Here is a 56713-nt window from a genome sequence, read left to right as displayed (position 1 = left end):
CGGATGCCTTCCTCGAAACCGGCGAGATCGTCTCGACCCGTGGCCGCGACGGCTCGGATGGCGAGCGTCACAACGCGACGCCGGGCGATCTGATCGACGGGCGGCCGATGGTGGTGCTCATCAACGGCGGTTCGGCCTCGGCGTCGGAAATCGTCGCGGGCGCGCTGCAGGATCACCGCCGGGCGGTGGTGGTGGGCGAGCGCAGCTTCGGCAAGGGCTCGGTCCAGTCGCTGATCCCGCTGCGCGGTGACGGCGCCATGCGGCTGACCACGGCGCTCTATTACACGCCCTCGGGCCGCTCGATCCAGGCGCTGGGCGTGGCGCCCGATATCGTCGCCCACCAGCCGCCGGTCGCCGATACCGCTGCCGCCGCGCCCGAGGATGACACCCCGCGGCCCCCGCGCAGCGAATCGAGCCTGCGCGGCGCCTTCCAGAACGGCACCATCACCGACGACGAACGCCGGCAGATGGAGGAAGAGGAACGCGCCGCCGAAGAGGTCTCGCGCCTGCGCAGCGAGGATTACCAGCTGGCCTATGCGCTGGACATCCTGCGCGGCCTGTCGGTGATGAACGGCCAGTGATGAGCGCTCCGCTCACCCCGGCCGAGATCGAGGCGCTGCCCTACCGGCCGAATGTCGGCGTCATGCTGATTGACGACCGGGGGCTGATCTTCGCCGCCCGGCGGCTCGACAGCCCGGTCCCGGCCTGGCAGATGCCGCAGGGCGGGATCGACGAGGGCGAGGACCCCCGCGCCGCCGCCCTGCGCGAGCTGCAGGAAGAGACCGGCGTGCCCCCGGCGCTGGTGCAGGTGCTGGCCGAGACGCCGGACTGGCTGGCCTATGACCTGCCGCCGGACCTGCTGGGCAAGATGTGGAAGGGGCGCTACCGCGGGCAGAAGCAGAAATGGTATCTGCTGCGCTTCCTGGGGCGCGACGACCAGATCGACCTGGAGCAGGAACACCCCGAGTTCAGCGAATGGCGCTGGGTGACGGCCGAGGAGATGATCGAGGCGATCGTGCCCTTCAAGCGCGAGATATACCGTCAGGTGGTGGCAGCGTTCCGCTCGCATCTGGCCTGAGCGCAGTGGTGCGTGCGAGCACGCACCCTACGGGTCCCATCGTGTAGGGTGCGTGGTTCCACGCACCATTTCGCCCTCTGGACCTTGTCCGATATTTCGGCAATCGTGCACAGCCTTTCACCTGTTCACGGATTTGCGCGCATGAAGCTCGGCATCTTCTTTCTGGTTCTCGCCTATGTGCTGAGCCAGTTCTACCGGGCCTTCCTGGCCGTGCTCTCGCCGGTTCTCGGCGTCGAGGTCGGTGCCCAGCCGCAGGATCTGGCGCTGTCCTCGGGCCTGTGGTTCCTGACCTTCGCGCTGATGCAGATCCCGGTCGGCGCCGCGCTCGACAGCATCGGGCCCCGGCGCACGGCGGCCTGGCTGCTGGGCCTTGCCGGTGGCGGCGGGGCGCTGGTCTTCGCCCTGGCGCAGCAGGCCTGGCACATCCATGCGGCGATGATCCTGATCGGCATCGGCTGCTCGCCGGTGCTGATGGCCGCCTATTACATCTTCGGCCGGGTCTATCCGGTGCGGGTCTTCGCCACGCTCGCCGGGGCGATCATCGGCTTCGGCACGCTGGGCAACCTGGCCGGCGCCTGGCCGCTGGCCTGGGCGGCCGAGACCTTCGGCTGGCGGCAGAGCGTGCTGGGCCTCGCCGTGGCGACGGTCGCCGTGGCGCTGGCGCTCGGCGTCTTCGTCAAGGATCCGCCGCCCGTCGACCAGCCCGCCGGGGGGCGCGGCTCGTTGCTCGACGTGCTGAAGCTGCGGGCGCTCTGGCTGATCCTGCCCCTGATGGCGGTGAACTATGTCCCGGCGGCGGCGATCCGCGGCCTCTGGGCCGGGCCCTTTTTCCGCGATGTCTATCAGGCCGATGCTCTGGTCATCGGCTCGGCCACGCTGGTGATGGCGCTGGCCATGGTCGCGGGCAGCTTCGCCTATGGTGCCGCGGACCGGGTCTTCGGCTCGCTCAAGGCGGTGGTGCTGGTCGGCAACCTGCTCAGCGCCGCCTGCGTGCTGGCCCTGTGGTTTCTGCCCACTGCGGGTTTCTGGGCCGTCGCCGCGCTGATGGCCGGGATCGGTTTCTTCGGCTCGTCCTTCCCGGCGATGGTGGCGCATGGGCGCTCGTTCTTCCCGCCGCATCTGCTGGGCCGGGGCGTCACGCTGATGAACCTGTTCGGCATCGGCGGGGTGGGCGTGTTCCAGACGCTGTCGGGCAGCCTGCACCGCGCCGTCGCCCCGGTCCCGCCCGAGGCGCCCTTTCAGGCGATCTTCCTGATGTTCGGCCTGCTGTTGCTGGCCGGCGCCGCGCTCTATGCCTTTTCGCAGGACCGCTCCGACTGAGACTGAGCCCGCGCCGGGCCCCGGCCTGCCGATAAATCGCCGCAGCCGGGGCCCGGGGGCTTTCCAGTCAACGCGCAATCCTTTATGCGCGCCCCTGACCGCTGGGTTCTGGAGGGATACATGGGCTACAAAGTCGTTGTTGTCGGCGCCACGGGGAATGTCGGGCGCGAGATGCTGAACATCCTCGCCGAGCGCGAATTCCCGGTGGACGAAATCGCCGCGCTGGCCTCGCGCCGCTCGCTGGGCACGGAATGCTCGTTCGGCGACCGGACGCTGAAATGCCAGGACCTCGACACGTTCGATTTCAAGGGCTGGGACATCGCGCTTTTCGCCATCGGCTCGGACGCGACCAAGACCTATGCGCCCAAGGCCGCCGCCGCGGGCTGCGTGGTGATCGACAATTCGTCGCTCTACCGCTACGACCCCGACGTGCCGCTGATCGTGCCCGAGGTGAACGCCGACGCGATCACCGGCTACACGAAGAAGAACATCATCGCCAACCCCAACTGCTCGACCGCGCAGATGGTCGTGGCGCTGAAGCCCCTGCATGACCGCGCCCGGATCAAGCGGGTCGTCGTCTCGACCTATCAATCGGTGTCCGGCACCGGCAAGGAGGCGATGGACGAGCTGTGGAACCAGACCAAGGGCGTCTTCGTCCCGGGTCAGGAGGTCGCGCCCTCGGTCTATCCCAAGCAGATTGCCTTCAACGTGATCCCGCATATCGACGTCTTCCTCGACAGTGGCGACACCAAGGAAGAATGGAAGATGGTCACCGAGACCAAGAAGATCCTCGATCCCAAGATCAAGGTGACGGCGACCTGCGTGCGGGTGCCGGTCTTCGTCGGCCATTCGGAATCGATCAACATCGAGACCGAGGATTTCCTCGACTGGGAAGAAGCGACCGAGATCCTGCGCGAGGCGCCCGGCATCCTGGTCGTCGACAAGCGCGAGCCGGGTGGCTACATCACGCCCGTCGAATGCGTCGGCGAATACGCCACCTACATCAGCCGCATCCGCCAGGATTCGACCATCGACAACGGTCTGAACCTGTGGTGCGTCAGTGACAACCTGCGCAAGGGCGCGGCGCTGAACGCGGTGCAGATCGCCGAGGTCCTGGGCCAGCGCTGCCTGAAAAAGGGCTGAGGCCTGCCGGCCGACCTGTCGAAAGGCGCCCCCCCGGGGCGCCTTTTCGCGTTCAGGGCAGGGCGGCGGCCATCACCCGGGCCAGATCGCCGGGGTTCAGCTGGCCCAGCAGCCAGTCGCGGACCGCCTGGCGCTGCTCGGCCTCGGGCGGGAGCGGGGCGTCGCTGGCCGGGGCTTCCATGGGGCGCGTCCGGTCAAAGGCGTGCTGGTTGAGGAAGGCGATATCCTCCCGGTTGGCGCGGCGGATCCAGTCGCGGATGCCGGGCGGCGGATCGGCCAGCTTGGGCAGATCCTTCAGGTCCGGCGCGTGGCGCAACCGCTCCAGCAGGGCATGGCGGTGCTGGATCTGGCGGGCGTCGCCGGTGTTGCCGAGCCGCTCGAACCCCTCGTTCAGGGTCAGGATCCAGAGCGTCGCGGCGGCGCTGAAACTCTCGTTGGTGCTGCGCACGGGATGGGCGGGGGCAACTGGCTGGCCGTGGATCTGACCGATCTGCCGGTAAAGGTCGGTGAGCAGATCCCCCCCTTCCAGACAGGCGCGGTCGAACCGGCGCAGGATCACGTTTTCCGCGCCCAGCTGCTGGCGGTAGCGGCGCAGCGTGTCGGCCGAGCCCAGCGTCACCTGCGCGGGCAGGGGCAGCTCGGCCAGCCGCGCGCCGTCGCGGATCAGCTGGTCCAGCGCCGAGCGGTAAAGCGGCACCGGATCGCGGACATACATCAGCACCACGATCTCGGAAAATGTCCGGCGCAGTTCTTCCAGCACCGCGCCCGGGCGCAGGTAATAGAGCGACTCGCTGGACAGGATGGTCAGCGCGGGGCGTTCGGCGCCGATCTCGGCCGCCATCCGGTCCCATTCCCGGCGGCTCCAGTCGCGGGCCTCCTCCCGCGTGGCGAAATGCAGCCGTTCCTTCGGCAGGAGCGGCTTTCGCGCGGGCTCGAACAGGTTCGACAGGACCCGGGGCGGCGGCACGGTCGCGTCGTCGGGCTGCCAATAGGCGATCCCCTGCTGCGCCAGCGCCGCGCGGTTCAGGAACAACGAGTCCTGAATGGTGGTCGATCCCGCCTTGGCGGCACCGATATGCAGCAGCAGCTTCATCGTCGTCCTCGGCCCGGGGGGCGTTTTGTGGCCGCCCTTTCCGCTATCCTGCCATCCCCGGACGGACAAGTCACCGCCCGCCGGCGCGCCATTGCCGCCGCCGGGGCGATGGCCTAGGGTCGGCCAAGTCCCGCGCGGAGGCGGACGTCCCGGGGCCGAGGTCCCCCCGACGAGGAAACACGATGACCGTCATGCTCAAGAAGTACGGCCTTGCCTATCTGTCGGTGCCCAAGGTCGCCTGTACCTCGATCAAGGCGATGATGTTCGAAGTCGAGAACGGCTTTCCGTTCCGTCCCTTCTCGGCCAACGGCCAGATGCGCTGGATCCACAATTTCTATCCCTCCGTCCCGTTCCGCGAGCTGAAACGCGGCCGTCTGCGCGATCTGCACCGGGTCACCGTGGTACGCGATCCGATCCGGCGGGCGCTGTCGTGTCACAGCAACCGCGTCGTGCAGCACCGCGAACTCTCGCGCGAGATCGCCGGTGATCGGCTCGAGGGGTCGGGCCTGCCCTTCGACCCGGACCTGTCGACCTTCGTGCTCAACATCGGCGAATACTCGCGCCGCGTGGCCGAGATCGGCCATCACACGGCGCCGCTGACCGTCTTTCTGGGCGAGGATCCCGGCTATTTTCATCGCATCTACCGCTTCGAGGAATTGCCCGAGATGGTTGCGGACGTGGGCCGCATCACCGGCAAGGACGTGGCGCTGGAGGTCATGCAGCGATCGAGCGGCAGCGCCAGGGTCGAGCAGCTCTCGCCCGACGAGATCGCCCTTCTGAAAGACTACTACGCCGAGGATTACGCGATCTTCGGCGCCTATTTCTGAGCCGATGACCGGGCGGCCCGCCGATCCCGCCGCGCCCCTGATCTCGGTGATCGTCGCCGTTCACCAGGTGGCGCCGCAGATCGCCGAGGCCATCGCCAGCCTGCGCGCGCAATCGCTGCCGGATTTCGAGGCGCTGGTCGTGGATGACGGCTCGACCGACGGCTCGGGCCGGATCGCGGCCGAGGCCTTTGCCGGGGATGCGCGGTTTCGCCTGCTGGTGCAGCCGAACCGGGGGCTCTCGGCCGCGCGCAACGCCGGGCTCGATCAGGCGCGGGGGGCGTTCGTGGCCTTCCTCGACGGCGACGACGCGCTGGCGCCCGACTTCCTGCGCGACCTGCATGCGGCGATCCGTGAGGAAGGGACCGAGTGGGCCGCCTGCGGCGTGACGCTGGTCCATCCGGGCGGCGAGGAACGCCCGCATCCCGCGCTTCATGCCTGCGACAGGCCGCCCGAAGCCGGGCACCTGCCCCTGACCGACGCCTGCGAGGTGGCGCGGATCTTCCCCTCGGCCTGGAACAAGCTCTATCGCCGGTCGCTGTTCGAGGGGCTCCGTTTCCCCGAGGGCAGCTGGTTCGAGGATCACGAGGTATTCTGGGCCCTCGCCCGCCGTGCGCCGCGGCTGGCCTATCGTTCCGCCCCCCTCTACCGCCACCGCCGCGACCGGCCCGGGCAGATCACCGGCACCGACAGCGACCGGGTCTTCGACGTGCTCAGGGTGCTGGACCGGCTGGGTCCGGTGATCCTGGGCAGCGGCATGACCCGCACGGCCGAGGGCTATGCCCGCCTCGCCGCCCGGCTGATCCACGAACGGGCGCTGGTGATCCGTGATCCGGCCCGCCGGGCGCGGTTCCTGACCGCGGCGCATGCCCTGTTGCAGCACCGCGGGATGGGATGGCAGGCCGCCTGGGACCCCGAAATCAGCCGCGGACTGGGCCTGGCGCTGGAGGGTGTGCTGCCGCTCTCGGTGGTGGTTCTGGGCGATCCCGGCCCGGCGCTGGCCGCGCTCGACGCGCAGGGCATGGCGGATTTCGAGCTGGTGGTGCTGGGAGGCAGGGCGCCGGGACTGCTGCCCTCGGGCCGGGCGGTGCGGCGGCTCGATCCCGAGGGGATGACGCCTGCGCGTCTTGCCTCGGTGCTGGAAGGGCGCTGGGTCCTGCTGCTGGCCCCGGGCGAGGTGCCTCTGCCCGAGGGGCTGATGCGGCTGGTCAATCTGGGCGAGCGGCTGGACCTGCCGCTGGTCCTCGGCGCGCTGGAGCGGCGGGGGTTGGGCTATCACGACGGCTGGACCGACAACCGCGTGGTTCCGGGACTGGCGGCGATGCCGCTCTGGGGGGGCGAGGTCGCGCTGGGCGGGGCGCAGGCGCTCTGCCTCTATCCCGCGCTGGGCAACCGGCTGATGCGGCGCGATCTGCTGGCGGCGCTGCCCGGGGCGCTGGGGCTGGGGCAGGACGGGGCCTCGGCGCAGATGATCGCGCTTGAGAGCGCGTTGCAGGCGGGCAGGGCGGGCACCACCCGGCTCGCGGTTCTGTCGGTGCCGGACCGGCCCGCGACGATCCCCGGCACCGGCGCCGCCCGCCGCCTGCTGGCCGCCTGCCCGGCCCCGCCCGCGCTGCCGAGGGGCTGGCAGGCGGTGGTCCTGCTGCGGCTGGCGCAGCTGCGGGGCGGGGGGCTGCGCCTGCCGGGGGCGCTGCTGACCGCGCTGCGGGAGGGCTGGCTTGCGGGGGACGCGGCGCCCGACCCCGGCCTGCCGCGCTGGGTCCGGGCGCTGATGCGTTTGCGGTGAGGTTTTGTTGAAACGACACCCCGGGCTTGCGATAAGCACGGGGTTGCCGAAAGGGTCTGGGTCCGGTCATGTTCTCGTTCAAAACCGCCGGAGGTGCCCGGTTCCGCTGTCAGGCCGATTTCGTCTGGGGATCGGTCCTCAACGTCAATTTCCACGCAGAGGACTGGCGCTCGATTCCCTTTCACCTCTCGGTCCGGCGCGACGAGGCGCTGGTCGTGGTCAACCGGCAGGATCCGAAGGGCTGGCGGCGCGAGATCCGCACACCGATGCGGTTCGGCAGGGAAACGGTGCCGGTCGAGGTGGTCTTTGCCGCGGGCCGCGTGTCGGTCAGTGTCAACGGGGTTTCCATCGGCAGTTTCGACGGCTTTCCCCGCGTCGATCCGACCGGCCGCTATGGCCTCAGGCGCGGCTTTCCCGGCCTCGGCCGCATCGCCCATGTCGATGTGCAGGGCGATATGGTCTGGAACAGCGTCCTCGTCGACCGCGCCCAGCACGGCGCCCCCCCGGTGGACGAGATCGCGCTGAGCGATGCGTTGGAGGTGATCCGCCGGGGCGTGGGGGCCGGGACCTCGGCCACCGGCGTGCTGCGCGTCGCCGGGCAGGAGGCAGAGGTTCCCGCGGCGCTGATGGCATTGCCCTATCTGCTGCCGGATGGCGCGCATGAGCACGCGATGGTGGCGGTGCTGCCCGGCTGGCTCTGGGCGGGCGGCGTTACGGCGCTGGAGATGACGCTGGCCGACGACGGGGGCCGCGCGCTGGGCAGCTTGCGGCTGGAGCGTGCCGGGCTGGTGGCGCGGATCGAGCGGTTGGCGCTGTCTGGGGTGCTGGAAGGCGACGACAAGGTGGCCATTCAGGCCATCGAACACGCCCGCCACGCCGGGCTCGCGGCGGATCTGACGCCCGAGGCCTATCACCATCTGGCCCATGCCGCGGGCCGCTTCGGGCTGGGCGATTTCCTGGCCGGGGGAGGCGAGCCCCCGCGGGCCTTCACGCCCCCGCCGCCTGCGCTGCCGCTTCGCCCCGCCGAAGAGGCCGCCGACCGCTTCACCGCGGCGATGCGGGCGGATCCTGCGGGCGATCCGCTGGCCCTCGTCGCGCGGGAGCTGGCGGCGCTGGGTCGGCCGGGCGAGCGGACCGCGCTTTTCGAGCGGCTGATCGAATGGTTCACGCTGGCCGACCGGCTGGAGGACCTGCTGCGCCTGCGCCGCGACCGGGCGATCCCGCCGCCCGAGGTGCCGGATCCGGGCAATCACTACATGCGGGGGCTGCTGCTGAGCCTCGATTATGCCGAGGCGCGGTTCGATTCCATCGCCCGGACGCTCTGGGATCTGGCGCCGGAACGGGCGGTCTGGCTGCCGACCCCGGTGCTGGGCTGGGTGCTGGAACAGGCGGCGCTGGCGGCGCCGGGGCTGGACGGCGCGCGCCCCCTCGACTGGCAGCGGACGGACATGCTGAAGGCGGGGCTCGATCTGGTGGCGGCCCGGGCGCAGACCTATTGGGGGCGGGGCGCCTGCCGCCGTCTGATCCGCGCGGTGCTGGTCATCCTGCGGCAGGCCGAGACGCTGCCCGGGGATGTCCGCCAGAAAGCCATCTGGACGGCGATGCAGGCCTATGGGCTGACCCCCGGCTTCTGGGATCTGGTCGAGGGTGAGATCGCCCAAGGCTGGGTCCCGCCCCGCCAGCTGCTGCCGGTGCGCGCGGCCTTCGCCCGGATCCGTGCCGCGCTGGAGGCCGAGACGCGCGACGAGGCATCGCTGGCGCAGGATCTGGACCTGTTCCGGCAGCTTGGCTGCCCCGACCTGCCCCGTTTCCGGCGCGAGCTGTTCGGGCCCTTGGGCCTGCCTGCCGGGGACCGCACCCGCCCCCTTGCGCCGCTGGTCGCGGGTTTCGATCCCGACGAGGCGCTGCTGCGCCATCTCAGCTTCCCGGGCAATGCCGAGACGCTCGACGCCGCCGGGCTGGAGGGGGTCGCCGAGGCGATTGCCGCCAGTTTCACCGCGATGCCGCGCAATCCCTTCGCCGGCACGCTGGGGCAGATGCTGGGCGAGGCGACGGCGTTGCTGGAAGGGGCGGATGCGGCGGCGATGGCGCGGTTCCTCAGGGGCGCGCATGCCATGGGCTCGGCCTATAGCCGCTTCATGGGGATCGCCCTGCCGCTGGCCCTGCTGCGCGGGCTCTGCGACCGGGGGCGGGCGGCAGAGGGCGCGCCGCTGGTCGCGCAACTCGTGGCCAGGCTGCCGGCGCTGGCAAACGACCCCGCCACCGCCGCCGCGCTTTTCACCGCCCCCGCGCCGCGGCTCGCGCTTGATGCGCTGACCCGCGCCCATGGCGCCCTGCCCGAGGTGGCGGCGCTGGCCCGGGCGCTGGAGCCGCTGCTGGCCCCCGGCCCGCGCCCCCCGCATGAGGATCGCGCGGCCGACCTGAGCGCCCGGGCGCATCCCTTGCAGGACACGCTTCTGGGTCTTTACACCTGCCAGCCCTATCTGGAGACGCGGGTCCGCGCGATCCGCGAGACCTGGCTGCCGCTGCTGGCCCGGATGGGCGTGCCCTGCCTGATCTTCGTCGGCGGCGGCGACGGGCGGCGCGAGGGGGATGTCGTCTATCTCGACGCGCCCGACGATTACGAATCCCTGCCGCAAAAGACCCTGGCCATGGCGCGCTGGGTTCTGGACCACACCGATTTCGCCCATCTGGTGAAGGTGGACGACGATTGCTTCCTGGACCCGGAAGCCTGGTTCGGCGATCTGGCGCACCGGTCGACGCATTACTACGGCCGCAGCCTGACCCGGCGGCGCGGGCAGATGGACCGGGCCTGGCATCAGCCCAAGGCGCGCAGCCGCCGCGCCCGGATGGAGCTGGACAAATCCCCCGAGCCCTCGACCTATGCCGATGGCGGCTCGGGCTATGCGCTGTCGCGCATCGCGCTTCAGGCACTGGTCGAGGCCAGCGAGCGGCCCGAGGGGCGGGCGTTGATGAACGTCTCCTTCATGGAGGACAAGCTGGTCGGCGACCTGCTGGCGACCGCCCGGATCGCCGTCGACAACACCGACTACCGCGTGGCGCTGCTGCGCCGGACGCGGCCGGGCGGGCCGCTGGTCTCGCTTTGGGACAACGGGTTCTTGCCGTTCAGGGGATCGGGCATGAAGCTGGCCCATCTCGACGGGCCCGAGAAGATGGCCGAGGTTCTGGCGGGCCTCGCGCAGCCCCGGCCGGTGCAGGCCAAGATCTGGCCCAGCTATCAGCCGGTGCGGCAGGGCTGGGCGTCGAACACGCTGGACCTGATCTCGGCCCCGGAAAAGCTGGCGCGGGTCAATGCGGCGCCGGTGGCGGTGGTGTCCTGCCTGAGGAACGAGCTGTTCATGCTGCCCCGGTTTCTGGAGCATTACCGCGCACTGGGGGTGCAGGGCTTCCTGATGGTCGACAACGGCTCGGACGACGGCAGTTTCGACTATCTGGTCGAACAGCCCGATGTGGCGCTGTTCTCGGTCGATACACCCTATGCGGAATCGCAATACGGGGTGGCCTGGCAACAGGCGCTGCTGGCCAATCTGCGGGTGAACCGCTGGTCGCTGGTCGCCGATCTGGACGAGCTTCTGGTGCTGAATGCGGATCTGACCGGCGATCTGCCCGGGCTGGTCGGATCGCCGGCCTTCCGGGGCGCCGATGCCGCGCGGCTTTTCATGCTGGACATGTATCCCGAGGGCCCGCTCTCGAAGGCTGATTTCGTGGCGGCGCCGCCCTTCGCCCAGGCGGGTTTCGTCGACCGCGAGCCCTTTCTGGCGGTGACCGGCGGGCAGGGGCCCTATTCCGACGCGCCGGTCTGGACCAGCGCGCTCAGGCACCGGCTGATCCCGGGCTCGCGCTCGGACCTGTTCGTGGCGCAGAAGATCGCGCTGTTGAAGTACCGGCCGTGGATGCGGCTCTCGGCCGGGCTGCATTTCGTGGCGGATGCGCGGCTGGCCCCGCGCGACCTGCTCTTCGCCCATTTCAAGTACAACGCCGCCTTCCACGCCAAGGCCCTGACCGAGGTCGCCCGGCGCCAGCATTTCAACAATGCCGAGGAATACCGGAAGTATCTGGCGGTGGTGAGCGAGGGGCGCGACGTGATCCACGATCCGGCGGTCTCGGTCCCCTGGGATCAGGCGCCGTTCGTGCGGCGGCTTCTGACGCGGGCTCAACCCCCGGCGTAGATCCCCAGCAGCGCGTCCAGATGCTCGGCCATGCCGGTCGGCGGCCGGGCGCGGGCCCAGTACTCGGCGGGCTGGAGCGCGCCCTCCAGCACCCGGCGCAGGACGCGGTGCAGGTCCTGCACATCCTCGGCGCGGAAGACGAAGGCGGGGGCGCGGCCCAGTTCCTGCGCGCCGCCCCGGTCCGAGGTGATGAGCGGGATATGGCGGGCGTGCATCTCCAGCGCGACCTGCGGCAGGTTGTCTTCCCATTGCACCGGCACGATCCCCAGCGCGACATCGGCCAGAAGCGCGGGCAGGTCGTCATGGGCGTAGCCGTCGACATGACGGACCTCGGCCAGATGCGGGCGCAGCGCCTTCAGCGCCGCCATCGCCTCGCCATCGCCCGCCCGCGCGGCGACGGTCAGGCGGATCCGCCTTGCCTGCGCCTCGGGCAGCGCTGCGAGAGCGCGCATCAGGAAATGGAAGCCCTTGTCGCGCCGCATATAGCCCAGATAGGCCAGATGCAGCGTGCCGTCCGGGGCCAGAAACCCGGGCCTTGGCAGGCTGGTCCGCCACTGGTCGGCCGCGGCGGTGCCGATATAGCGGGTTTGCAGCCGCTCGGCATGGATGCCATGGCTCAAGGCGATCTGCCGCACCCGGTCCGAGACGCAGAGCACCGCGTCGCAATGCGCATTTATCAGCGCCACCATCCGCGCCCGGCGCCGGGCAAAGGGCTCGCCCGACTGGCCCTGCGGCTGGTGGGCGATGGCCGGGGGCGGGGCGGTCTTTTCGAGGCCGCGACGCCGCCTCGACACCCTGCGGGCCAGCCGCCAGGCGTGGCTCATGCCGGGGCGGAACAGCCGGTCGTAGAACGCGGTGCCGGGGCCGAGGCCGCGACGCGACAGGCTCCAGGCAAAGGCATAGGCCAGCCGCACCGGGCGCGGCTGCGGCGGTGCCGGCAGGCAGCGGGCGCATTTCGCCCCGGCGTGGAAATCGGCGCAGGTCTCGCGCTCGGCGAACCACAGGTTCACCTGCGGACAGAACGGATAGTAATTGTGCAGGGACAGCACGAAGCGCGTCTGCGGCCAGCGCGGGTGCAGGGCGAGGATATTGGCCGGCAGCCCTTCGAGGTTGTTGAAATGGATCACGTCCCAGGGGCCGGTCCGGTCGACGAAATCGGCGAAGGCGCCTTCGGTCTCGGCATGGTCCAGCTGCGCCGCGCCCGCGAAATCGGCATGCGAGGGGGCAATGAGGCCCGAATTCACCAGCGCGTAGCGCGGGCTTTTCCCGGCGTCGAGCGTTACCACATGCGGCGTCCGTCGGGTCAGGTCATGGGCGATCCCGGAGCAGAGGAACGCGGTTTCGACCCCGGGGCGGGCGCCGAGCGCGGCGATCAGGTTGCGCTGATAAACGCTGACGCCGCCACCGCGCCCTTCGGCATCGTGGTAATCGACCCAGTTGACGTAGAGGATCCTCACGCGGCGGGGTCCTGCGGGGGCGGATCCGGCGTTTCGTCGCGGCGCGCGGCTTCCTCCAGCACGCCGATCCGGCCCGACAGCGAGACGACATGCGCCCTGAGCCGCCCGATCTCGCCCGCCATCAGGGCGATCAGCGCATCGAGGTCCTGCGCCGGACCCTCGGGCAGGGCGGGCAGGGCGGCCAGCATCGCCTCGAGGTCCAGCGCCGCGCCGGGCAGGGCGGCGACCGCCTCGATCCCCTGCCGCGCCTCGTCACGGATCGTGGTCAGCGCCCGGCGCGGCCCTTCGCCATCGTCGCTGTCCAGGCTGGCCTGGGCATGGGCGTTCATCAGCTCGCGCACGTGGCGCGGCAGGTCGACCCGGTTCAGGCCGCGGTGATAGGCCAGCCGCCGCGGGTCGATCCGCCGGTTGGGATCGCCGGGCATCGGTTCGGCCTCTGCCGGAAGCGGGAAGCCGAGGGCGCCGAGGAAATCGGCGTAAAGCGCATCGCCCTCGCGCAGGGCGGGGCCATAGGTGCGCAGGATCACCGCCTCGGCGCCGAAGATCTCGACCCATGGTTTCAGCGCCAGCGCGTAATCCCAGTGTACCGCCTCGATCTGCGAACAGAGGGCGGTGGTGAAGCTGCCGACCGGGATGCCCATTTTCACCAGCTGGTTGTACCAGCTTTGCAGATGCGCCTGCGGCGGCCTGAGATAGGCGATCACCCGGAACCGCAGGTCGGAGGCCTGGTTGATCTGCTTGCGCAGGAGGGCTGCGGCGTCGGGATGGGCGCCGAGGCGGATGAATTCCTCGCTGCTGACCAGCATCGACTGGCCGTCGGGCAAAGCGCGGACCTCGTCGAAAAGCGCCTGCCAGATCCTGGCGGGCGGGTGCGGGCTGGAGTATCCGTGCATCAGTTCGCTCACCCCCGCCCGGCGCAGAAGCGAGAAGGCCAGCGCCGAATGCTTGGCGTGTTTGCGGGTCTGGGTGGCGTAATGCAGCCCCGCCTCGGCCAGCAGGTCGCGGTTGTAATCGAGGTACATCTGCAAGGCCGTGGTGCCGGTCTTGAAATGCCCGATGTGCAGGATCAGTTCACGCGCCATTCTCGTCTCACTCCCCCGGCGCGCTCAGCGCATGTTCCATTGGTGGCGGCTCACGGCCTCGTCCAGATCGGAAAAGAACGTGAGCTGCCCCTCGTGCAGGACGATGGCCGCGTCGCAATATTCTCGCAACTCGTTGAGGTTGTGGTTCACCAGAATGGCGCTCGAATTGAGGATCCGCTCGCGGAACACGGCCGCGCTCTTGCGGCGGAAGCGGGCGTCGCCGACGGCGGTCACCTCGTCCACCAGATAGGTGTCGAAGGGGATGCCCATCGAGATGCCGAAGGTCAGCCGCGAGCGCATGCCCGAGGAATAGGTGCGGATCGGCATGTGGAAATGCTTGCCGATCTCGGCGAAATCCTGGACGAAATCCATCAGCTCGTCGGTATCGGCGCCGTAGACGCGCGCCAGGAAGCGGGTGTTCTGCGCCCCGGTCAGGTCGCGGTGGAACGACCCCGCAAAGCCCACCGGCCACGAGATCGAGCCGTCAGACCAGACCCGTCCGGTATCGGGCGGCAACGTCCCCGCGATCAGTTGCAGCAGCGTCGATTTCCCCGCCCCGTTACCGCCCAGAAGCGCCAGCGAGCGCCCGGTCGGCAGCGTCAGGTTCAGGCGCTGGATCACCGGGAAATATTCGTTGTGCAGCCAGAACCCCTTGGACAGATCGTCGAACTGGATCACCGGTCAACCCCGGTCTCGCAGGCTGTAATAGACCAGCGCCAGCGCCGACCAGGCCAGCGTCAGGAACATCAGCGTCAGCAGCACGACCTGCAGCCGCCGGGGATAGACCGCCTGTTCGGCCAGCGTCGGGCGGACATAGGTGGCCAGATACAGGCTCTTGCGCTGGGCGTTCGAACGCGCGGCATCGAGAGCGGCCAGCGCCGCGGTATAGGTCCGCTCGGCGAATTCCTGGTTGACCATCAGGCTTTCGAACTGGGCGATGAGCCGCGGATAATCGGTGTCGAAGACGGTCACGTCCTGGGTGGCGAAATTGCGCCGTTCCTCGCCGATACGCTCGCGGATCACCTCGATCCGGCGCTCGGCCTGGCGGACGCGGGGGTCGCTGTCGGCGGTCGTCTGCAACAGCAGGTCGTAATCGACCAGCGCCTGCGCCAGCTGTTGCTGCAAGCCGTTGATGACGCCCATGCGACCCTCGATATCGGCCTGGGGATCGACGATCTGGGTGCGGGCGCGGAAGCTCGCCAGATCCTCGCGCGCGCTGCGCAGACGGGTCAGGGCCTCTTCGAGGTCGCGCTCGGCATTGGCCATGCTGTCGCGGCGGGCCTGCTCGTTCAGCGCGTTTATCATCGCCTCGCTCTCGGCGACGACGACCTGGGCGATGCGGCGCGCCGTCTCGGCGTCGCCGGCGCGGACCTGCACGTCCATCAGGCCCGAGTTCTTGTCGTAGGAAACGGTGACGACCCGGTTCCAGAACCAGACCAGATCCTCGATCGAGGCGCTGGGCCAGATCGAGAAGACCGGGTCGGTGTCCCAATGGGCCGAGTAATGCCCCCGGAAGTCCAGTTCGGCCTGCACGCGTTCGACCAGCTGCTGGCTGTGGATGAAGGCAAAGAGCACATCCGTGTTCGACGAGGTGCCGCCGCCGACGAAAGCGCTGAGCCCGCCCATCAGATCCGATGCCGATGCCGATTCCTCGCTGCGGACGGTGAAGCCGGTGGTCGAGGCGTATTGGTCCCGGGCCAGCAGATAGAGGTAGATCGTCGCCAGCGCCGTCGGCAGCATCACCAGCAGCACGAAGGACAGAAAAAGCCCGTGATGGCGCCGCCTGAACCGGGCCGGGGCGACCAGCGGGCGGACCTCTGGCGAGGGGCCCTGCGGCAGCTCGGCCTCGGGGACGGCCTGGGGCGCGCGGGCGGTGCGGGTCTGGGGGGGCGCCTCGCTCACGGCCGCCGCGGCCTCGGCCTTGCGCCGTGCTTCCTGCCGTTGCCGAGGCCTGAGGTTGTCCACCCGGAACTCCAAGTGCTGTTTGCGTTGGCCGGTCGATTTCTACATAGTCGCGGCCGAAATGGCCAGCAGTAGGAGAGGCCGTGGCCTCGGACTCCCCCTTCATTGTCGGCGATAACCGCAACGGCGGGCTGCGGGCGCTGCCGCAGGCCCGCCTGAACCGTCGCCAGCGGGCGCTGCGCACCATCGCCGCCCTGATCCTGCGCGAGGTCTCGACCCGCTTCGGCCGCACGCCCGGGGGCTTCGCCTGGGCGGTCCTGCAACCTCTGGCCACGATCATCGTGCTGGGCCTGGCCTTCTCGCTCATCGCCCGCACGCCCGCGCTGGGCACCAGCTTTCTTCTGTTCAAGGCGACCGGGCTTCTGGCCTATCAGACCTTTCAGTCCAATTCGATGATGGTGGGCAAGAGTCTGGCCTTCTCGGCCCCGCTGCTGACCTATCCGGGCGTGACCTGGGCCGATGCGATCCTGGCGCGGCTCATCCTCAACACGCTGGTCTCGGTGGTGGTGGCGGTGCTGATCCTGACCGGGATCATCGTGGCGCTGGATCTGTCGCTGATCCTCGACTGGGGCGATATCGTGCTGGCGATGGCGCTGGCGGCGCTGCTGGGTCTGGGGATCGGCACGCTCAATTGCTACCTGTTCGAGCGGATCGCCATCTGGGCGAACCTCTGGGGCATCCTGAATGCGCCGCTGATGATCATGTCGGGGGTTATCATCCTCTATGACGACCTGCCGCGGCGGGCGCAGGAATGGCTGTGGTACAATCCCGCCATCCATATCACCGGGATGATGCGGGCCGGGTTCTATTCCACCTATCAGCCGACCTATGTCTCGGTCGCCTATGTGCTGGCCTGGGCGCTGATCCCGCTGGTGCTGGGCCTCTTGCTGCTCAGGCGCTATCACCGCGACCTGCTCACTCGTTGAGCGCACGGGCCCGGTCCAGAACCTCGGCATGCGGGCGGCCGGTCTGCCCGCGCAGCCCGTCCTTCAGCGCCAGCCCGAACAGCGTCAGGAACTGCCGCCGTTCGCCGCCGTGATGGCGCAGCCGGTAGAGCCAGCGCGGGATATAGAGGCAGAGCACGGGGTAGAAGAAGATCCCGGTGGCGATCCGGTAGAGGATCAGCAGGTTGCGGTGGTAGTAATAGGACTTCCACAGCGGGCGCAGCCGGGGATCGGCGGGGGAATAGGTCGTGCTGGCATGGACGAAGCGAACCTCGGGCGCAAAGCCCAGCCGGTAGCCGGCCCGCGTCAGCCCCATCGTGTAGATCGCGTCATCGCCGTAAAGAAAGAGCGCGGGATCGGGATAGCCCGCCTCGGCCACCACCCGAGCGCGCACGAAGAAACCGACGAACGAGGCGCCGTCGATGGGCCGCAGCCCCGTGCGGGCGAAGTCCCTTTCGCCCAGATGAAACGCCCCGCGTCCGCCGCCCAGCAGGGTGCGCGCCAGAATTCTCTTGTGCCAGAAGGGGTTGAAGGTGGGACGGTTCATGTCGGCCAGCGTACCGTCGGGGCAGCGGACGGCGGCGGCGATCCCGTCATAGCCGCCCAGGTCGAGGCGCTGGAAGGTGGCCAGCGCGCCGGGCTCGGGGCGGGAATCATCGTCCATCACCAGAAGCCAGTCGGGCGACAGCGCCGCCATCGCCTGCCGCATCCCGGCCTCGAACCCGCCGGCGCCGCCCCGGTTTTCGGGCAGGGTCAGAACATGGAGCCGGGGGTCGCGCTGCGCTGCCAGCCAGTCTGCGGTCCCGTCGTCCGAGGCATTGTCCACGACCAGCACCGCCGCCAGATCCCGCGCGGGCGCCGCCAGCAGCGCGGCAAGGGTCCGGCGCAGATCGGCGAGGCGCCGGTGGGTCGCGACCACAGCCACCAGCCGCCCGTTCTCGCCTGTCTCTTCGTGCATCACGCGCCGTCTCACCATTACTGTTCACAGCTAGGCGATTCACCGGAGGGATGTCAAACCGCCCGCGGCCACAACCGCCGGAGATAGGTTCAATACCGGTCAAATCCGCTGCGAACGCCACATTTTCGCCACGTTTTGGCGCCGTGCCAGCAAGGCTTCGTCTGTTAGGCTGAAGCGCTTATCGGGTAAAGGTGTCTCCATGCGACTCCAGTTGCAGGGCGTGGTCAATACAGGGGTGGCGTTGCTTGACTCCGGCATCACGGATCTTGAGATCGGTGTCGTCAACGGTGTCGTGCATCTCTATGCCTCGACCGGCCGCAACGGCGGGATCGCGGAATACATCGTCGGCGCCGAGGGCCAGGTCACCCTGCACACCACGGTCATCTTCCCGGCCAGCATCACCGGCGGTGTCAGCGACCGGCTGGTGATCGCCGAAACCGGGTCCGGCGGCATGCTGATGATCGGCGAAAGGGCCAGCGGGCTCGTTGCCTATGCGCTGCGGGCGGATGGCGGGATCGGCGGTCAGGCGACGATCGACTGGCAGGCTGTCGACACTGCCATCGGCCAGGGCTCGGATGCGCATCTGAGCGCGCGCGTCACCCTCAGTGACGGAACGCTCGCCCTGTTCCCGGCGGGCACCGATACCAGTCAGGTGATCGAACTGCGCTGCGCCACGGTCAACGGGCGCGATTTCGTGCTGACCGCCGACCAGACCGGCAACAGCGTCACCGCCTATCGTGTCGACGGCACCGGCGCGCTCAGCGCCGCGGGCACGATGGGCGCCGAGCAAGGGCTGGGCATCGACGCGCCCACGGCGATGGAGGTGGTGACGATCGGCGACCGGACCTATGTCGTCCTCGCCGCCGCCAATACCAGCTCGCTCTCGGTGATGGAGCTGACCGCCGATGGCCAGCTGGCGCCGACCGATCATCTGGTCGATACCGGCAACACCCGCTTCGAGGGGGTGCAGGCCATGGATGTGATCCAGGCGGGCGGGCATACCTTCGTCGTGGCGGGCGGTGCCGACAACGGGATCACCGTCTTCGAACTGCTGCCCGACGGCACGATGGTGGCGATCGCCACGCTGGCCGACGACAACACCACCTCGATGCACCGGGTCACGGCCATCACCCTCGCGGTCGAGGGCGACACGATGCATGTCTTCGTCGGCTCGCAGAACGACAGCGGCATCACCGAATTCCGGGTCAGCCTGTCCTCGCTGGGCGAGACGTTGCAGGGCACCGCCGCGGCCGAGCGTCTGACGGGCACCGGGCGGGACGATGTGCTGCTGGCCTCGGGCACCAATGACACGCTGGTGGGCGGCGGCGGCGACGACATCCTGGTGACCGGCGGCACCGGCACGGTGATGAGCGGCGGCATCGGCGCCGATGTCTTCGTGGTGCGTGCGGGCAGCGGCGGCGCGGTCATCACCGATTTCGACCGCGGCCTCGACCGGCTGGACCTGAGCGACCTGCCGATGCTGCGCGATGTCTCGCAGCTGAATTTCACCGCCACCTCGACCGGCTGCGTCATCGAATACCGCGGCCATACCATGGTCATCACCTCGTCGAACGGCCAGCCGCTGCGCCAGGCGGATGTCTTCCCCAACGGCTTCGACTGGGCCGACCGCTACGCCTATGTCCCGCCCGAGCCCGAGACGCCCGCCAGCACCGGCGTCGCCCGCGAAGGCAGCGCTTTCGGCGATCTGATGAACGGCACCGCCCGCGACGACACGCTCAGCGGCGGCTTCGGCAAGGACACGCTGAACGGCGGCGACGGCAACGACCTGCTCGACGGCGGCGACGGGCGGGACCTGATCGGCGCCACCTCCGGCAACAACACGCTGCTGGGCGGCTATGGCCAGGACACGATCAACGGCGGCACCGGCGACGACTGGATCGAGGGCGGGGGCGGCAAGGACATCCTCTACGGCGACGCCGGCAGCGACACGATCCATGGCGGCGACGGGCGCGATATCATCCGCTCGGGCGGCGGCAACGATCTGGTCTATGCCGGATCGGGCGGCGGCGGGATCTTCCTCGCCAGCGGCGATGACACCGCCTATGGCGGCGACGGGCGCGACGTGATCCAGGGCCAGGCCGGGGCCGATCTGATCTATGGCGGCGGGGGCAACGACAACATCCGCGGCGGCGGCGAGAATGACACGCTGCACGGAGAAGACGGCAACGACATGCTGGACGGCGGCGGCGGCGAGGATCTGCTGAACGGCGGTTCGGGCGACGACACGCTGCGCGGCGCGGCGGGCAACGACACGCTGCTGGGCGACAACGGCGCCGACCGGCTGGAAGGGGGGGCGGGCAACGATGTGCTCGACGGCGGAGCCGACGACGACCGGCTTTACGGCGGCGAGGGGCATGACAGCCTGATCGGCGGCTCGGGCAATGACTCGCTTTTTGGCGAGGATGGCAACGACACGCTGATCGGTGCCTGGGGCGACGATTGGCTGAACGGCGGGGCGGGCAATGACGCGCTGGCGGGCGGCGGCGGCAATGACACGCTGCGCGGCGGGCCGGGCTATGACACGCTCTGGGGCGGGGCCGGTGCCGATGTGTTCGAGTTCTTCCGCGACCACGACACCGGCCAGGTGATGGATTTCAACCCCGACGACGGCGATCTGATCCGGCTCGACGACTGGATCTGGTTCAGCCTCGGCGATCTCACCGCCGAGGAGGTGGTGGACCGCTTCGGTTCGCTCGACGAGGCGGGCAATGTGGTGCTCGACTTCTCGGACGTGGGCGGCAATGTCGTGGTGCTGAACGGCTTCAACGACCTCGACGCGCTGCCCGCGCATATCGAGATCATGTGACGCCCCCCTACAGCGGCGGGCGCAGGAACGGCGCGGGTTTCAACCCCGCCGCCCGGGCGGCGAGGAAGGCGCGGGCCGTGTCCAGCGCCTCGCGGATCGCCACATCCATGTCCAGATAGCGGTAGCTGCCCAGCCGCCCGGCGAAACTCACCCCTGTCTCGGCCTCGGCCCGGGCGGCATAGTCGCGCAAGAGCGCCTTCTCGGCCACCAGCCGCACCGGGTAATAGGGGATGTCCCCCGGCCCGGCCGCCCGCGAATATTCGCGGTAAAGCACGGAAGAGTCGTGGTTTTCCCAAGGGGCGAAATGCTTGTGCTCGGTGATCCGCGTCCAGGGAACCCCGGCATCGCAGTAATTCATCACCGCGCAGCCCTGCCAGTCGCCCCGATGGGTGAAACGCTCGAAATCGAGCGTCCGGTAGGCCAGCCGCCCCCGGTCATGCCCGAACCAGGCGTCGAGCGGCCCCGACCAGAAGACATGCGCCGCGCCCGCCCGCATCGAGGGATCGTAGGGCGTGTTCAGCTCGACCCGGATCCCGGGATGGTCGAGGATGCTGGCCACCATCGCCGTATAGCCGCCCTCGGGCAGACCCTGGAACGGATGAGAGAAATAGGCGTCGTTGTAATCGAAGCGCACCGGCAGCCGCGTCAGGATCGAGGCGGGCAGATCCGCAGGCTCGCAGCCCCATTGCTTCTGGGTATAGCCCTTGAAGAAGGCCTCGTAGAGCGGCCGCCCCAGCATCCCCAGCGCGCATTCCTCGAAGCTGACGGGCGGGCCGTCGCCCGGTTCGGCCTGCGCCGCCAGAAAGGCCCGCGCCTCGTCCGGGCGCAGCGTTTCGCCGAAGAACTGGTTGATGGTCAGCAGGTTGATCGGCAGGGCATGCACCCGCCCGGCCGCCACGGCCCGGACCCGATGGGCATAGGGCCGAAAGCGCTGATGGGCGTTCACATAGGCCCAGACTTCGGGATCGCCGGTGTGGAAGATATGCGGGCCATAGACATGGACCATGACCCCGGTTTCAGGGTCGCGCTCGGTGTGGCAATTGCCGGCGACATGGGGTCGGGCCTCGACAATGCGGACCTTCTGCCCGGCCTCGGCCAGCTCGCGCCCGATGACCGCGCCCGTGAGCCCCGCGCCGACGATCAGCACCTCGCTGCCCAAGCCCCGCCCTTTCATTCTGCCAAAAATACGCCGGGGGTGAATTGGCCGTCAGGCCAAGAGGGGGCAGGGCCCCCTCACTCCATCCCCATCCGCTTGAGATAGCCCTCGATCAGCGGCACGTCCGATGGGTTGTTCAATTCCCAGAAGGCCGCGCCGGGGGCCGAGACCTCAACCGCGGCGATCTTGTGCCCGTGTTCGAGGAAGCGCAGCTGCTCCAGCCCTTCCAGCTGCTCCAGCTGCCCGGGCGCGAGGCCCGCATAGAGGTCCAGCGCCGCGGGCGTATAGGCGTAGAGCCCGACATGGTGAAAGACCGGGATCGCGTCGTGGCGTTTCAGGCTGCCGGTGAAGGGGATGACTTCCTTCGAGAAATAGATCGCGTTGCCCTTCAGGTCGCGCACCACGGTCGTGGCGCCGACGCGCCCGTGCTTGCGGTCGTTGAGGAAATTGTCCAGCGCCTCGCGGTCGCAGCGCAGCACGGGGGTGGCGACCTGCCGCCCCTCATCCTCGCGCATGGCGGCGATCAGGGCGCTGACGAAATGCGGGGGCGTCAGCGGCGCGTCGCCTTGCAGGTTCACCACGATGGGCTGGGTGAGCCCTGCGTTCTTCACCGCCTCGGCCACGCGTTCGGTGCCATTGACGCATTCGGGCGCGGTCATGATGACATCGGCGCCGATGCGGCGGGCTTCCTCGGCGATGCGCTCATCGTCGGTGGCAACATAGAGCCCGGTCACGCCACGCGTCGACACCGCCGCCGCCCGCCCGGCCATGACCGAGCGTTCCAGCAGGCTGCGTTCGACGCCCGAGGCGCCTTTCAGCGTGGCGAGCGGCTTTGCCGGATAGCGGGTCGAGGCGTAGCGCGCCGGGATGATGATGACGGCATCACGCATCGGCGCTCTCCTTGGCCAGCCGGTCAAAGGCCGAGAGGCGGCTAATCAGCGCCTTCATCTGGTCCAGGGGCACCATGTTGGGCCCGTCCGAGGGGGCGTTGTCGGGGTCCTGATGCGTCTCGATGAACAGCGCCGAGACACCGACCGCGCAGGCCGCCCGCGCCAGCACCGGCACGAATTCCCGCTGCCCGCCCGAGGTGGTGCCCTGACCGCCCGGCTGCTGCACCGAATGGGTGGCGTCGAAGACCACCGGATAGCCGGTCTGGGCCATCACCGGCAGGCCGCGGAAATCGGTGACGAGCGTGTTGTAGCCAAAGGACGTGCCGCGGTCGCAGAGTAGGATGTTGCGGTTGCCCGTGCTCTCGATCTTGGTGGCGACATGCTTCATGTCCCAGGGCGCGAGGAACTGGCCCTTCTTGACGTTGACCGCCTTGCCCGTCTCGCCCGCGGCGATCAGCAGGTCGGTCTGACGGCACAGGAAGGCCGGGATCTGCAGCACATCGACCGCCTGCGCCGCCTTGGCGCAATGCCAGGGCTCGTGTACATCGGTCAGCACCGGCACGCCGAATTCCTCGCGGATCGCGGCCAGGATCTCCAGCCCCTTCTCCATCCCCAGCCCGCGCTGGGTGCTGACCGACGAGCGGTTCGCCTTGTCGTAGCTGCCTTTGAAGATCAGCTTCGTGCCCGAGGGCGCGCAGGCCTCCAGAATGCCGGCGCACATGGCCCGGGCGTGGTCCAGACTTTCCAGCTGGCAGGGGCCGGCGATCAGGCCGAAGGGGCGGTTTCCGCCCAGGGTGACGTCGCCGATGGTGACAAGCTGGGCCATGATGCTCCCCCGGAAATACTGTCAGCAGGGTGCATAGGCTGCGGGCCCTCTCAGGTCAACTGACGGGCGCCGCGCTGGCCCCGGGCAGCGGGGCCTCGCGCCCCAGCAGCGCCCGGGCCCGGGCCACGCCCTGTTGCAGGCTGCCCTCGATCTCGACCTCGGGCGGACGCAGGTCATGCGCCCGGAACTGCGCCCTGAGGTCGGCCGAGGCGCCGGTCAGCACCACCAGGACCCCCTTGCGCCGGGCGCTGCGGACCAGCCCCTCGACGGTATGGATCGCCGTGCTGTCGACCAGCGCCGCATCGGCGAAATCGACCACCAGCGCGCGGTGGGTATCGGCGATCCGCTCCAGCACCGCGCCGACCGAGGCCGCCGCGCCGAAGAAGAAGGCACCGCGGATGCGGTAGACCATGATCTCGTCGCTGCGGCTGAGGCCCGGGACCGGCGCGTCGTCGAGCCCGTCGGCCTCGACCATCGAGACTTCGGCCGCCTTCGACATCCGGTGGATGAACAGGACCGAGCCCAGCGCGAAGCCGACGACGATGGCCTCGGTCAGGTCGCGGAACACGGTCAGCAGCAGGGTGACCATGAGGACGGCGGCATCGGCGCGGGACGAGCGGAACAGCGTGGCGATGGCGTGGCGCTCGATCATGTTCCAGGCGACCGTGGCCAGCACGCCCGCCAGCGCCGCCAGCGGCACCATGCCCACCAGGGGCGCGGCCAGCATCATGAAGACCAGAATGAAGACGGCGTGCAGCATCCCGGCGACGGGCGAATGGGCGTTGGCGCGGACGTTGGTGGCGGTCCGGGCGATGGTGCCGGTGGCGACCATGCCGCCCATCAGGCCCGACATGATATTGGCCACGCCCTGCGCCAGAAGCTCCATGTTCGAGGAATGGCGCCGCCCGCTCATCCCGTCGGCCACGACCGCGGAAAGAAGCGCCTCGATCGACCCCAGCAGCGCGAAACCCACGGCGTTGGGCAGCACCGCAACCATCAGGTCCCAGTCGAGCGGCGGCAGGCTGGGCGCGGGCAGCATCGCCGGCACCGCGCCGAAGGTCGAGACGATGGTCGGCGTGTCCAGATCGAACAGGTTGACCGCGAGCGTCGTCACCGCCACCGCGATCAAGAGGTTCGGCAGCCGTGGCGCCCAGTGCTTGACGCCGAGGATCAGCGCGATGGTCCCCGCGGCCAGCGCCACGGTCACCGGGTTCACCGTCGGCAGCGCCTGCCAGATGACCGGCAGTTTCTCCAAGATCGGGCCGGGTTCGGGGCCGTTCAGCGTGAGGCCCAGCAGGTCCTTGATCTGGCTGGCGAAAATGATCGTCCCGATCCCGGCGGTGAAGCCCACGGTCACCGGATAGGGGATGAACTTGATGTAGGACCCCAGCCGCAGCAGACCGATGGCCCCCATGATGACACCCGCCAGCATCGTCGCAATGACCATCCCGGCGATACCGTACTCCTGCACCGTCGCCGCCACCAGCACGATGAAGGCCCCGGCCGGGCCGCCGATCTGGAACCGGCTGCCGCCGAGGGCCGAGATGAAGAAACCGCCGATGATCGCGGTGTAAAGCCCCATCGCGGGCGTCCCGCCCGAGGCGATGGCAATCGCCATTGACAGGGGCACGGCGACGATGGCCACCGTGAGCCCGGCGATCGCGTCACGTTTCAGATGATCGACGCCATAGCCTTCGCGCAGGACGGCATAGAGCGCCGGCACAAGCCGGTCGGAATAGGGCATGGCCCCCTCGCATGAAGTCGGAACGGGCCGAGCCTAGCGCGCCGCCCGTCCGGTATGCAAGGGTATCCCGATGCCGGGAGCGCAGTCTCAGAGAACCGAGGCGAAGCTGTCCGTTTCGGGGTCGTAAGCCTCGAGCCCGCCTTCGCCGATGTCGTGCCACAGGCCGTGCAGGGTCAGCGTCTCGTTCTCGACCGCGTCCTTGACGAAGGGGAAGGTCATCAAGTTGTTGATCGAGATGCGCACCGCCTGCTTTTCCATGGCCGCGATCCGGGCCTCGGGGTCGGTGAATTCGGCCGTGGCCTCGTAGCCGGGGCGCAGGATTTCCATCCAGTTGCCGACGAAGCTGGAGCCCGAGGCCAGTTCCGGCGCCTTGCCCGCGCACATGTCGTGACAGCCGCGCACGCCGCCGCAGTTCGAATGCCCGACCACCAGCAGATGCGCAACTTTCAGCGCCGTCACCGCGTATTCGACCGCAGCCGAGGTGCCGTGGTGGTCGCCGTCGGGCGTGTAGGGAGGCACCAGATTGGCGATGTTGCGGTGGATGAAGAACTCGCCCTGGTCGGCGCCGAAGATCGCCGTGACATGCACGCGGGAATCGCAACAGGCGATCAGCATCGAGCGCGGATGCTGTCCTTCCTGGGCGAGATGGCGGAACCAGCTCTTGTTCTCGGCATAATGTGTGGCACGCCAGCCACGAAACCTGTTGACCAGGTATCCGGGCAGTTTGCGGGCGTAAGACATGTGCATTTCCCTATACTTCCAGGCCGGAGACAGTGCTATGCTCAATTTGCAGGAAAATCGAGCGACAATTCCGCACCCGAGGCAACGATTTGTTAGCCTGGATCTAAGATCCTCCACGGGCGCAAGGGAGAGTCGGAGAGGCAGAAAGGGTGCAATCGTGACATTCGTCATCGAGATGCGTCCAAGCGAGCGGGTGGTCATCGACTCCGCTGTCTTGGATGACGTGTTCAATCGGTATGGCCATCGTGGGGCCGAAGACTACGTGATGGAAGCGGTCGAGGCCATTTCGGATACCCTGGCCGAGGTCGACGCGCTGGGACGCGAGGACCGTCTGGCCGAGATCGCGCCGCGTGCTCAGACCGTGTCGCGGCGCAGCGCCGATATCGGGCTGACCTCCCTGGCCAAGGTGGCGCGCGACATGGGCATCGCCGCCCGTCGGGGCGACGTGATCGCCTATCGCGCGGTCTGGGAACGTCTGGTGCGCATCGGCGACCGCTCGCTGGCGACGGTCTGGATGGAACCGCGCCTCTCGCTCTGATCCTTCTCGTTGCAGGACCGCCGCGCCGCCCGGTTCGACGGGCGGCAACGGCTCGCGCGGCCCAAGGCCCGGGCGTGGAAAGGCCCTTTCCCTTCCTCCCCGGCGCGCTTTAGGGTGGGGCCGTTCTGCATCAGAGAGGGCCCATGCGACAGAGCCTTGCCACCTTCGCCCCCGCCGACGCGCCGTCGGTTCCGTTGCACGCGATCAGCGCCGACGGGCTGGCGACCTGGCTGGACCAGCAGCCCGAGCGGGTCCGCACCTGGCTGAACGCGACCGGCTTTTCCGCCGCCGCCGGTGAGACGCTCTGCGTACCGGATGTGGCGGGCGAGGTGTCGATGGCGGTCTTTGGCCTGGGCGGCGCCAAGGCGCGCGCCCGGCGGCGGATGGCGCTGGGTGCCGCCCGCAAGAAACTGCCGCGCGGCAGCTACCACCTGGCTGGCGGTTTCGATGTGGAAGAACTTCCCGAACAGGCGCTGGGCTGGCTGCTGGCCGGCTACAGCTTCGACCGCTTCCGGCACCGTTCCGCCGACGAACTGCCGCTGGCCATGCTGAAGGCCCCCGCCGGGATCGACGCCGGGCGCGTCTCGATCCTCGCCGCCGCCGAATGGCTGACGCGCGACCTTATCAACACCCCGGCCTCGCAGATGGGACCCGAAGAGCTGGAAACCACGCTCCTCGCGCTGGCCGAGGAATTCGGCGCCCATGTCTCGGTCACCTATGGCGACGACCTGTTGCAGGAGAATTTTCCGCTGATCCATGCGGTCGGCCGGGCCTCGGACCGGATCCCGCGGCTTCTGGACCTGCGCTGGGGTGACAGCGGGCCGCGCATCACGCTGGTCGGCAAGGGGGTCTGTTTCGACACCGGGGGGCTCGACATCAAACCCGCCGCCTCGATGGGGCTGATGAAGAAGGACATGGGCGGCGCGGCCACGGTGATGGGGCTGGCGATGATGATCATGGCGCTGGGCTGGAAGGTGCGGCTGCGCCTGCTGATCCCGGCGGTCGAGAACGCGATTTCCGGCAGCGCCATGCGCCCGGGCGACGTGCTGACCGCGCGCAACGGCCTGACGGTCGAGGTGAACAACACCGATGCCGAGGGCCGGCTGGTGCTGGCCGATGCGCTGGCGCTGGCCTGCGAGGAGAGCCCCGATGCGCTGATCTGCATGGCGACGCTGACCGGCGCGGCGCGGGTGGCGCTGGGCCCGGACCTGCCGCCCTTCTACACCGATGACGAGGATCTGGCGCTGGCGCTGTCCGACGGCGCCGCGGTCGAGGCGGATCCGCTGTGGCGCATGCCCTTCCACGCCCCCTATGAATCGCTGATCGAGCCCGGCATCGCCGACCTCGACAACGCGCCGGGGGGCGGCATGGCGGGATCGATCACCGCCGCGCTGTTCCTGCGCCGCTTCGTCACGCCCGGCACGCGGTTCGCGCATTTCGACATCTACGGCTGGCAGCCCAAGGACGAGCCCGGCCGCCCCAAGGGCGGGCAGGGGCAGGCGGCGCGGGCGGTGCTCTGGGCGCTGCCCGAGGTTCTGGGGCCCGGGATCGAGGGCGGCGCATGACCGACCGGCGCTATTTCCGCGCCGCGGGCGGGGTGGCGCATGACAGCCTGAAAGGCGCGCTGGAGGGCGTGCTCTTCGTGCCCGGCCGCTGGCTGCGCGTCGTGGCGCCGCTGGCCGATCTCTGCGCCACGCCGGGCGGGGCGCGGGACCGGCAGATGCTGCTGGGCACCCGGATCTGCGTCATCACCGAATGCGACGGCCATGCTTTCGGCTTCGACGGCGACGAGGGCTATTGCGGCTGGATCGCCGAGGAGGCGCTGGGCGACGACCTGTCGGTCAGCCATTGGGTCGCGGCCCCGGCCACGCATGTCTACGGCGCCCCCGACATCAAGCAGCGCGAGCGGATGGCGCTGAGCATGGGCGCGCGGCTGCAGGTGACGGGCGAGGTCGGGCGTTTCGCGGTGACGCCGGGCGGCTATGTGCCTGCCCGGCATCTGCGCAAGATCGGCGACTGGCGGGCGGATGCGGTGGCGGTGGCGCGCGACTTTCTGGGGACGCCCTATCTCTGGGGCGGCAATTCGCGCGACGGGATTGATTGCTCGGGTCTGGTGCAGGCGGCGTTCCGGGCGCTGGGGCGCGACTGTCCGGGTGACAGCGACCTGCAAAGCCTGATGGAGGGGGCCGAGGTTCTGGACGGCGCCGAGGAAGCGGGCGATCTGATCTTCTGGGCCGGGCATGTGGCGATGGTCAGCGAACCCGGCCGCCTGATCCATGCCAACGCCCACCACATGGCGGTGACCGAAGAGCCGATGGCCGATGTGCTGGCCCGGGCGGAGGAGCCGGTGATCCGGCGGCTGCGGGTCGGCTGAGCGGGGGCGGCTGGGCGCCCGCGTCGACGATGCCAGGGACGGTGCGTGAAATCACGCACCCTACGGTGGGGCAGCGCCAGGCGGACGGCCCGGCCCGTTCGGAAAGCGGGTCCGTAGGGTGCGTGATTTCACGCACCTATCGTGCCCCGGACCCATCGGCGGCCGCCTCATCAGGGCAGCTCACCCGACGGAATCACCCCGAAGAACGCCCCGCCCGACCAGAGCCCGAACCACGACTCACCCCCGACCGGGTGATGCGCGCCGATCTCGACCAGCCGGTAAAAGCTCTTGCGGTCGATCAGCGCCTCCAGCCCGGCGCGGACCATGACATAGGGCGCGGGCTCGCCCGTTTCGGGGTCGCGCTCAACGCGGATCGGATGCTCGGGCCCGGCCTCGACGGTATCGCCGACATTGGTCTCGAACCGCAGCACCTGCGCCTCACCCTTGCCCGAGACCGTGTAATCCACCGCGACGAAGGGCGCATCCTCGACCGTGATCCCGACCTTCTCGACCGGGGTCACCAGAAAATACCTGCCGTCCTCCCGCTTCAGGATCGTGGAGAAGAGCCGCACCAGGGCCGGCCGCCCGATCGGCGTGCCCAGATAGAACCACGTCCCGTCCCGCGCGATCCGCATGTCCAGATCGCCGCAGAACGGCGGATTCCACAGATGGACCGGCGGCAAACCGCCCTTTTTCGCGGCCTTCGAGGCCGAGGCGGCGAGCGACTCGGCATCCGGCGCTTGCGGCGGTGTCACATTGTCTTGTGGCGCGGTCATTTTATCCAACTTGGTCTGGGCGAGCGGGTAACCCCTGACATATAACCCATGGGGAACAGAGGTCACGTCCCGGAGGTATGCGCCCATGAGCGACACGCTGGTCCCCGCCATCGAGGCGCTCGGCGCCCGCCTGCAACAGGCGAGGGGTGCCATCGCCCCCCGTTTCATCGGGCAGGAAAAGGTCGTGGACCTGTCGCTGACCGCGCTTCTGTCCGGTGGCCACGCGCTGCTGGTGGGCCTGCCGGGACTGGGCAAGACGCGGCTGGTGGACACGCTCGCCACCGTCATGGGGCTGCAATCGAACCGCATCCAGTTCACGCCTGACCTGATGCCCGCGGATATCCTCGGCTCCGAGGTGCTGGACAGTGGCGAGGACGGCCGCCGCCAGTTCCGATTCATCGAAGGCCCGGTCTTCTGCCAGCTGCTGATGGCCGATGAGATCAACCGCGCCAGCCCCCGCACGCAATCGGCCCTCTTGCAGGCCATGCAGGAGCGCGAGGTGACCATCGCCGGCCGCCACCGCCCCTTGGGCGCGCCGTTCCACGTGCTGGCCACCCAGAACCCGATCGAGCAGGAGGGCACCTATCCGCTGCCCGAGGCCCAGCTCGACCGCTTTCTGGTGCAGATTGACGTGGAATACCCGGACCTTGCCACCGAACGCGCGATCCTGATGGCCACCACCGGCACCGAAGAGGCGCAATCGCACGAGGTCTTCACCGCCGCCGATCTTCTGGCCGCGCAGACCCTGATCCGCCGCATGCCGGTGGGTGAAAGCGTGGTCAACACGATCCTGCATCTGGTGCGCGCCTGCCGTCCGGGCTCGGCCGAGGCTGACGCCTCGCTGGGTGACAGCCTGGCCTGGGGCCCGGGCCCGCGCGCCGCGCAGGCGCTGATGCTGGCGGTCCGCGCCCGGGCGCTGCTGCAGGGCCGCCTTGCGCCGTCGGCCGAGGATGTCGCGGCGCTGGCCCGGCCGGTCCTGTCGCACCGCATGGCGCTGAGCTTTGCCGCGCGGGCCCGGGGCGAGACGCTGGGCGGGGTGATCGACCGCGTGGCGGGCCGCGTGACCGGCACGATGGAGGCGGCTGCGTGAGCCCAGCCGCGCCCTATGGCGCCGACCTTCGCCGCGAGGGTGAAGCGCTTTCGGGTGCCCTGCCGCCCCTGCTGGTTGCCGCCGAGCATCTGGCACAATCGGTGCTGCCTGGCGCCCATGGCCGCCGCCGTGCCGGGCCGGGGGCCGAGTTCTGGCAGTTCCGGCCGCTGGGCCCGGGCGAGGGCGTGGCGCGGATCGACTGGCGCCGCTCGGGCCGTGGCGATGAGCTTTACCTGCGCGAGACGGAATGGCAGGCCGCCCGGGCGGTGACGCTCTGGGTCGATGGCGGTGCGGCGATGTCCTTCACCTCGGCCAGCGGGCGCGAGACCAAGGCGGCGCGCGCCCGGCTGCTGGCCATGGCGCTGGCGCTGGTGCTGCTCAGGGGCGGCGAGCGGGTGGGTCTGGCCGAGGCGAGCCTCGCCCCCCGCGCCGGACGGGCCCAGGCGGGACTCTTGGCCGCCGCGCTGGCCGAGGAGGCCGAACAAGGCGCCGAACATGGCGCCATCGACCTGCATGCCTCGCCCAGCGGCGGGCATGTGGTGATCTTCTCTGATTTTCTGGGCGATCTGGCCCAGATCGAGGGCGCGCTGGCGCTGGCCGCCGCACGCTCGATGCGCGGCATCCTGGTGCAGATCCTCGATCCGGCGGAGGAGGCCTTTCCCTTTGACGGCCGCACGAGATTCGAGAGCATGTCGGGCCATCTGAGCTATGAGACGCTGCACGCGGGCGATCTGCGCGACGCCTATCTGGCAAGGCTCGCCGCCCGCAAGGACCATGTGCAGGCCCTGGCCCGGCAATCGGGCTGGCACGCGACGACGCTGCACACCGACCGGCCCGCGGCCGAGGGGCTGCTCTGGCTCTATCAGGCGCTGGGCGAGGCGCGGCGGCGATGAACATGCTGGGTTTCACCACGCCGGTGCTGCTTTGGGCGCTGCTGGCGCTGCCGATCCTGTGGTGGCTGTTGCGCGCCGTGCCGCCCGCGCCGGTGCGCCGCCGCTTCCCCGGTATCGCCCTGCTGCTGGGGCTGCGCGACCGCGACCCCGAGAGCCAGCGCACGCCCTGGTGGCTGCTGCTCTTGCGCGTGGTGGCGCTGGCGGCGCTGATCCTGGCGCTGGCCGGGCCGGTGCTGAACCCGTCCCGCGCGTTGCCGGGGCAGGGCAATCTGCTGATCGTGATGGACGCAAGCTGGGCCAGCGCCCGCGACTGGCCGCGGCGGCTGGAACGGGTCAGCCAGGCGCTTGACGGGGCGCAGCGGGCCGGGCGGCCGGTCGCGGTGGTCGCCCTGACCGATCCGCCGCAGGGCGCCATCGAATTCCGCGCCGCCGAGCATTGGCGCGAGCGGCTGACCGGCCTGACCCCGCGCCCCTGGTCGCCCGAGACCGCGCTGCCCGATTGGGCCGGGACGATCCCCGAGGGGACCGAGACGCTGTGGCTCAGCGATGGGCTGGCGCGGGACGGGCGGAACGCGCTGCTGTCGGCGCTGTCTGAGCTTGGCCCGGTGCAGGTCTATCAGCCGGAAACCCCAGTCATCGCGCTGGCCCCGCCCTCGTTCGACGGGCAGGACGTGACGGTCGGCGCGCGCCGAACCCCCGGCCCGCCGCTGGCCCTGACGCTGCTGGCCATCGGCCGCGATCCGGCGGGGGCCGAGCGTGACCTTGCCCGTGCCGCGCTGATCTTCGACCCGGGCGCGCAGAGTGCCGAGGCGCTGTTCGACCTGCCGCCGGAACTGCGCAACCGCATCACCCGCTTCCAGATCGAGGGCGCGCGCGGGGCGGGGGCCGTCACGCTGACCGACGACAGCCTGCGTCGCCGCAAGGTGGCGCTGCTGACCGTGCGCGAGGGCAATGAATCCCTCGCGTTGCTCAGCCCGCTGCATTACCTGCGGCAGGCGCTGGAACCCTCGGCCGATCTGGTCGAATCCTCGTCGCTGGACGACCTTCTGCTGACCGGCCCCGATGTTCTGGTGCTGGCCGACATGCCGGCGATGACCGAGGCCGAGACGCAGGAACTGACCGATTGGGTCGAGGCGGGCGGCTTGCTGTTGCGCTTCGCCGGGCCGCGGATGGCGGGGGCGGGGGCCAGCGCCTCGGGCTTCGGCGCGCCGCAGGACGACCCGCTGCTGCCGGTGCCGCTGCGCGCCGGGGGGCGCACCGTGGGCGGTGCGATGAGCTGGGGCGATCCGCGCTCGCTGGCCCCGTTCCCCGAGGATTCGCCCTTCGCCGGTCTGCCGGTGCCCGGGGATGTCGGCATCCGCGCCCAGGTCCTGGCCCAGCCCGGCCCCGATCTGGCCAGCCACACCATTGCCGCGCTCGCCGATGGCACGCCGCTGGTCACGCGGGCTGCGCGCGGTTCGGGCCAGGTGGTGCTGTTCCACGTCACCGCCAATGCCGAATGGTCGACCCTGCCGATTTCCGGCCTTTTCGTCAGCATGCTGGAGCGGCTGGCGATCTCGACCCGCGGCGCGGTGCCCGAGGCCGGAGAGCTGGAAGGCACCCACTGGCAGCCCGAGGAAGAGCTGGACGGTTTCGGCCTCTTGCAAAGCACCGCCAACCGTCCCGCCGTGACGGGCGAGGATCTGGCCCCGGTTCTGGCCGGGGAACGCGCCCCGGGGCCGGACCTGCCGCCCGGCCTCTATGCCGGTACGGCGCTCAGGCTCGCTGTCAACGCCACGGACGCGCAGACCCCGCTGACGCCTGCGCAATGGCCGCTGGGCACTAATGTGGAGACCGGGGTCGAACGGCCCGAGGTGCCGCTGGGCGGGTATCTGTTTGCCGCCGCCGCCGCCGTGCTGATGCTCGATGCCCTGGCCACGCTGGCTTTGGGCGGGCGGCTCCTGAGGGCGGCGATCCTGTTGCTGGCGCTTGGCCTTTCGGTCCCGCGGGCCGAGGCGCAACCGGTCGATACCCGCATTCTGGAAGCCACGGAATCGGTGGTGCTGGCCGCGGTCAGCACCGGCGATGCGCAGATCGACGATGTGGCGCTGGCCGGGCTCAGGGGCCTGTCGCTGGCGCTGTACCAGCGGTCCTCGGTCGAGCCTGCGCTGCCGATGGCAGTGAATGTCGAGACGGATGAGCTGTCGATCTACCCCTTCCTCTATTGGCCCGTGACCGCGGACAGCCCGCTGCCCACGGCCGAGGCCAATGACCGGCTGAACCGCTACCTGCGTTCGGGCGGGATGATCCTGTTCGACACCCGCGACGCCGATCAGGCGCGGCTGACCGGCGGCATGACCTCGGCCGGGCGGCGGCTGCAACAGATCGCCGCGGGGCTCGACATCCCGCCGCTGGAACCGCTGCCCGAGGATCACGTCCTGACCCGCACCTTCTATCTGCTGGCCGATTACCCCGGCCGCTGGCAGGGCGGCACCGTCTGGGTCGAGGCCGCGCCGCCTGATGCGCAACGCGCCGAGGGGATGCCGTTTCGCAACCTCAACGACGGGGTGACGCCAGTGGTGATCGGCTCGAACGACTGGGCCTCGGCCTGGGCGGTCGATGAACAGGGCACGCCCCTGTTGCAGGTCGGGCGGGGGTCGACCGGCGAGCGGCAGCGCGAGATGGCGCTGCGGTTCGGGGTCAACCTGATCATGCATGTGCTGTCGGGCAATTACAAATCCGACCAGGTGCATGTGCCGGCGCTCTTGGAAAGGCTGGGGCAATGAACGGAACCGCGCTGGTCTTCGATCCGCTGCTGTCCTGGCCGGTGATCGCCGGGCTGGGCGCGCTGGCGCTGGCCGTGACTTTGCTGTCGGTCTGGCGCGGTCTGGCAGGCTGGCCGTTCCGCACGCTGGGTCTGGCGCTGATCCTGGCGGCGCTGGCCAATCCCGCCCTGCAATCCGAGGAACGCCAGCCGCTGGGCGACATCGCTCTGGTGCTGCGGGATGAGACCGGCTCCAACCGGCTGGCCGGAAGGGCCGAGCAGACCGACGAGGCCGCGGCGCAGATCGGCGCCGAACTGGCCCGGCTGGGGATCGAGCAGCGGGTGGTCTCGGTCCCCGATGGCGCCGACAACACCGGCTCGACCCTCAACACCGCGCTGGCCGCGGCGCTGGCCGATCTGCCGCATGACCGGCTGGCGGGCGTCTTCGTGATCTCGGACGGGATCGCCCATGACGCGGTGAGCGCCGCACCGCAAGCCCCGGTCCATCTGATCGAGACCGGCACCCCCGACGATTGGGACCGCCGCCTCATCATCCGCAACGCCCCGGCCTATGCGATCCTTGGTGAGACGCTGAGCCTGACGATTCGCATCGAGGACGAAGGCGCGGTGCCCGAGGCCCTGCGCGACCGCCCGGTGCAGGTGGGCTTCGCGCTGAACGGTGACGATCTGCGCTATGCCACGGCGCCGATCGGGCAGGACCTGACACTGGACCTGACGCTGGACCGCGGCGGGCTCAACGTGCTGCGCTTCCAGCTGCCGGCCGAGGAAGGGGAACTGACCGACCGCAACAACGCGGGCGTGGTGCAGATCAACGGCATCCGCGACCGGCTGCGGGTGCTGCTCGTCTCGGGCGAGCCGCATACCGGGCAGCGCACCTGGCGCAACCTCTTGAAATCCGACCCTTCCGTCGATCTGGTGCATTTCACCATCCTGCGCCCGCCGGATCGTCAGGACGGGGTGCCGGTCAACGAACTCTCGCTGATCGCCTTCCCGACGCGCGAATTGTTCGTCGAGAAGATCAACGAATTCGACCTTATCATCTTCGACCGCTACCGCCGCCGGGGCATCCTGCCGCCGTCCTATTTCGACAATATCCGAAGATATGTGATTGAGGGCGGTGCCCTCCTGGTCGCGGGCGGGCCGGAACTGGCCAGCGCCGAGAGCATCTATCATTCCGCCCTGGGCCGGATCCTGCCTGCGGAACCGACCGCGCGGGTCTTCGACCAGCCTTTCACGCCGCATCTGTCCGAGATCGGCCAGCGCCATCCGGTGACCGCCGGGCTCGACGCCGATTTCCCGCCCCGTGATGGCAGCGCGCTGCCCGGCTGGGGCAGGTGGCTCAGGCAGATCGAGCTGACGCCCGGCGCGGGCGAGGTGGTGATGCAGGGCATCGGCGACCGGCCGCTGCTGGTGCTGGACCACGCGGGCGAGGGGCGGGTGGCGATGCTGGCCTCGGACCAGGCCTGGCTCTGGGACCGCGGGTTCGAGGGTGGCGGGCCACAGGCGGAATTGCTGCGGCGGCTGGCGCATTGGATGATGCGCGAGCCGGATCTGGAGGAAGAGGCGCTGATCGCCACCGGCGACGGGCTGACGCTGTCGATCACCCGCCGCTCGCTGTCGGATGGCCCGCATGCGGTGACCATCACCGGGCCCGACGACAGCAGCGTCGAGGTGCCGCTGACCGAGACGGAACCGGGCCGCTTCACCGCCGCATGGCAGGGGGCCGAGCCCGGGCTCTACCGCCTGCGCTCGGACGATCTGGACACGGTTGCGGTGCTGGGCACGGCCAATCCCCGCGAATACGAGCGGGTGGTGGCGGATGCCGCGCCGCTGGCGCCCTTGATGGGGGCGACCCGCGGCGGGGTGGCGGCGATGGCGGGCGGCGTGCCCGCGCTGCGGCTGGTCGAGTCCGGGCGTCAGGCCTGGGGCCGCGGCTGGCTGGGCGTGACCCCGCGCGGCGCCTATGTGACGACCGACCTTCGGCTCTCGCCCTTGCTGCCCGCCTGGCTGTGGCTGGTGCTGGGCCTCGGGTTCGTGCTGGTCGGGTGGCTGCGTGAAGGGCGGCGGTAGGGGCGGCGGGGACGTCGCCGGTGACGGTGCGTGCGAGCACGCACCCTACGGCCGGAACCAGCGCCCGTCGGGTGGGATTGCATCGCGCTGGGCCTCGGGTTCGTGCTGGTCGGGTGGCTGCGTGAAGGGCGGCGGTGATGCTCTGCGTCCCGGTCGGCGGTGGGGTGGGGTGAAATCCCACCCTACGGTGCGCCGCCGATAGGACGTGTTCGCCCTGCGGCTGTGTGGACGGTGCGTGCAAGCACGCACCCTACGGGGCCCTTGCAGGGTGGGATTTCATCCCACCGCACCAGCGGCGGCGAAGAAAGCACCTCTCCCACTCGTAGGGTGCGTGCCCGCACGCACCGCTCCCCTCACGGCACCGCGATCTGACCCTTCGACACCGGCACCGCCGATCCCGCCACCCGGACCGAGGCCAGCGCGCCGTCCTTCACCACCACCGTGAGCGCGATCTCCGACGGACGCCCCATCTCCACCCCCTGGGTGATCGCGACCGGCGTCTCGCCCTCGCCCACCAGACCCCGCGCGAAGAGTTCGGCGGCGAAGATGGCGCTGGCGGAGCCCGTCGCCGGATCCTCGGGGATGCCCGCCGTGGGCGAGAACATCCGCGCCCGGTAGCCGCCCTCGACGGGCACGTAGCACCAGGCGGAATCGACCCCGGCCCCGGCCATCAGCCGCGACCAGGCCGGTTCGCGGGGGCCCGCGGCGGCGAGCGCCCCGAGATCCGGCAGCGGCACATACAGGAACCCGGGACCCCCCTGCCAGAGCCCTGGCCCGGGATGGCCCGGTGCGCCGACCGCCGCCACCCCCAGCGCCTGGGCGCAGAGGTCGGGATCGGCCTGGCCGGGTTTGGCGAAGGGCGTGACCGGCGCGGTGAACTCGGCCCGCACGCGGCCCGCCTGCCGGGTCACGGTGACGGGGACGAGGCCCGCCTCCTCTTCCAGCACCAGCGGCTGCACGGAGTCAGGGCCCTCGCCCGCCAGCCCCGAGAGGCAGATCGCGCAGCCGATGGTCGGATGCCCGGCGAAGGGGATTTCGGCGGTGGGAAAGAAGATGCGGACCCGGGCGGTATGGGCCTTGTCGCGGGGCGGCAAGACGAAGATCGTTTCGGACAGGTTGAATTCGCGGGCGAGCGTCAGCATCTGCGCCTCGCTCAGGCCCTCGGCCCCATGGACGATGGCCAGCGGATTGCCGCGGAACCGCGTCTCGGTGAAAACGTCCCAGGTTTCGAAAGTCAGCATGCCGGGCTCCTCCTGCTCAGGGCGGCAGGCTAACCCGGCAGCGGGCTATGGAAAAGGGCGCGCCCGTTGCCGGGCACGCCCTCCTTCACGCATCGGCGGGGAGACCTCAGGCCGCCGAGGCGTCAACCAGTTGCGCGCTGGACGTGGTGCTGGCGATCTCGATCCGGCGCGGTTTCAGCGCCTCGGGGATCTCGCGCACCAGGTCGATATGCAGCATGCCATCGGCATGGGTCGCGCCCGAGACGCGGACGTGATCGGCCAGATGGAAGCGGCGCTCGAAGGCGCGGGTGGCGATGCCGCGGTGCAGATAGGTGCGCTCGGCGCTGTCCTCGGCCTTGCGGCCGGAAATGGTGAGCCCGTTCTCTTTCAGCTCCACCGAGAGTTCATCGGCGGCAAAACCGGCGACCGCGACCGAGATGCGGAAGGCGTTCTCGTCGGTCTTCTCGATGTTGTAGGGCGGGTAGGTCGGCTGCACGGGTTCAGCCGCCAGGACGCGATCCATGAGATCCGCCATCCGGTCGAAACCCACGGAGGCGCGGAACAGGGGGGTCGGGTCGAAAGCACGCATCGGTGTCATCCTTTGATAAGCGATGTCAATGTGTTGCCCGCCGGACGGCCCGGCCGGGCGATGTCCCGGACCCCATCATGGGCGCCCGGTCATCCCGATGTGGGAAGCGCTGTTGCGGGTTTCAAGAGGGCGCCGGGTCAGGGCCGGACGAAGCGCGCGCTGCTGCGGGCGCCCTGCGGACCCGGGGCATTCAGCCCCGAAACGCCCTGGTCGAGCGCGGCCTCCAGCGCCTGCACCCGGCCCGCCAGCCGCATCCCCAGCGAGAGCGGCCTTTCGCCGTTTTCGGCCCGGGCCGAGATCAGCGAGACGATCCGCACCTCGCCCCCCTCGACCGCGAAGACCGGCGAGCCCGAGGAGCCGAAGTCGATCTGGCAGGAGAAGACCGAGACCCCGTCGCGGCGCTGGTCGAGGACGTGGCAGGTCTCCTGGATCGAGGGGGCCTCGGCCCGGCCGCGGCCGTAGCTGACCACGGCGACCGCCGCGCCGCTGCCGGCGGGAAGCTCGCCGACCCGGAAGGGCTGGATGGCAGTGGTGCGGACCGGGCGGTCGAGTTCGAGAACGGCGATATCCTCGGAGACGTTGCTCAGGTCGGCCCCGGCAGCGAAGTCGAAGGCGGGCCAGATGGCGGCGCGGGTGACGCCGCGGATCGCCTCGGCCCTGCCGGTGCGGAAGCCCGCGAGGAATTCGAGGCGGTTCTCGGGCAGGCGGGCGCCGGTGGTGCGGTCAAAGAGGCAATGGGCGGCGGTCAGCACCCGGTCGGGGGCGATGAGCGTGGCGGTGCAAAAGCCCACGCCCTGCATGTCGAGGCGGCCGACCGCCTCCCATCCGCGCGAGGCGTCGCCGGTTTGCAGCGCATGCAGGCGGCTGTCCTGCTGGGCAGGCGCAGGCAAGGGCAGCAGGGCGAGGATCAGGGCAAGGTGGCGCATGGATTCGGCGATGGGCGAGGCGGAGGGACGGTGTACCGCGAAGGTGGCGTAATTGGGGCGGAGGACAGCGGCGCGCGGCGCGGCGGGGCGCAGGCTCCCGCCCACCCACCCCGCCTGCGCCCCGCCGCGGGAGGCCTGGGTGCCCGTGGCGGGGAAGGGCGTATTTGGGGCAGAATGAAGGGGCGAGGAAGGGGGGCGGTGCGTGCGCGCACGCAGCCTACGGGAGGGGGGTAGGGTGCGTGCTTGCACGCACCGCTTCCAGCCCCTGCGGCCTCGGGCCGCCGGTCGCCCAGTCGACCAGTTCGACCGTATGCACCACCGGCACCCCGGTGCCCGAGCCGATCTGCATCATGCAGCCGATGTTGCCGGCGGCGATCACATCGGGTTTCTTCGCTTCCAGCGTCGCCACCTTGCGGCGCTTCAACTCGCCGGAAATCTCGGGTTGCAGCAGGTTGTAGGTCCCGGCCGAGCCGCAGCAGAGATGGGGATCGGCGGGTTCCACAACCGTGAAGCCCAGCCGTTTCAGCAGCGCCTTCGGCGCGTCCTTGATCTGCTGGCCGTGTTGCAGCGAGCAGGCGGCGTGATAGGCGACGCGCAGGGGTTCGGGGGCCGCGCCCTCGGGTTTCAGCCGCGTCAGGACCTCGGACACGTCCTTGGCCAGCGCGGCGATTTGCGCGGCATCCTGCGCCAGCGGGTCGGTGCGGAACATATGGCCGTAATCCTTCACCGTCGTGCCGCAGCCCGAGGTGTTGATGACCACGGCGTCGAGCCCCTCGCCCCGCAGCTCGGCCATCCAGGCCTTGATGTTCCGCGCGGCCGAGGCGTGGCTCAGATCGGTCTGGCCCATGTGATGGGTCAGCGCGCCGCAGCAGCCCGCGCCCCGGGCCACCACCACCTCGCAGCCGAGCCGGGTCAGCACGCGGATCGTCGCGTCGTTGATGTCGGTGTTCAGCGCCTTCTGCGCGCAGCCGGTCATCAGGGCGACCCGCATCCGGCGTTCTCCCCGGGCCGGGAAGACCTGCGGCGCGTCGTTGCGGCTGACCGGGGGGATACGCTTCGGGGCCATGGCCAGCATCGCCTTCAGCCGCGCGTCGGGCATCAGGAAGGCGAAGGGTCGGCCGATCTTGGCCCCCAGCAGGGCCAGCCGGAAGCGGGTCGGATAGGGGATCACCCGGGCCAGCATCCAGCGCAGGAAACGGTCCATCGGCGGGCGCTTGTAGGTCTTCTCGATATGGTCGCGGGCGATGTCGACCAGATGCATGTAATGCACGCCCGAGGGGCAGGTGGTCATGCACGACAGGCAGGACAGGCAGCGGTCGATATGCTTGACGGTCTTCTCATCCGCCGGGCGGCCCTGCTCCAGCATGTCCTTGATGAGGTAGATCCGGCCGCGCGGGCTGTCCAACTCGTCGCCCAGCACCTGATAGGTCGGGCAGGTGGCGGTGCAGAAGCCGCAATGGACGCAGGTCCTGAGCACCTCGTTGGCGCGCTGGATCGCGGGGGCTTTCAACTGCTCGGGCGTGAAACTGGTCTGCATGGCGGGGCCCCTAGAGGAAGATGACGGCGGCCAGCGCGGCCAGCGCCAGCGGCGTGAGGATCATCGCCAAGAGGCGCGGGCCGATCCCGGCCTCGCGTCCGGCGGCAAGGCGCCAGGCGATGGCCGCGAGCGCGGCCGAAAGCAGGACGAAGACCCCCAGCATGAGGATCAGCGCCTCGAACCCGCGTGCCATGCCGCAACCGGCGGGGTCGCTGTTGCAGGGCTGCCCCATGGTGCCGAGCGCCAGCGCGGTCATCAGCCCCGCACCCAGGATCACGCCCGCCACCGGCACCCAGAGCGGGCGGGCGAGGGAGATCACCGCGAAACCGGGCAGCAGGATCAGGGCAAAGGGGATCAGGGCTTCGACAAAGGACATGTCAGGCGTCCATCAGTCCGGGGTTCAGCACCCCGCGCGGATCGAACCTTGCGCGCAGGCCGCGGGTCAGGGCGGCGATGGCGGGGGGCTCGGGCGGGAAGGGGGCGATATGGCGCCGCGTCTCGGCGCTGGCGCGGATCAGCGTGGCGTGGCCGGGGAAGTCGCCGAGACGCGCGCGCAGGTCGACGCCCTCGCCCAGCCGCAGCCAGATCAGGCCGCCGCCCCAGTCGTAAAGCGCCTCGCCCCCGGCCTTCGCCACCAGCGCCGCGGATTCCGAGGGTTTGACGGCGATGCGCCAGACATCGCCGTCCTGATCGTGGAACGGCGCCACGTCGCGGACCTGCGCCCAGAGGCTGGCGGTTTCGGCGGCGCCCAGCGTTACCGAGCGGCCGAAGGGGGCCAGCGCCTTGGCCAGTTCGTCGGCGCGGTAGGCGACGGAACGGGCGAAGCCCTCGACCCGCAGCAGGGTGCGCTGGTCGGGCAGATGGGCGGCGGCGTTCACCTCCCACGGGGTTTTCAGCGCCTCGGCCATCAGCCGCAGCGCCGAGGCGGAATCGAGCCCCTGCCAGAGGATCGTGGCGGCGCTTTCCGGCGCGGGCAGCAGCTTGAAGGCGACTTCGGTCAGGACGCCCAGCGTGCCCCAGCTGCCCGCCATCAGCTTGACCAGATCATAGCCGGTCACGTTCTTCATCACCCGGCCGCCGTTCTTGACCACGGTCCCGGTGCCGTCGACGAAGCGCACGCCGATCAGGCTGTCGCGGCAGGCCCCCGCCTGCACCCGCCGGGGGCCCGAGGCATTGGCGGCGACCATGCCGCCCAGCGTCGGCTCGCCCGTGGTGCGCAAGAGGCCCCGGTGATCCATCGGCTCGAAGGGCAGGCGCTGGCCTTCGGCGGCGAGCGCGGCCTCGACCTCGGCCAGTGGCGTGCCGGCCTTTGCCACCAGCGTCAGGGCGCCGGGTTCATAGAGCGTGATGCCGGAAAGCGCGCCGGTCTCCAGCAGCGCGCCGGTTTGCGGGCGGCCCACCGGGCGGGTGCCGCCGCCGCGGATCGCCAAGGGGGCCGAGGCGAGACGGATCGCCTCGGCCAGCTCGGCCTCGGTTTCGGGGCGCAGCACGGCGATCGTGTCGGGGTTCATGGTGTCACCTCCGGGGAGCGGGACAGGCGGAACCCTCCGGCGGGCGCGGGGCCTGCCGTAGGGGATCCCGCGCAGGGCGCGGGACGGGTCAGTTGCCGAAGGCGGAGCAGGCCGCGCCCGCGGGCCAGCCGCCGGGCAGGGCATGCGAGACGAAGTAAGGCTCGCCCGCCGCCAGCGCGGGCAGCACCACCGAGCCCTGCATCGCGGTGCCGGTCACGTTCCAATGGGCCACGGTTCCGGCCGCGACCGGGAAATCCGCCCAGATATGCAGGTCGTCGGGGAATTCCACCGGCGTGCCCGAAACGACGCAATGGAGCCGCAGCCGCAGATGCGGGATCACCGGGCCGAGCTGGTAGGTCGGCCTGAGCGTCGGAATCCGCATGTACTCGCTGCGGTAGAGCCGGGCGGAGGGAGCCTCCATCAAGGCCGAGATCATCGGCATGACCCGGGCGATGGCCGGGTCGGGGGCATGCGCCGAGGCGGCCATGGGCAGCATCAGCGCGGCGAGCGAGGCAGTCAGAAGGGATTTGAGCGAAAGCATGGCGATATCCTGTGTTGCAAAACGCCGCCCGGGGGCTTCCGGGAGGCATGAACACAGGGTGCTGGCTTTGGCGGGTGACAGACAAAATCGGGACCAGGTTATCGGGTTGCGTGAACCCCCGGCGGGGGAAGGGCGACCTATCGGATGGCCCCGGGCTCACGAGGCCCGGCGCGTTTCGCTGGCGCCAAGGGGGAAGACCTTGGCGGGGTTCAGCAGCCAGTCGGGGTCGAAGACATCCTTGACCCGCATCTGCGCCTCCAGATCCTCGGGCGCGAATTGCACCACCATCAGGTCGCGCTTCTCGATGCCCACGCCATGCTCGCCGGTCAGGCAGCCGCCGACCTCGACGCAGAGCTTCAGGATCTCGGCCCCCAGCGCCTCGCAGGTTTGCAGATCGCCGGGCTTGTTGGCGTCGAACAGGATCAGCGGATGCATGTTGCCGTCGCCCGCGTGGAACACATTCGCCACGTCGAGCCCGTATTCCCGGCTCAGCTCGCCGATCCGCCGCAACACGCGGGGCAGTTCGCTGACCGGGATGGTGCCGTCGAGACACATGTAATCGTTGATCTGACCCATGGCGCCGAAGGCGGATTTGCGGCCCAGCCAGATCTTTTTCGATTCCTCCTCGGACTGACTTTCGCGGAATTCCACGGGGTCGTGACGCGCCGCGATCTGGCGGATCAGGCCCAGTTGCTCGTCGATCTCGGCGTCCGAGCCCTCGACCTCGACGATCAGTAGCGCCTCGCAATCGGGGTATCCGGCATGGGCGAAGGCCTCGGTGGCGCGGATGCAGGGGCGGTCCATGAATTCGATGGCGACGGGCAGGACACCGGCCTTGATGATGTCGCTGACGCAGGCCCCGGCGATCTCGTTGGCCGAAAAGCCGATCAGCACCGGCCGCGCGCCCTCGGGCTTGGGCAGGATGCGCAGCGTCGCCTCGGTCACCACGCCCAGCTGCCCCTCGGACCCGCAGATCAGGCCCAGCAGGTCCAGACCGCCCGCGTCCATCCAAGGGCCGCCGATCTGGACCACGGTGCCGTCCATCTGCACCAGCGTCACGCCCAGCAGGTTGTTGGTCGTCACGCCGTACTTGAGGCAATGCGCCCCGCCCGAGTTCATGGCGATGTTCCCGGCAATGGCGCAGGCCAGCTGCGACGAGGGGTCGGGGGCATAGAAGAACCCGTCCGCTTCGACGGCGCCGGTGACCGACAGGTTGGTGCGCCCGGTCTGCACGCGGATGAAGCGGTTGTCGTAATCGGTTTCCAGCACCGCGTTCATCCGCGCCACGCCCAGGATGACCGAATCGGCGGTCGGCAGCGCGCCGCCCGCCAGGCTGGTGCCCGCGCCGCGCGGCACCACCGGCACGCCTTCGGCATGACAGAGGCCGAGGATTGCCGCGACTTCCTCGGTGGTGCGGGGCAGGACGGCGGCGAGGGGCGGGCAGCGATAGGCGGTCAGCCCGTCGCATTCATAGGCCCGCGTCTCGTGCGGGTCGTCGATGACCGCATCGGCGGGCAGCAGCGCCCGCAGGCGCGCGACGATGCTGGCGCGGCGGCCGAGGATGTCGGCGCTGGGACGGGGCATCTGCATGGCGTTCCTCCTCGGAGCCTCGTGACGGCCGCTTTGGTAAGAAAATATAACCAGTTTCGCGGGCGCGTCCAGCGCGATTGCCGGATGCGGTGGTTGACAGCGGGGCGGGGCGCGTCCGATGTGACGATGTAGCGCGAAACCAGCCCGGAAACAGCGATGCCGGAAACGACGACGATTGCCCAGACGATCCTTGCCCTGCTGTCGCCCGCCGATCTGGCGGCGCTGGGGCTGGTGGCGCTTGCCTGGTACGGGCTGGGCTGGCGCATCGAGCTGACGAAGACCGCCAAGCCCTCGGTCACCGTGCTGATGGCGCAATACCGGCGCGAATGGCTGAAGCAATTCGTCACGCGGATGCCGCGGATGTACGATGCCTCGGTCCTGGCGAGCCTCAGGCAGAGCACCAACTGGCTGGCCTCGACCACGCTGCTGGCGCTGGGCGGGTTGCTGGCGCTGATCGGCAATCCCGAGCAATTGCGGGGCGTGGCGCAGGACCTGTCGCTGGAGGCGGGATCGGCGCGGTCCTTCGAGACGCGGCTCTTGCTGGCGGGCCTCTTCCTGTCGCACGGTTTTCTGAAGTTCCTGTGGTCGAACCGGCTGTTCGGCTATTCCTCGATCATGATGTCGACGGTGCCGAACGAGGCCACGGACCCGCTGGCCTATCCCCGCGCGCGCCAGGCGGCCGAGATCAACATCCGCGCCGCCTATAATTTCAACCGCGGCCTCAGGGCGACCTATTTCGCCCTGGCCTCGCTGGCCTGGCTGCTGGGACCCTGGGCGCTGATGGCGGCGGCGCTGGTGGTGAGCTGGCTGATCTGGTCGCGCGAATTCGCCTCGCATTCGCGGGGCGTGCTGCTGGACCCGCCGCCGGAAGGGTGAGGCGTTTCGCCCTCGTTCCTCGGGCGACCGATCGGGGGGCTGCTCGCCCCCCGAACCCCCTCGCCAAAGGGGGGCACGCCCCCCTTTGGAAACCCCGTGGATATTTAAGGCGCAAAGAAGGGGCGGGTCAGGCCCCTTGCGCCCGTTCGCCCTGGGCGCGGGCGGCGGAGAGGTCCTGGCCGGGGGAAAGCGCCTCGGGGTCGAGGATCAGCTCGATCACCGCGACCTTTCCCGAGGCCCGGGCCCGGGCGAAGGCCTCGGCGAAATCCTCGGTCCGGCGCACGGTTTCGCCATGGCCGCCGTAAGACCGGACCAGCGCCGCGTAATCGGGGTTGAAGAGCTCGGTCCCCGAGACCCGCGCCGGATAGGTGCGTTCCTGATGCGCCCGGATCGTGCCATAGCGGCCGTTGTTGGCCAGGATGACGATCGGCGTCGCGCCGTGCTGGCGGGCGGTGGACAGCTCGTTCAGCGTCATCTGGAAACAGCCGTCGCCGGCGAAGCAGAGCACGGTCTTTTCCGGGTGTTCGAGGCTGGCAGCGATGGCGGCGGGGAAGCCGTAGCCCATGCTGCCCGAGGTCGGCGCAAGCTGGCCCGGCCAGGCGCGGGGGCGGAAATAGCGGTGCATCCAGGCGGCGTAATTGCCCGCGCCGTTGGTGGCGATGGCATCCTCGGGCACATGGTCCGAGAGCCAGCGCATCACCTGCTCCAGCTTCACCGCGCCGGGGGTTTCGCGGGGCGTGGTGAAGGCCTCGTAATCGGCGCGGGCGGCTTGGGTCCAGGCCGACCAGTCGGGCAGGTCCTGCGGCACGCTGGCCTTCAGTGCCGCAATCATCGCCGGGGCTTTCGCCACCATCGCCAGATCAGGGCGCCAGACATGGCCCAGTTCGTCGGGGTCGCTGTGAATATGGAGGATCACCTTGCCGGGCGCCGCGGGGTCGACAAGGTCATAGCCATTGGTCGCCGTGTCACCGAGCCGCGCGCCGACGATCAGCAGGAGATCGGCCTCTTTCAGCCGCGCCCCCAGTTTCGGGTTCATGCCGACGCCGAGGTCGCCGGCGTAATTCGGGTGGCGGTTGTCGATCCGGTCCTGGCGGCGGAAGGTGACGGCGACGGGGAGGCCGCTGGCCTCGGCCAGCGCGGCGAGATCGCGCGCGGCCTCGGCCGACCAATGCGGGCCGCCCACGACGAGGAGCGGCTTGTCGGCGCTTTTCAGCGCCTGCCAGACGGCCCCGGTCTGCGGCGGGGCGGAAAGGGGCGCCGCGCGGGGCGGCAGGTCCGGCACGTCGGAAAGCGCCGACAGCATGTCCTCGGGCAGCGCCAGCACCACCGGGCCGGGGCGACCCGATTGCGCCAGATGGAAGGCACGGCTCAGGTATTCGGGCAGGCGGCGGATGTCGTCCACTTCCGTGGCCCATTTGGCGAGCCCGCCGAAGACCCGGCGGTAATCGACCTCCTGAAACGCCTCGCGGTCGCGGTGGGCGGTGTCGATCTGGCCGACGAACAGGATCATCGGCGTCGAATCCTGCTGCGCCACATGGATCCCGGACGAGGCATTGGTGGCGCCGGGGCCACGGGTGACGAAGGCGATGCCCACCTCGCCGGTGAGCTTGGCGTGGGCCTCGGCCATCATCGAGGCGCCGCCCTCGTGGCGGCAGACGACGTTCTGGATGCCGCTGTCATAGAGCCCGTCCAGGGCGGCGAGGAAGCTCTCGCCGGGGACCGAGAAGACGCGCCGCACGCCCTCGGCCTTGAGGTGATCGACCAGAATCTGTCCGCCGTGCCGCATGTCATGTCCTTCCGCTGCGCGGCGGGACGGTGGCGCAAATGGCGGCGGCATGCAAGATTGGCCGGGACAGGGTAGCGGAGAGGCGATGAGCGGGCCGAGATTGCTGGGGTTGTGCGGATCCCTGAGGGCGGAGAGCCTGAACCGCAAGCTGATGCTGGAGGCGGCGCGCGCCTTTGATGGCGAATTCGCCGAGGCAAGCCTCAGGCTGCCGCTGTTCGACGAGGATCTGGAAGCGCAGGGGATCCCGGCCGAGGTGGCGGCCCTGGCTGCGGCGGTGGCCGGGGCGGAGGCGGTGCTCTTCGCCTGCCCCGAATACAACAAGGCGCCGCCCGGGGCGGTGAAGAACGCGCTCGACTGGCTGAGCCGGCTGAAACCCAACCCGCTCAGGGGCAAGCCGGTGGCGATCGTCACCGCGGCGGACGGGCGGGCCGGGGGCGAGCGGTCGCAGATGATCCTGCGCTGGATGCTGGTGCCGCACAGGGTGGAGCCGCTGGCCTGGCCCGAGGTGCTGGTGGCCCGGGCCGGGACGGAGTTCGACGCCGAGGGGCGGCTGAAATCCGAGCGCTACCGGGCGCAGCTGGCCGAGCTGATGGGGCGCCTTAGGGACGCCTGCCGCTGAGCGGCGGGAGGCACGCTCCCGCCCGCCCACCCCGCGCGCCTCCCGCCGCGGAGAGGGCGGCGCTTGGGGCGACCCCGGGGGGCCAGCCCCCCGGACCCCCCGGGATATTTCAAGAACAAAGATGAGGGTCAAGCGCCCTCTGTTCTCCATCTTTGTTCTGCAAATATCCTCGGGAGGATTTTCAAGGAGGGTGGAAAACCCTCCTTGAAGCAGGGGGTGCGGGGGGCGGCAGCCCCCCGCTGCCGGTCGCCCGAGGCGCCCGCGACAGCGGGGACCGCGGGCGAAACCCCTCAGTCCTGGTTCAGCCGCCCCTCGCGTCCGCCGCGGCGCTTTTTCAGCAGGGTCGAGCGGTCCGGCAGCTGCGCCAGGATCTCGGCGCGGTTCTCGGGGCTCATCGCCGACCAGCCGGCGATCTCGTCCAGCGTGCGGAAGCAGCCGGCGCAGATCCCTGCCTTTGGATGGATCACGCAGATCTTGACGCAGGGACTGTCCAGTTCCTTGCGCATCCAGAGCGTATCGAGCGAGAGGTCGTTCATGGGTGAACCTTCGGGGTCGTCCGGGCCAAGATAGGCCTCTGACGGGGTGTTTCCAGCCTGTCAGCGACGCATGACGGCCAATCTGTCCAGGAAGCCCTGCAGGATGAACCCGGCTGCCACATGGTCGATCACCTCGGCCCGTTTCGCCCGCGAGGTGTCGAAATCAAGGAGCGCCCGCTCTGCCGCCACCGTCGACAGCCGTTCGTCCCAGAAGCCGATCGGCAGTTCGGTCAGGGCCGAGAGGTTGCGGGCGAAGGCGCGGGTGGACTGGCAGCGCGGCCCTTCCGACCCGTCCATGTTGAGGGGCAGGCCCAGCACGAAACCGGCAAGCCCCCGGGCCTTGGCGATTTCCAGCAGGCGCGCCGCATCCAGGGTGAATTTCTTGCGTTTCACCGTCTCGAGCGGTGTCGCGACCAGGCGGCGCAGGTCCGAGACCGCGACGCCGATGGTCTTTTCGCCGAGGTCCAGTCCGGCCAGTGCGCCCGAGGGCGCCAAGGCGGCGAGGAAGGCGTCGGTTTCGGTGAAGACGGCCATTATTCGGTGAACCCGGCCTGGCGGGCGGCGGCGTCGATGGTGGCCAGTGCCGCGGGCTGGTCGGCGAAGACCAGCCTTGCCTCGGACCAGATCGCCCGGGCGCGTTCGGACTGGCCCAGCACCCCCAGCGCGTTGATCAGCCGGGCCCAGTCCTCGGCCGGGCCGCCTTGGTTCGAGAGCCTGGAGGCCAGCCCCTCGACCATGCCGCCGATCATCTGCTGGCGGTCCTCGTTGCTCATTTCCGATGCGGCCTCGACATCCGCCGCCGAAGGGCCGCGCCCGCCCGCAGTCACCGGCGGCAGCGTGTAGCGCACGCCGGCGGCGGCGGCGAGTTCCTCGATCGAGGCGCGGATCGCCGGCACCCAGGGGTCATCGGGTTCGCTGTCTTCCAGCAGTCCGCGCCACAGGCGGAAGGTCAGGTCGGGCCGCCCGGTCTGGGCGAACATCAGCCCGAGGTAATAGCGCGCCGTGCCGTTCTGCGGATCCCTTTGCAGGATGCGTTCCAGCACCGCCTCGGCCTCGGGCGAGATCAGCCCGCCAGTGGCCAGCGCCATCGTCTCGGCCAGCGAGACCAGATCCTCGACCGGGGCGGCATCGCCCTGCAGCTCGATCAGGTGGATCCAGGCGGCGGCCGAGGCGCTGTAATTGCCGATATTGCCCTCGTTCACGGCCAGCAGCCGCAGGCCGCGGGGATCGTCCGGGCGGTTGGTCAGCGCCTCGCGCAGCTGGCCCATGAGGGTGGCGTATTGCGGGTCGATCTCGGGCGCGGGCGGGCGCTGGGGATCGTCCTGCCAGGCGGCCTCCATCGCCGTTTGTCCGGGGCGGGCCTCGCGCAGGACCTGGGCCTGGGCGTAGCGGTCGACCAGCGGCATGTCCTCGTAGCCCGGCGCCCCCTCGCGCCAGTAGAGGGCGACGGCCAGGATCGGCGCCAGTGCCACCAGCACCAGCGCCAGGGTCTTCATCGAGGCGGGCGATTCGCCCAGCGCCGTGGCGCCGCGCTTGTCGGCGTCCAGCAGCCGCCGCGCGGTTTCGGTGCGCAGGCGCTCGGCCTCTTCGGCGGCGATCAGGCCGCGGGCCTGGTCGCGCTCGATTTCCTTGAGCTGGTCGCGGTAGATGCGCATCTCGCGCCGCTGGCCGGGCTCGGCGACCTCGACCCGCGCGCCGCGCCGCAATCCCAGCACCGCCAGCACGACGATCACCGCCGTCAGGGCCACCGCCGGGCCCAGGAACCACCAGATCGCCATGCCACCTCCTGTTCGCAGCCTCTCCCATAGCCGGAAGACGCCGGGGAAAAAAGCCAAACCGCCGTCAACTGCCCGCGACAAAGGGCCCAAAGCGGCCCCGGGGATGCGGCGCGGGGACGCAGCTTTCGGCCTATGTCGGTTTTGGCCTCATTGTGCCGCTTGCAGCCAAGGCTTATCCCCCGGCGCAATCCATCACCGGGGCAAAACCCGGCGCTGAAAGGGAGTACGCCCATGACCCGCTATTCGGCCTTCGCCATCGCCCGTGAAGCCCTGCGCCAGCACACGGGCTGGACGCGGGCCTGGGCCTCGCCCGAGCCCGCCTCGCACTATGACGTGGTGATCGTCGGTGCGGGCGGCCACGGCCTGGCGACGGCCTATTACCTCGGCAAGAATTTCGGCATCCGCAATGTCGCGATCATCGAGAAAGGCTGGCTCGGCGGCGGCAACACCGGCCGCAACACCACGATCATCCGCTCGAACTATCTGCAGGACCCGTCCGCCGCGATCTACGAGAAGGCGCGCAGCCTCTACGAGGGGCTCAGCCAGGACCTGAACTACAACGTCATGTTCAGCCCGCGCGGCGTGATGATGCTGGCCCAGACCGAGCACGAGATCCGCGGCTACAAGCGCACCGAGATGGCCAACAAGCTGCAGGGCGTCGATACCCGCTTCATCGGCCCGGCCGAGGTGAAGCGTCTGGTGCCGATCATGAACATCGAGGGGCCGCGCTATCCGGTCCTCGGCGCGCTCTGGCAGCCGCGTGGCGGCACCGCGCGCCATGATGCGGTGGCATGGGGCTATGCCCGGGCCTGTTCTGCGATGGGCATGCATGTCATCCAGAATTGCGAGGTCACCGGCGTCGAAAGCGCGGGCGGCGAGGTGACGGCGGTCAACACCACCAAGGGCACCATCGGTTGCAAGAAGCTGGGCATCGTCGTCGCGGGTCATTCCGGGCATCTGGCGGCGATGGCGGGCTTCCGGCTGCCCATCGAATCGGTGGCGCTGCAGGCCATGGTGTCCGAGCCGATCAAGCCCTGCATGGATGTGGTCGTGATGGCCAACACCGTGCATGGCTACATGAGCCAGTCGGACAAGGGCGAGATGGTGATCGGCGGCGGCGCCGACCATTTCAACAATTACACCCAGCGGGGTTCCTGGCAGCACATCGAGGAAACCGTCCGCTCGCTGATCGAGACCTTCCCGATGCTCTCGCGGCTGAAGATGCTGCGGCAATGGGGCGGGATCGTCGACATGACCGGCGACCGCTCGCCGATCATCTCGAAGACGCCCCTGGGCAATACCTTCATCAACTGCGGCTGGGGGACGGGCGGCTTCAAGGCGATCCCGGGTTCGGGCTGGGCCATGGCCGACCTGATCGCCAAGGGCGAGCCGGGCCCGCTGGCGCGCGACTTCTCCATGTTCCGCTTCCGCGAGGGCCGCTTCATCGACGAAAGCGTCGCCGCCGGGGTGGCCCACTGATGAGCGTATCGGCCGGTTCCTGCCAACGGGCTCTGCGCCCCGGGAACCCGGGGCACGCCCCGGTTGTTTTTTCCGCAAGTGCCATCGCACAGGAGGAGAAGACATGGCCTATCCCAACGAACCGCATAATCCCTATGCCCGGGTCGAACCGCGCGGGGATCTGGACTATCGGCGCCCGGGCAGTCGCTCGGGGGGCGTCGGCATCGCCATCGGCGCTGTCGTCGTCGCGCTGCTCATCGGTCTCATGCTGTTCAGCGGCGCCAGCGAAGAGCCCCTGCTCGACCCCGCGGCGCCCAATGCCGCAGGCGAGGTCGCCCCGGCTCCGGCCCCGGCGCCCAGTCTGGTGCCGGCCGATCCGGCCGCTGGCGAGCCTGTCGCCCCGGCCCCTGCCGAGTAAGGCAGCCTGCCGTTTCGTGACCTGCGGCACCGGGGCCATTGCGCGCCCCGGTGCCGTTCTGTTGCCGATGTGCGATCCGGGGTACGATCCGGGGCTGGGGGACACGCGGGCCATCGCGCTGTCCCCCCTTGCCCCTGAAGGGCATTCCGGCCGCGGGCCATCCTGCGCTTTGTCCGTCCCCCGCCTGTCCCGTCGTGGCATCCGCACCGGGAGCGGGAGCATGCGCGCTGCGGCCGCCGGTCGCGCATCGGCGGATGACCGCTCGCCCGGACTGGCTGGCGAAACCGGGCGGAACCAGAGCCGGAGGGCGGGCGTTTTCTGTGCAAATGGACTTCGCACAGGAGACATCCCATGTCGTATACCACTGAAAACACCGGCACCCCGCCGAACCACACCACCAACAACTACACCACCAACACCACCGTCCCGCCGCAGCGTTCGGGCGGCTCGGGTGTGGCTCTGGCCATCGGTGCGCTCGTCGCGCTGGCGGCGATCATCGCCTATTTCGTCATCGCCAACCCCGGCCCGGCCGATGACACCGTCAACATCTCGGTCGACGCCCCGGCGGCTGTCGAGAATTCGGCCGAACGTGTCGGCGAAGCGGCTGGCGCTGCTGCCGATGCCGTGGGCGATGCCGCGACCGGCGCCGCGCAGGCCGTCGAAGGCGCTGCCGAACGCGCCGCGTCGGACACCAACTAACCCGCTTTTCGCGAATGATCACACCGACCGGGCTGGTCGCGGCTTTGCCGTGGCCAGCCCTTTCGCATGGCCAACGGAGGTTTCATGCTGCTGCTGAGCTGCCCCTGCTGCGGGGTCACCGCCGAGGAAACCGAATTCGCCAATGGCGGCGAGGCGCATCTCAAGCGCTTCGGCCCCGGCTCCACGGATGCCGAATACGAGGCCTATATGTTCGCCCGCAAGAACCCGCGTGGCGTGCATTTCGAGCGCTGGCGCCATGCCTATGGCTGCGGCAAGTGGTTCCTGATGGCGCGGGACACGATGACGCTGGAGGTCTATGGCACCTACAAGGCCCAGACTTCGGCCCCGCCCGAGGAGCTGCAGGCGCATATCAAGGCCCGCCGGCCGGAATGGGAGGGTTTCTGATGAGCCATCGTCTGGGCACCGGGGGGCGCCTCATCGACCGCGCCCGCCCGATGGATTTCACCTTCAACGGCAAGACCATGCGCGGTTATGCCGGTGACACGCTGGCGGCGGCGCTGCTGGGCGCCGGGCAGACGCTGGTCGGCCGGTCCTTCAAGTACCACCGCCCGCGCGGCATCATGGCGTCCGGCGCCGAAGAGCCGAACGCGCTGGTGGGTCTGGGCGAGGGGCAGCGCTATGAACCCAATCAGCGCGTCACCACGACCGAGCTGTTCCCCGGCCTGAAGGCCACCAGCCAGAACCACTGGCCGAGCCTTGAATTCGACGTTGGCGCGATCAATGCCAAGCTGTGGCGCTTTTTCCCGGCCGGCTTCTATTACAAGACCTTCATCGCCCCGCGCCCCTTCTGGAAACACCTCTACGAACCGATCATCCGCCGCTCGGCGGGTCTGGGCCGGGCGCCCGACGCCGAGACGCATGACGCCGACCGCTATGAGCAGATCTATGCCTTCTGCGACGTGCTGGTCGCTGGCGGTGGCATCGCCGGGCTGAAGGCCGCGCGTGAGGCAGCCGAGGCGGGCAAGCGGGTCATCCTGACCGAGCAGAATGCCCATTTCGGCGGCCGCGCGGTCGTGGACGGCATCGAGGTCGACGGGCAGGCCGCCGGGGCCTGGGTATCGGCGCAGGTCGCGGCGCTGTCGGCCATGGCGAATGTCACCGTGCTGGCCCGGACCATGGTCTCGGGCGTCTATGACCACGGTTATGCGCTGGCCTATCAGCGGATCGCCGACCACACGCCGGGCGCCGAAAAGCCCCGCCACCGCCTGTGGCGCATCCGCGCGGGGCAGATCGTCGCCGCCACCGGCGCCATCGAGCGGCCGCTCAGCTTTGCCGGTAACGATCTGCCGGGGGTCATGCTGGCCTCGGCGGTGCGCGATTATGTGGTGAACTGGGCGGTCAGCCCGGGCAAGGCGGTCGCCGTCGTCACCAACAACGACGACGCCTATCGCACGGCGCTGGCGCTGCATTCCGTGGGCGTCAAGGTTCCCGCCGTCATCGACGCGCGGCGCGAGGCGACGGGCGACCTGCCGGCGCGGGCCCGCGCCGCGGGCATCCGCGTGATCGAGGACGCGGCCGTGCGCCATGTCGAGGGCGGCAAGGCGGTGACCGGCGTGGCAATCTGCCGCTTCAACTCGGACGGCGGCGCGGTGATCGAGACGCTGGCCTGCGACGCGCTGGCCATGTCCGGCGGCTGGTCGCCGGTCGTGCATCTGTGGTCCCATTGCGGCGGCAAACTGCTGTGGAACGAGGCCGGGGCCTTCTTCCGCCCCGATCCCCAGCGCCCGCCGCTGGGCGCGGACGGCAAGGGCTTCGTCACCTGCGTCGGTGCCGCCAACGGCGATCTGGGCACCGAGGGCGAGGCGCCGATGCTGCCGGTCTGGCTGATGCCCGCGCAGGCCAGCTACGACCTGCGCGCCAAGGCCTGGCTCGATCCGCAGAACGACGTGAAGGTCTCGGACGTGCAGCTGGCCGCGCAGGAGGGCTATGCCTCGGTCGAACACACCAAGCGCTATACCACGCTGGGGATGGCGACCGATCAGGGGAAACTCTCGAACATCAACGGCTTGGCGATCCTGTCCGACGCGCTGGGCCAGCCGATCCCGCAGACCGGCACCACCACCTTCCGCCCGCCCTATACGCCGATCTCGCTGGGCGCCATCGCCGGCGAGGCGCGCGGCGGCATCTTCCAGCCGCTGCGCAAGACGCCGATGTATGACTGGCATCTGGCCCGCGGCGCGCATTGGGAGCCGGTCGGCCATTGGCGGCGGCCCTATTGCTACCCGCAAGCGGGCGAAAGCCACGCGCAGGCGGTGAATCGCGAGATCACCCAGACCCGCAAGGCGGTCGGCATCCTCGACGCCTCGACGCTGGGCAAGCTGGTGGTGAAGGGGCCCGATGCGGGCCGCTTCCTCGACATGCTCTACACCAATGTCATGAGTAGCCTGAAGGTCGGCAAATGCCGCTACGGGTTGATGTGCAACGAGAACGGGTTCCTGTCGGATGACGGCGTGGTCGCGCGCCTGAGCGAGGATACCTGGCTCTGCCACACCACCTCGGGCGGGGCGGACCGGATCCACGGCTGGATGGAAGACTGGCTGCAATGCGAATGGTGGGACTGGAAGGTTCATGTCGTGAACCTGACCGAGCAATTCGCCCAGATCGCCGTGGTCGGCCCCAAGGCCCGGACGGTGCTGGAGAAGCTGGGCGGCGACATGGACCTCTCGGCCGAAGCCTTCCCCTTCATGGACTGGAAGGAAGGCCATCTCGGCGGCATCCCGGCGCGGATCTTCCGCATCTCGTTCTCGGGTGAACTCAGCTACGAGGTCGCGGTCCCGGCGGGGCAGGGGCTGGCTTTGTGGGAGCGGCTGATGGAGGCCGGCGCCGAATTCGGCGTGGCCCCCTATGGCACCGAAGCGCTGCACGTCATGCGGGCCGAAAAGGGCTTCATCATGATCGGCGACGAGACGGACGGCACGGTGATCCCGCAGGATCTGGGCCTGTCCTGGGCGATCTCGAAGAAGAAGTCCGACTTCCTCGGCAAACGCGGGATGGAGCGCGAGGCGATGGTCTCGGCCGACCGCTGGCAGCTGGTCGGTCTGGAAACGCTGGACGGCTCGGTCCTGCCGGACGGGGCGCTGGCGCCCCTGCCGGGCAAGAACGACAATGGCCAGCAGGAAACGCAGGGCCGCGTGACCTCGACCTATTACTCGCCGACGCTGGGCAAGGGCATCGCCATGGCCCTCCTGCACAAGGGGCCCGAGCGGATGGGCGAGACCGTCGAGTTCCAGAACGCAAGCGGCGGCACGGTGGCGGCGCGGGTCGTTGATCCGTGCTTCTACGACAAGGCCGGGGAGAAGCAGAATGTCTGAGGCGGTGAGCGCATTGGCCGGGGCGCGCGCCTCGGGTCTGGTCGAACTGGCGGATGCCGGGGCCACGGGGATGATCACGCTGCGCGGCGAGCTGTCCCTGCTGGGCGGGGCGCTGCAATCGGTGCTGGGCCTCGGCCTGCCGGGCCTGCGGCAGGTGGTGACGGGCGAGAAGGGGCAGGTCCTCTGGATGTCGCCCGACGAGTTGCTGGTCATCCTGCCCTATGCCGAGGCCACGGCTGCCGCCGCGGCGCTGACCGCGGCGTTGGGCGATGCCTTCGCCACGGTGGCCGTGGTGTCCGACGCGCGGGCGATGATCCGCGTCTCGGGCGCGCAGGCGCGGGACGTGCTGGCCAAGCTGATGCCGGTCGATTTCGCCGATTTCCCGGTGGGTTCGGTCCGCCGCTCGCGCGCGGCGCAGGTGGCGGCGGCGCTCTGGCGGGTCTCGGACAGCGACTGGTCGCTGATCTGCTTCCGCTCGGTCGCGGGCTATGTCTGGGAAGGGCTGGCCACCGTGGCGCAGCCCGGTGGCGAGGTCGGGCTCTACCGCTGACCGGAAGGTGGGCGAACCCGCGCCGAAAGGCGCGGAACCGCCCACCCTACGGCGCCCTGCCTCTGGCCGGTGGGCGACGTCAGGCATGGTTCGGGGGGCGAACCCGGTGGTCGCCTAACCGTCCAGGCTCTGCAGAACCTGTTGATAGACCGCACCTGGTGCCGTCTCGGCAGCGGGTCCCTCGACCCATTCCCGATCCGGCGCCAGCTTGCTCGCCGGGA

General features: G+C 69.8%; 49 protein-coding genes (2 of these 49 cut by a window edge). 24 read left to right on the top strand and 25 right to left on the bottom strand.

Annotation, left to right across the window (positions count from 1 at the left end; all coding sequences use genetic code 11):
- From DDE23_RS17040 to DDE23_RS17025, 4 genes are all read left to right on the top strand, one after another.
- Nucleotides 1-581, top strand: the 3' portion of a protein-coding gene (locus tag DDE23_RS17040; protein WP_107753295.1) for a S41 family peptidase. The gene continues 757 nt to the left of window position 1, outside the view; the window shows 581 of its 1338 coding nt (coding positions 758-1338); its start codon lies beyond the left edge, outside the window; the stop codon is at nt 579-581.
- Complete coding sequence (locus DDE23_RS17035) at nt 581-1078, top strand: RNA pyrophosphohydrolase (protein ID WP_107753293.1); 498 nt, start codon at nt 581-583, stop codon at nt 1076-1078. Before DDE23_RS17040 ends, DDE23_RS17035 begins: the two co-directional genes overlap by 1 nt.
- Nucleotides 1079-1219: 141 nt before the next feature.
- Nucleotides 1220-2398 (top strand): MFS transporter, encoded by a 1179-nt coding sequence (locus DDE23_RS17030; protein WP_107753291.1) that lies wholly within the window; start codon nt 1220-1222, stop codon nt 2396-2398.
- Nucleotides 2399-2518: 120 nt separating this feature from the next.
- The gene (locus tag DDE23_RS17025; protein WP_107753289.1) at nt 2519-3541 is read left to right on the top strand and encodes an aspartate-semialdehyde dehydrogenase; all 1023 of its coding nucleotides are present in this window, start codon (nt 2519-2521) and stop codon (nt 3539-3541) included.
- Nucleotides 3542-3593: 52 nt separating this feature from the next.
- On the opposite strand, the gene DDE23_RS17020 is transcribed toward DDE23_RS17025, so the two are convergent.
- Nucleotides 3594-4634, bottom strand: coding sequence for a hypothetical protein (locus DDE23_RS17020; protein ID WP_157958057.1), 1041 nt, complete (start codon nt 4632-4634; stop codon nt 3594-3596).
- Nucleotides 4635-4816: 182 nt separating this feature from the next.
- On the opposite strand from DDE23_RS17020, the gene DDE23_RS25185 reads away from it, so the two are divergent.
- The 3 genes from DDE23_RS25185 to DDE23_RS17005 all read left to right on the top strand — a co-directional run bounded on the left by DDE23_RS25185 (nt 4817) and on the right by DDE23_RS17005 (nt 11434).
- A complete protein-coding gene (locus DDE23_RS25185; protein WP_157958056.1) occupies nt 4817-5461 on the top strand; it encodes a sulfotransferase family 2 domain-containing protein in 645 nt (214 codons plus the stop codon).
- A gap of 4 nt (nt 5462-5465) precedes the next feature.
- On the top strand, nt 5466-7244 hold the full coding sequence (locus tag DDE23_RS17010; protein WP_107753284.1) for a glycosyltransferase family 2 protein: 1779 nt from the start codon (nt 5466-5468) through the stop codon (nt 7242-7244).
- A gap of 68 nt (nt 7245-7312) precedes the next feature.
- Complete coding sequence (locus DDE23_RS17005; RefSeq protein WP_107753282.1) at nt 7313-11434, top strand: glycosyltransferase family 2 protein; 4122 nt, start codon at nt 7313-7315, stop codon at nt 11432-11434.
- On the opposite strand, the gene DDE23_RS17000 is transcribed toward DDE23_RS17005, so the two are convergent.
- Genes DDE23_RS17000 through DDE23_RS16985 form a run of 4 tightly spaced genes read right to left on the bottom strand, consistent with a single transcriptional unit; the run spans nt 11419 to nt 15938 of the window.
- Nucleotides 11419-12891, bottom strand: coding sequence for a glycosyltransferase (locus DDE23_RS17000; protein ID WP_107753279.1), 1473 nt, complete (start codon nt 12889-12891; stop codon nt 11419-11421). The genes DDE23_RS17005 and DDE23_RS17000 overlap by 16 nt on opposite strands.
- On the bottom strand, nt 12888-13973 hold the full coding sequence (locus tag DDE23_RS16995; protein ID WP_107753277.1) for a hypothetical protein: 1086 nt from the start codon (nt 13971-13973) through the stop codon (nt 12888-12890). Before DDE23_RS16995 ends, DDE23_RS17000 begins: the two co-directional genes overlap by 4 nt.
- Before the next feature lie 24 nt (nt 13974-13997).
- Nucleotides 13998-14651: an ABC transporter ATP-binding protein gene (locus tag DDE23_RS16990; RefSeq protein ID WP_107753275.1), complete on the bottom strand. Its 654-nt coding sequence runs from the start codon at nt 14649-14651 to the stop codon at nt 13998-14000.
- Between the two features lie 3 nt (nt 14652-14654).
- Complete coding sequence (locus tag DDE23_RS16985; protein ID WP_238150032.1) at nt 14655-15938, bottom strand: KpsE/RkpR family capsule polysaccharide export protein; 1284 nt, start codon at nt 15936-15938, stop codon at nt 14655-14657.
- A gap of 80 nt (nt 15939-16018) precedes the next feature.
- On the opposite strand from DDE23_RS16985, the gene DDE23_RS16980 reads away from it, so the two are divergent.
- Nucleotides 16019-16861 carry an ABC transporter permease gene (locus DDE23_RS16980; protein WP_107753273.1) on the top strand — a complete coding sequence of 281 codons (843 nt, stop codon included), beginning with the start codon at nt 16019-16021 and terminating at the stop codon, nt 16859-16861.
- On the opposite strand, the gene DDE23_RS16975 is transcribed toward DDE23_RS16980, so the two are convergent.
- Entirely contained in the window at nt 16851-17837 is a 987-nt protein-coding gene (locus tag DDE23_RS16975) for a glycosyltransferase (protein ID WP_238150031.1), read from the bottom strand. The genes DDE23_RS16980 and DDE23_RS16975 overlap by 11 nt on opposite strands.
- 199 nt (nt 17838-18036) lie before the next feature.
- On the opposite strand from DDE23_RS16975, the gene DDE23_RS25735 reads away from it, so the two are divergent.
- Complete coding sequence (locus tag DDE23_RS25735) at nt 18037-20664, top strand: calcium-binding protein (RefSeq protein WP_107753269.1); 2628 nt, start codon at nt 18037-18039, stop codon at nt 20662-20664.
- 7 nt (nt 20665-20671) lie between these two features.
- Here the strand turns inward: DDE23_RS25735 and DDE23_RS16965 are convergent, their stop codons facing one another.
- The 5 genes from DDE23_RS16965 to DDE23_RS16945 form a co-directional block, all read right to left on the bottom strand.
- Nucleotides 20672-21838: a UDP-galactopyranose/dTDP-fucopyranose mutase family protein gene (locus DDE23_RS16965; protein ID WP_107753267.1), complete on the bottom strand. Its 1167-nt coding sequence runs from the start codon at nt 21836-21838 to the stop codon at nt 20672-20674.
- A 59-nt stretch (nt 21839-21897) separates the two neighbouring features.
- Nucleotides 21898-22710 carry a 3-deoxy-manno-octulosonate cytidylyltransferase gene (locus DDE23_RS16960; RefSeq protein WP_107753265.1) on the bottom strand — a complete coding sequence of 271 codons (813 nt, stop codon included), beginning with the start codon at nt 22708-22710 and terminating at the stop codon, nt 21898-21900.
- Nucleotides 22703-23536 (bottom strand): 3-deoxy-8-phosphooctulonate synthase, encoded by an 834-nt coding sequence (kdsA, locus tag DDE23_RS16955; RefSeq protein WP_107753263.1) that lies wholly within the window; start codon nt 23534-23536, stop codon nt 22703-22705. The genes DDE23_RS16960 and kdsA overlap by 8 nt, the downstream gene beginning before the upstream one ends.
- Nucleotides 23537-23591: 55 nt before the next feature.
- On the bottom strand, nt 23592-25280 hold the full coding sequence (locus tag DDE23_RS16950) for a SulP family inorganic anion transporter (protein ID WP_107753261.1): 1689 nt from the start codon (nt 25278-25280) through the stop codon (nt 23592-23594).
- A gap of 87 nt (nt 25281-25367) precedes the next feature.
- Nucleotides 25368-26021, bottom strand: coding sequence for a carbonic anhydrase (locus DDE23_RS16945; protein ID WP_107753259.1), 654 nt, complete (start codon nt 26019-26021; stop codon nt 25368-25370).
- A 157-nt stretch (nt 26022-26178) separates the two neighbouring features.
- On the opposite strand from DDE23_RS16945, the gene DDE23_RS16940 reads away from it, so the two are divergent.
- From DDE23_RS16940 to DDE23_RS16930, 3 genes are all read left to right on the top strand, one after another.
- Nucleotides 26179-26559 carry a hypothetical protein gene (locus tag DDE23_RS16940; protein WP_107753257.1) on the top strand — a complete coding sequence of 127 codons (381 nt, stop codon included), beginning with the start codon at nt 26179-26181 and terminating at the stop codon, nt 26557-26559.
- Between the two features lie 143 nt (nt 26560-26702).
- Nucleotides 26703-28124, top strand: a complete 1422-nt coding sequence (locus DDE23_RS16935; protein WP_107753255.1) for a leucyl aminopeptidase family protein — start codon at nt 26703-26705, stop codon at nt 28122-28124.
- Nucleotides 28121-28933, top strand: a complete 813-nt coding sequence (locus tag DDE23_RS16930; RefSeq protein WP_107753253.1) for a C40 family peptidase — start codon at nt 28121-28123, stop codon at nt 28931-28933. The genes DDE23_RS16935 and DDE23_RS16930 overlap by 4 nt, the downstream gene beginning before the upstream one ends.
- 170 nt (nt 28934-29103) lie before the next feature.
- Here the strand turns inward: DDE23_RS16930 and DDE23_RS16925 are convergent, their stop codons facing one another.
- Nucleotides 29104-29709, bottom strand: a complete 606-nt coding sequence (locus DDE23_RS16925; RefSeq protein WP_107753251.1) for a DUF1285 domain-containing protein — start codon at nt 29707-29709, stop codon at nt 29104-29106.
- An 85-nt stretch (nt 29710-29794) separates the two neighbouring features.
- Between DDE23_RS16925 and DDE23_RS16920 the strand changes: the two genes are divergently transcribed.
- The 4 genes from DDE23_RS16920 to DDE23_RS16905 are packed head-to-tail and all read left to right on the top strand — an operon-like array spanning nt 29795 to nt 36526.
- The gene (locus DDE23_RS16920) at nt 29795-30799 is read left to right on the top strand and encodes an AAA family ATPase (RefSeq protein WP_107753249.1); all 1005 of its coding nucleotides are present in this window, start codon (nt 29795-29797) and stop codon (nt 30797-30799) included.
- A complete protein-coding gene (locus DDE23_RS16915; RefSeq protein ID WP_107753247.1) occupies nt 30796-31692 on the top strand; it encodes a DUF58 domain-containing protein in 897 nt (298 codons plus the stop codon). Before DDE23_RS16920 ends, DDE23_RS16915 begins: the two co-directional genes overlap by 4 nt.
- Nucleotides 31689-34457, top strand: a complete 2769-nt coding sequence (locus tag DDE23_RS16910; RefSeq protein WP_107753245.1) for a DUF4159 domain-containing protein — start codon at nt 31689-31691, stop codon at nt 34455-34457. The genes DDE23_RS16915 and DDE23_RS16910 overlap by 4 nt, the downstream gene beginning before the upstream one ends.
- A complete protein-coding gene (locus DDE23_RS16905) occupies nt 34454-36526 on the top strand; it encodes a hypothetical protein (RefSeq protein WP_107753243.1) in 2073 nt (690 codons plus the stop codon). Before DDE23_RS16910 ends, DDE23_RS16905 begins: the two co-directional genes overlap by 4 nt.
- Before the next feature lie 353 nt (nt 36527-36879).
- Here DDE23_RS16905 and DDE23_RS16900 read toward each other — a convergent pair whose 3' ends face one another.
- The 8 genes from DDE23_RS16900 to DDE23_RS16865 all read right to left on the bottom strand — a co-directional run bounded on the left by DDE23_RS16900 (nt 36880) and on the right by DDE23_RS16865 (nt 44440).
- Nucleotides 36880-37767: a PhzF family phenazine biosynthesis protein gene (locus DDE23_RS16900; protein WP_107753241.1), complete on the bottom strand. Its 888-nt coding sequence runs from the start codon at nt 37765-37767 to the stop codon at nt 36880-36882.
- Nucleotides 37768-37873: 106 nt separating this feature from the next.
- On the bottom strand, nt 37874-38335 hold the full coding sequence (locus tag DDE23_RS16895) for an Hsp20 family protein (protein WP_107753239.1): 462 nt from the start codon (nt 38333-38335) through the stop codon (nt 37874-37876).
- Between the two features lie 137 nt (nt 38336-38472).
- Nucleotides 38473-39366, bottom strand: a complete 894-nt coding sequence (locus tag DDE23_RS16890; RefSeq protein WP_238150030.1) for a trypsin-like serine peptidase — start codon at nt 39364-39366, stop codon at nt 38473-38475.
- A 112-nt stretch (nt 39367-39478) separates the two neighbouring features.
- The gene (gene glcF, locus DDE23_RS16885) at nt 39479-40798 is read right to left on the bottom strand and encodes a glycolate oxidase subunit GlcF (RefSeq protein WP_107753236.1); all 1320 of its coding nucleotides are present in this window, start codon (nt 40796-40798) and stop codon (nt 39479-39481) included.
- Between the two features lie 10 nt (nt 40799-40808).
- Entirely contained in the window at nt 40809-41174 is a 366-nt protein-coding gene (locus DDE23_RS16880) for a hypothetical protein (protein WP_107753235.1), read from the bottom strand.
- A gap of 1 nt (nt 41175) precedes the next feature.
- A complete protein-coding gene (locus DDE23_RS16875) occupies nt 41176-42285 on the bottom strand; it encodes an FAD-binding protein (RefSeq protein ID WP_107753489.1) in 1110 nt (369 codons plus the stop codon).
- Between the two features lie 112 nt (nt 42286-42397).
- Complete coding sequence (locus DDE23_RS16870; RefSeq protein WP_107753233.1) at nt 42398-42850, bottom strand: hypothetical protein; 453 nt, start codon at nt 42848-42850, stop codon at nt 42398-42400.
- Nucleotides 42851-43006: 156 nt separating this feature from the next.
- Nucleotides 43007-44440, bottom strand: coding sequence for an FAD-linked oxidase C-terminal domain-containing protein (locus DDE23_RS16865; RefSeq protein ID WP_107753231.1), 1434 nt, complete (start codon nt 44438-44440; stop codon nt 43007-43009).
- 156 nt (nt 44441-44596) lie between these two features.
- On the opposite strand from DDE23_RS16865, the gene DDE23_RS16860 reads away from it, so the two are divergent.
- Entirely contained in the window at nt 44597-45316 is a 720-nt protein-coding gene (locus DDE23_RS16860) for a DUF599 domain-containing protein (RefSeq protein ID WP_107753229.1), read from the top strand.
- A gap of 127 nt (nt 45317-45443) precedes the next feature.
- Here the strand turns inward: DDE23_RS16860 and DDE23_RS16855 are convergent, their stop codons facing one another.
- Nucleotides 45444-47102, bottom strand: a complete 1659-nt coding sequence (locus DDE23_RS16855) for a thiamine pyrophosphate-binding protein (RefSeq protein ID WP_107753227.1) — start codon at nt 47100-47102, stop codon at nt 45444-45446.
- 85 nt (nt 47103-47187) lie between these two features.
- Here DDE23_RS16855 and DDE23_RS16850 point away from each other — a divergent pair, with 85 nt between their 5' ends.
- Nucleotides 47188-47721: an NADPH-dependent FMN reductase gene (locus DDE23_RS16850; protein WP_107753225.1), complete on the top strand. Its 534-nt coding sequence runs from the start codon at nt 47188-47190 to the stop codon at nt 47719-47721.
- A 290-nt stretch (nt 47722-48011) separates the two neighbouring features.
- On the opposite strand, the gene DDE23_RS16845 is transcribed toward DDE23_RS16850, so the two are convergent.
- Genes DDE23_RS16845 through ccmI form a run of 3 tightly spaced genes read right to left on the bottom strand, consistent with a single transcriptional unit; the run spans nt 48012 to nt 50035 of the window.
- The gene (locus tag DDE23_RS16845) at nt 48012-48257 is read right to left on the bottom strand and encodes a DUF1289 domain-containing protein (RefSeq protein WP_107753223.1); all 246 of its coding nucleotides are present in this window, start codon (nt 48255-48257) and stop codon (nt 48012-48014) included.
- 60 nt (nt 48258-48317) lie between these two features.
- Complete coding sequence (gene ruvX, locus DDE23_RS16840; protein ID WP_107753221.1) at nt 48318-48791, bottom strand: Holliday junction resolvase RuvX; 474 nt, start codon at nt 48789-48791, stop codon at nt 48318-48320.
- Nucleotides 48791-50035, bottom strand: coding sequence for a c-type cytochrome biogenesis protein CcmI (gene ccmI / locus DDE23_RS16835; RefSeq protein WP_107753219.1), 1245 nt, complete (start codon nt 50033-50035; stop codon nt 48791-48793). Before ccmI ends, ruvX begins: the two co-directional genes overlap by 1 nt.
- Nucleotides 50036-50266: 231 nt before the next feature.
- On the opposite strand from ccmI, the gene DDE23_RS16830 reads away from it, so the two are divergent.
- From DDE23_RS16830 to DDE23_RS16805, 6 genes are all read left to right on the top strand, one after another.
- Nucleotides 50267-51514 carry a sarcosine oxidase subunit beta family protein gene (locus tag DDE23_RS16830; RefSeq protein ID WP_107753217.1) on the top strand — a complete coding sequence of 416 codons (1248 nt, stop codon included), beginning with the start codon at nt 50267-50269 and terminating at the stop codon, nt 51512-51514.
- Nucleotides 51515-51617: 103 nt separating this feature from the next.
- Nucleotides 51618-51911, top strand: coding sequence for a hypothetical protein (locus tag DDE23_RS25180; protein WP_157958055.1), 294 nt, complete (start codon nt 51618-51620; stop codon nt 51909-51911).
- A 351-nt stretch (nt 51912-52262) separates the two neighbouring features.
- Nucleotides 52263-52610: a hypothetical protein gene (locus tag DDE23_RS16820; RefSeq protein WP_107753213.1), complete on the top strand. Its 348-nt coding sequence runs from the start codon at nt 52263-52265 to the stop codon at nt 52608-52610.
- Between the two features lie 84 nt (nt 52611-52694).
- The gene (locus tag DDE23_RS16815; RefSeq protein WP_107753211.1) at nt 52695-53015 is read left to right on the top strand and encodes a sarcosine oxidase subunit delta; all 321 of its coding nucleotides are present in this window, start codon (nt 52695-52697) and stop codon (nt 53013-53015) included.
- Complete coding sequence (locus DDE23_RS16810; RefSeq protein ID WP_107753209.1) at nt 53015-55942, top strand: sarcosine oxidase subunit alpha family protein; 2928 nt, start codon at nt 53015-53017, stop codon at nt 55940-55942. The genes DDE23_RS16815 and DDE23_RS16810 overlap by 1 nt, the downstream gene beginning before the upstream one ends.
- Entirely contained in the window at nt 55935-56492 is a 558-nt protein-coding gene (locus DDE23_RS16805) for a sarcosine oxidase subunit gamma (RefSeq protein WP_107753207.1), read from the top strand. Before DDE23_RS16810 ends, DDE23_RS16805 begins: the two co-directional genes overlap by 8 nt.
- A 114-nt stretch (nt 56493-56606) precedes the next feature.
- On the opposite strand, the gene DDE23_RS16800 is transcribed toward DDE23_RS16805, so the two are convergent.
- Nucleotides 56607-56713 carry the 3' portion of a S41 family peptidase gene (locus DDE23_RS16800; RefSeq protein ID WP_107753205.1) on the bottom strand. It continues 1069 nt past the right edge of the window, so 107 of the gene's 1176 nt are visible here — the last part of the coding sequence; the start codon falls outside the window, past its right edge; its stop codon occupies nt 56607-56609.

Source organism: Pararhodobacter aggregans (genome assembly GCF_003075525.1).
GTDB lineage: Bacteria > Pseudomonadota > Alphaproteobacteria > Rhodobacterales > Rhodobacteraceae > Pararhodobacter > Pararhodobacter aggregans.
Note: the sequence above shows the minus strand (reverse complement) of the source record. Positions and strands in the feature narration are given on the sequence as shown.

Excerpts from the sequence above, each read along its gene's own strand:
- DDE23_RS16930 (WP_107753253.1), top strand. The coding sequence starts at position 28,121 with ATGACCGACCGGCGCTATTTCCGCGCCGCGGGCGGGGTGGCGCATGAC.
- kdsA (WP_107753263.1), bottom strand. The coding sequence starts at position 23,536 with ATGGCCCAGCTTGTCACCATCGGCGACGTCACCCTGGGCGGAAACCGC.
- DDE23_RS16815 (WP_107753211.1), top strand. The coding sequence starts at position 52,695 with ATGCTGCTGCTGAGCTGCCCCTGCTGCGGGGTCACCGCCGAGGAAACC.
- DDE23_RS16920 (WP_107753249.1), top strand. The coding sequence starts at position 29,795 with ATGAGCGACACGCTGGTCCCCGCCATCGAGGCGCTCGGCGCCCGCCTG.
- DDE23_RS16845 (WP_107753223.1), bottom strand. The coding sequence starts at position 48,257 with ATGAACGACCTCTCGCTCGATACGCTCTGGATGCGCAAGGAACTGGAC.
- DDE23_RS16910 (WP_107753245.1), top strand. The coding sequence starts at position 31,689 with ATGAACATGCTGGGTTTCACCACGCCGGTGCTGCTTTGGGCGCTGCTG.
- DDE23_RS16830 (WP_107753217.1), top strand. The coding sequence starts at position 50,267 with ATGACCCGCTATTCGGCCTTCGCCATCGCCCGTGAAGCCCTGCGCCAG.
- DDE23_RS17030 (WP_107753291.1), top strand. The coding sequence starts at position 1,220 with ATGAAGCTCGGCATCTTCTTTCTGGTTCTCGCCTATGTGCTGAGCCAG.
- DDE23_RS16905 (WP_107753243.1), top strand. The coding sequence starts at position 34,454 with ATGAACGGAACCGCGCTGGTCTTCGATCCGCTGCTGTCCTGGCCGGTG.
- DDE23_RS16975 (WP_238150031.1), bottom strand. The coding sequence starts at position 17,837 with ATGCACGAAGAGACAGGCGAGAACGGGCGGCTGGTGGCTGTGGTCGCG.
- DDE23_RS17025 (WP_107753289.1), top strand. The coding sequence starts at position 2,519 with ATGGGCTACAAAGTCGTTGTTGTCGGCGCCACGGGGAATGTCGGGCGC.
- DDE23_RS16945 (WP_107753259.1), bottom strand. The coding sequence starts at position 26,021 with ATGTCTTACGCCCGCAAACTGCCCGGATACCTGGTCAACAGGTTTCGT.
- DDE23_RS16850 (WP_107753225.1), top strand. The coding sequence starts at position 47,188 with ATGAGCGGGCCGAGATTGCTGGGGTTGTGCGGATCCCTGAGGGCGGAG.
- DDE23_RS16880 (WP_107753235.1), bottom strand. The coding sequence starts at position 41,174 with ATGTCCTTTGTCGAAGCCCTGATCCCCTTTGCCCTGATCCTGCTGCCC.
- DDE23_RS16960 (WP_107753265.1), bottom strand. The coding sequence starts at position 22,710 with ATGCGTGATGCCGTCATCATCATCCCGGCGCGCTACGCCTCGACCCGC.
- DDE23_RS16900 (WP_107753241.1), bottom strand. The coding sequence starts at position 37,767 with ATGCTGACTTTCGAAACCTGGGACGTTTTCACCGAGACGCGGTTCCGC.
- DDE23_RS16820 (WP_107753213.1), top strand. The coding sequence starts at position 52,263 with ATGTCGTATACCACTGAAAACACCGGCACCCCGCCGAACCACACCACC.
- DDE23_RS16895 (WP_107753239.1), bottom strand. The coding sequence starts at position 38,335 with ATGCGTGCTTTCGACCCGACCCCCCTGTTCCGCGCCTCCGTGGGTTTC.
- DDE23_RS16810 (WP_107753209.1), top strand. The coding sequence starts at position 53,015 with ATGAGCCATCGTCTGGGCACCGGGGGGCGCCTCATCGACCGCGCCCGC.
- ccmI (WP_107753219.1), bottom strand. The coding sequence starts at position 50,035 with ATGGCGATCTGGTGGTTCCTGGGCCCGGCGGTGGCCCTGACGGCGGTG.
- DDE23_RS16865 (WP_107753231.1), bottom strand. The coding sequence starts at position 44,440 with ATGCAGATGCCCCGTCCCAGCGCCGACATCCTCGGCCGCCGCGCCAGC.
- ruvX (WP_107753221.1), bottom strand. The coding sequence starts at position 48,791 with ATGGCCGTCTTCACCGAAACCGACGCCTTCCTCGCCGCCTTGGCGCCC.
- DDE23_RS16925 (WP_107753251.1), bottom strand. The coding sequence starts at position 29,709 with ATGACCGCGCCACAAGACAATGTGACACCGCCGCAAGCGCCGGATGCC.
- DDE23_RS16805 (WP_107753207.1), top strand. The coding sequence starts at position 55,935 with ATGTCTGAGGCGGTGAGCGCATTGGCCGGGGCGCGCGCCTCGGGTCTG.
- DDE23_RS16855 (WP_107753227.1), bottom strand. The coding sequence starts at position 47,102 with ATGCGGCACGGCGGACAGATTCTGGTCGATCACCTCAAGGCCGAGGGC.
- glcF (WP_107753236.1), bottom strand. The coding sequence starts at position 40,798 with ATGCAGACCAGTTTCACGCCCGAGCAGTTGAAAGCCCCCGCGATCCAG.
- DDE23_RS16995 (WP_107753277.1), bottom strand. The coding sequence starts at position 13,973 with ATGGCGCGTGAACTGATCCTGCACATCGGGCATTTCAAGACCGGCACC.
- DDE23_RS17005 (WP_107753282.1), top strand. The coding sequence starts at position 7,313 with ATGTTCTCGTTCAAAACCGCCGGAGGTGCCCGGTTCCGCTGTCAGGCC.
- DDE23_RS16965 (WP_107753267.1), bottom strand. The coding sequence starts at position 21,838 with ATGAAAGGGCGGGGCTTGGGCAGCGAGGTGCTGATCGTCGGCGCGGGG.
- DDE23_RS16950 (WP_107753261.1), bottom strand. The coding sequence starts at position 25,280 with ATGCCCTATTCCGACCGGCTTGTGCCGGCGCTCTATGCCGTCCTGCGC.
- DDE23_RS16870 (WP_107753233.1), bottom strand. The coding sequence starts at position 42,850 with ATGCTTTCGCTCAAATCCCTTCTGACTGCCTCGCTCGCCGCGCTGATG.
- DDE23_RS17020 (WP_157958057.1), bottom strand. The coding sequence starts at position 4,634 with ATGAAGCTGCTGCTGCATATCGGTGCCGCCAAGGCGGGATCGACCACC.
- DDE23_RS17010 (WP_107753284.1), top strand. The coding sequence starts at position 5,466 with ATGACCGGGCGGCCCGCCGATCCCGCCGCGCCCCTGATCTCGGTGATC.
- DDE23_RS17035 (WP_107753293.1), top strand. The coding sequence starts at position 581 with ATGAGCGCTCCGCTCACCCCGGCCGAGATCGAGGCGCTGCCCTACCGG.
- DDE23_RS25180 (WP_157958055.1), top strand. The coding sequence starts at position 51,618 with ATGGCCTATCCCAACGAACCGCATAATCCCTATGCCCGGGTCGAACCG.
- DDE23_RS25185 (WP_157958056.1), top strand. The coding sequence starts at position 4,817 with ATGACCGTCATGCTCAAGAAGTACGGCCTTGCCTATCTGTCGGTGCCC.
- DDE23_RS16935 (WP_107753255.1), top strand. The coding sequence starts at position 26,703 with ATGCGACAGAGCCTTGCCACCTTCGCCCCCGCCGACGCGCCGTCGGTT.
- DDE23_RS16860 (WP_107753229.1), top strand. The coding sequence starts at position 44,597 with ATGCCGGAAACGACGACGATTGCCCAGACGATCCTTGCCCTGCTGTCG.
- DDE23_RS25735 (WP_107753269.1), top strand. The coding sequence starts at position 18,037 with ATGCGACTCCAGTTGCAGGGCGTGGTCAATACAGGGGTGGCGTTGCTT.